Raw genomic sequence first — 57,671 nt, 5'->3', positions numbered from 1 at the left:
ACCAATATATGGCACATGTAAATATTTACTTACATTCTTGGCACAATATATTTTTCACCCTCTACACGATTTCAATTTTGCAGCATGTTAGAGTGGTACTTAAGGTTATCAATATCATGAAGTTTAAAATGAAGGGTTTGTTTTGGGTCATTCTCAGTAGTTTGGTATTTTCAGGTTGCGTTTATGATTCAAAACTGCAACGTCCAGTCCTATCAGAACGAGAAAGTGAAATTCCTTTATTGTTTAATCAAGCACAAACTCAGGCTGTGTTTGTCACTTATGATGGGATTCATCTAAAAAGTTATGGTAATGATCTAAATCGAGCAAAGACAGGATATATCCCTGCATCCACATTTAAGATGCTGAATGCTTTAATAGGTTTGCAAAATGCCAAGGTGACCAACACTGAAGTATTTCAGTGGAATGGCGAAAAGCGCGCTTTTTCAGCATGGGAAAAAGATATGACTTTGGCAGAAGCGATGCAAGCTTCTGCTGTTCCCATATATCAAGAGCTTGCTCGACGTATTGGCTTAGATCTTATGCGTAAAGAAGTTAAGCGTGTAGGTTTTGGCAATATGAATATCGGTCAGCAGGTTGATAATTTCTGGTTGGTCGGTCCTTTAAAAATTAGCCCTGAACAAGAAGCCAAATTTGCCTATCAACTGGCTCAACAGCAGTTGGCTTTTGATCAAACCGTACAGCAACAAGTCAAAGATATGCTTTATATCGAGAGACGTGGTGACACTAAACTGTATGCTAAAAGTGGTTGGGGAATGGATGTTGAACCTCAAGTAGGCTGGTATACAGGGTGGGTTGAACAGCCTGATGGGAAGGTGACTGCATTTGCATTAAATATGAACATGCAGACAGGTGATGATCCAAATGAACGTAAACAATTAACCTTGAGTGTTTTGGATAAATTGGGTCTGTTTTTTTATCTAAGATAAATGCAAGGGATAAAAAAATGCCCAGTTTATTGGGGGTAACTGGGCATTGAAAAGGGAATATTTTCAAAATGTGATAATTCACTTGATTTTTATATTTTATGGATATTCTATTTATATGTAAAATGTTAATTTTCAATATAACTTATCTATAAAAACGATAGTATGTCGAATGCGGCAAGTAAACTGAGGTTTAAATACTTGGGTGGAATCGCTTCAGATGCCCTATAATATAGCCAAATTTTTTAGATTCATTCGACATTACTTCCCATAGGGTCATGACGATGGTGCAGGAACTCCGATCAGAACAAATAAGCACCCGTTTGCTTATCCTCATGTCAGTCATCATTTTGTCCGTTTTATTGATCGCTGTTCCTCAAATTATCAGTAATTATCAAGAATACGTTCGTTCAAAGAGAATTCTGGTCGATATTCAAACCCTACAAATATTTGCAGAAACATCCAATAAAATATCTCGAGAAAGAGCGCCGACCAATAAGGCGATGTCGAGTTCAGCACAAGATTTTTCTGAAAATATGAAAGCTTTGCGAGATTATCGTAAGGGGGTGGATCGGCAGATTGATCTAACCGTCGAATCTTTAAAACAGACGGGCTTCGATGTTTTAGCGAATCAGGTGGATGTACAATTAAGGCATGATTTAGCTGTTGCACGGGGGCAGGTAGATGCCTATTTGGCACTACCTGTAAAAGAACGGACCTCTGTTCAAATGGATCAAGCAATTCAAGGTATGTTTGCTGCATGGGACAGTGGTAGAGCCATGTTACAGCGATTAATCAATGACTCCAAAAAAATAAATAGTGATGTGACGGACTATGCATCTATCGTTTTGATCTTGGCTGATTTACGTGATCAATCAGGACGTGTGGCTTCTAATATTATGGCGCCTCTGAGTTTTTCTGAACCTATTCCTGAATATAACAAAGCGCGTTCACTACAAACCCAAGAACAAGTAAAATACTTATGGCGTTTAATAGATACCATGCAGATGGAGAATTTAAAAACACCAGTTTATCTACATCTATATGCCCAAGTAAAAAGCCAATTTATTGATCAAGGATTACCGACAGTCAATCGTCTGATTGAGGAAAGTTCACATCAGCAAGCTTATTTTCTAACAGCAAATCAGTTGACGGATGTATTGGTTGGAAAATTCAATTCAGTGATCGACTTACAAAAATATCTATTGGAAACACACGCCTTGAGTGCTCAAGCACAAATGGAGTCGGAGCAACGGCAGTTTTTGATCAACTTATTTATCTCGCTTCTGTCATTGGCTGTGGCAATGTTTACCATGGTATATACCAGAAAGAAACTCTTTGAACCTTTGATCTATGCCAGAAACATGATTTTAGAGTTAGCACAGGTCCAAGAGCGAGATTATATGGGTGCTGTTTCTGTGCAAAACAAAGAAGTGCATACATTGACAGATGCGATTGATAAATTAAAAGAGATGTTAAAACAGCGTGATGCCTTTGAATTTCAATTACAAAACAGTGCAAATACCGACATTTTAACCGGAGTTTCTAATCGCCTGGCATTAGAAGATTATTTAAAAAATATTGCCCATCAAACAGAACGTTTTGAAAAACTTACTCTCATTATGGTGGATATTGATAACTTTAAATATGTAAATGATCAATTTGGGCATATCTTAGGCGATTCCGTCATTGTTGAAATTGCTCAATGCCTAAAAGCCAATATTGCTCAGTCTAATTTAATTGTCCGTTTTGGCGGTGACGAGTTTTTGATTTTAATTGATCAGGTGGAGTGGGATTGGGCGTTGCAAATTGCTGAAAGTATTCTGGCAGATGTTTCACAATTAAAATTTAATCATGCGTCTTCAACAGATCACTTGAATGTTTCCGTGAGTATTGGCGTGGCAACTGGAGCGAAGAATTGGGAAGATTTGTTTGCTCAAGCGGATGCATCTTTATTTAAGGCAAAAGCACAAGGTCGCAATAAAGTCGTAGGATAGTACAATCAGGCATGGCTATTTGAGATACACGTTCTTTGATCCCCGATTTATACAGATAAATTAGATGACAAATAGAATTGTGTTAAAAGATCATTTCGCGACGCATTAGGGGCAGATCAGAATATATGAAGAGAAAGGGCAGGAATCTGAGTTTTATAAAAATTATATGAATTATTTAATTTCAAGATGAGATGATTAATCTCTCTCCAAGCCCTGTGGTATAAAAAGAGAAACTCCCTCCTTATTTAAAGGAGGGAGGACAAGAGGGAGCCACTTACTTTAACAGCGGTTTTAAGAATTTCGCTGTATGTGAAACTTTCGATTTAACCACATCTTCTGGTGTGCCTTCAGCAATAATTTGACCGCCACCTGAACCACCTTCAGGACCTAAGTCAATCACCCAGTCCGCAGTTTTAATCACGTCCAGATTATGCTCAATGACCACAATAGTATTGCCCTTATTACGCAGCTCATGCAGGATGTCTAAAAGTTTGGCAATGTCATGGAAATGCAAGCCTGTGGTGGGTTCATCAAGCACGTACAAGGTTTTACCTGTATCTCGTTTGGCGAGTTCACGTGCCAATTTAACACGTTGTGCTTCGCCACCCGACAAGGTAGTTGCTGACTGACCTAAACGGATATAGCCCAAACCGACTTGATTTAAGGTTTCTAAGCGACGGTGAATCACAGGAATCGCATCAAAGAAATGCATTGCATCTTCAACCGTCATTTCCAACACATCTGAAATATTTTTACCTTTATAACCTACTTCCAATGTTTCACGATTATAACGTTGACCATGACAGGCATCACAAGGTACATACATATCAGGCAAGAAGTGCATGGCTACTTTGATCATGCCATCACCTTCACAGGCTTCACAGCGACCACCTTTGACGTTAAAAGAGAAACGACCTGCGGCATAACCACGCGCTTTGGCTTCAGGGGTTTGGGCAAACAATTCACGAATCGGAGTGAATAAACCTGTATAGGTTGCTGGATTGGATCGAGGTGTGCGTCCAATCGGGCTTTGATCAATATCTACCACTTTATCGAGGAATTGCAAGCCGTCAATGGAGTCAAACTTCTCCGCCGTTAAGGTGGTTGCACCATTCAGTTGAGTTGCAGCCAAAGGCAATAGCGTACGGTTGATCAGTGTGGATTTACCTGAACCTGAAACCCCTGTCACACACGTCATCACACCCAAAGGAATCGTCAGATCAACATTTTTAAGATTATGACCTGCTGCGCCCATCAGTTTAATTTGCTCTTCAGGTTTTGGCGGAGTTACACGTTGTTTAGGCACTTCGATTTTTAATTTTCCAGATAAGTATTTACCTGTTAAAGAATTTTCATTGCCTGCCAACTCGTCATAAGTTCCTTCGGCAATAACATGTCCACCATGTACGCCAGCACCTGGACCAATATCAATAATATGATCAGCTGCCCGAATAGCATCTTCATCATGTTCAACCACCAATACCGTATTGCCCAGATCACGTAAGCGAACCAATGTCTCAAGCAAACGGTCATTATCACGTTGATGTAAACCAATAGACGGCTCATCTAAAACGTACATCACGCCCATTAAGCCTGCACCAATTTGTGAAGCAAGGCGAATACGCTGTGCTTCACCTCCAGAAAGGGTCTCGGCAGAACGTGAAAGGCTTAAATAATTTAAACCAACGGAAACAAGAAAATGTAAGCGCTCACGAATTTCTTTAAAAATTTTATCTGCGATTTCACCTTTTGCACCTTCAAGGTTTAAATCTTGATAATAACTCTCTGCATCACCAATCGACATTTTGGTAATTTCAGCAATGGTTTTATCTTTAACGCGAACATGGCGCGAAATTTCATTTAAACGTGAGCCACCACAAGCATCACAAGCAGCATTTGATAAATATTGTGCCAAATCATCACGCACATAATTCGATTCAGTTTCTCGATAGCGACGCTCTAAATGTGGCAAAATTCCTTCAAAAGGTTGCACGCGATTGTGTTTACGCCCACGTTCATCGATATAGCTTAAATCAACTTTTTCCTTGCCTGTTCCATATAGAAATTTCTTTTTGGTCTCTGCATCCAGCTCATTCCAAGGAGTGTCCAGAGAGAAACCAAAATGATCTGCAACTTTTTGAATCATGCTGTAGTAGTAGGGGCGTTGTCTATCCCAGCCACGTATCGCACCTTGGCTAATCGAGACATCTGGGCTAGGAATTAATTTTTCAGCACTAAAGTGGCTACGTGTTCCTAAGCCATCGCAGACAGGACAGGCACCAAAAGGATTATTGAACGAAAACAGGCGGGGTTCGAGTTCTGCTACTGCACGATCACATTCAGGACATGAGTGCTTGGCGGAAAATACACGATCAGGTTGTTCACCACTCATCCACGATAAAATTGCAATGTCACCGCCTAGACGCAGTGCTGTTTCAAAGCTTTCTGCAATACGGTTGCCCAAATCATCACGTACTTTAAAACGATCTACCACCACTTCGATGGTGTGTTTTTTCTTTTTATCCAGCTCAGGTGGAGTATCAATATCAATAACTTCACCATCTACACGCGCACGGACAAAACCTTGACTCTGCAATTGTTCAAAGAGGTTGGTATATTCTCCTTTACGCTCACGAACCACAGGCGCAAGTAGCATTAACGCAGTACCTTCTTCCAAGGCTTTTACTGCATCCACCATTTCAGAAACAGTTTGTGCAACCATCGGTAAGTCATGTTCAGGGCAATAGGGTGTCCCTACACGTGCATAGAGTAGACGTAAATAGTCGTAAATCTCAGTGATGGTTCCGACTGTTGAACGCGGATTATGGCTGGTCGACTTTTGTTCAATGGCAATGGCAGGGCTTAAACCTTCAATCGAATCAACTTCAGGCTTTTCCATTTGTGAAAGGAATTGACGTGCATAGGCAGAGAGGGATTCAACATAACGACGTTGACCTTCAGCATATAAGGTATCAAAAGCCAGTGAGGATTTTCCTGAGCCTGAAAGTCCCGTGATCACCACAAACTTGTCACGTGGAATATCGAGTGACACATTTTTTAAATTATGGGTGCGTGCGCCTCGAATACGGATATGACTTTGACTCATAAAACTTTCTCGAAATTATGCGAATTAAAGTGCTATATGATAGCGATTTAATTTTGTTCAAGCTGTAAAAAATAGTTTTTAAGCGACAAATTGTGTCATCTAACTGACCATTTTTAAAAAGTTATGACAATCAATGTTTTATATAAAACAATAAGATTCATAGCATTAGGCTGATTATGATTTATTTTCAAGGTCTAATTTTTATACTTTCAATATGACAATATAATTTATTTAAAATGAACTGTTTATGAAACAACCAATTTTACCCATCAAAAATTTAGTCTGCATTTTTGACCAAACGGATGGGGCTGTTTTGAGCGTTTGCTTAAGACAACTGAATTGGCTGAAAAACCATTTATCTAGAAACTGAGATTGTAAGACAATTATTCTGAGATTGGTTATTATTTTTACTGTAACATGTGTGATGTGGATCGCATTTACAGGGGCTTAAAAATGAACATACATAAATTAATATGTGTCCTTTGTTTGGTATTTTCGTGCAATGTTTTTGCAGAAGATGCTACGCCGGTCCTGTTTGACCAAGTTTTACAGCTTAAACCGAATCAACTGTATGAATTGGAATTAGAAGATGTTCAACCTGGTGATCAGATTTGGACAGCTGTATATCTGATTGGGCGTCAGAACTACCCTGGATTGACTTCAAAGGCAGATTTCATACTGCAAAATCAGGGCTTATTAAACAAAGCGAAGCCAAGCGAACATTCCACACAACAGACCCTGATCGCAGAACAACTCACGCAAACCCATCAGTATTCATTTCACCAATTTAAAGCGTTAACCACTTTGTTGGATGAAAGCGTTGTTCAACTGATTCAAGACCCAAAATTAGAAAATACCGATACAATTCGTATTTATAGTCAGCTGAATGATTGGATTCCTGAATACAATACCTATGAACCAATTAAAGTCAAATTTGGCATTCAAAATGCAGTTGATTTTGATGTTGTTGCTGCCTACGTTTTAGTCGGGAAAGGTGAAAAACCAGCTGCGCTGACTGAATTAAATTTTAAAAATAGCAGGCGCTCTGATCTGACGGCAACTATCCCTCCTGTACAAGCAGATTTTACCCAGACGGAGACCAATAAATCTGAATACCATTTGAATCGAAGTGAAATTAAATTCATTTTTTTCCTGGGTGCATTGGCAGTAATGGCTTTTTTTGCTTTTATTCATCGTGGCAAATTGAAACGTGCATTTTAATTCAACATTGTGCTGAGTTTGGATGAAAAAGCTGATTTTTTAGATTTCAAATGGATGATGTTGGCGTAAAATCTTGCGCAGATCGGCTATTTTGTTTGAGTGGTACTCAATGTTGTCTTTATTTTTGAAATGCAGTATCGGTGCGGCAGTCGTTTTACTGATTTCAATTCTTTCAAAAAGCAAGGCATTTTATATTGCGGGCCTGGTTCCGCTGTTTCCGACCTTTGCCTTGATTGCACATGTGATTGTGTTGCAAGAACAAGGCGCAGAAGCACTAAAACAAACCGCTTTATTTGGAATATGGTCACTCGTTCCTTATTTTATTTATTTGTTGGTGGTTTATTTATTGGCAACAAAACTTTCCATGTGGTCTTGTTTTGGCATTGCCACATTATGCTGGATTGTGGCTGCCGCAGGGTTGATTTACGGATGGCAAATATTTCACCAGTAACGTCAATGCGGGATTCTGATTTGAAGGATTTTCATCTGTATTCATGTGATTGATTCAAGCTGTTCAGCTTGATCAAAAGTTGAATTTGATCAGGCTGAATAAGAGGAGCTTTGTAAGCTCCTCTTATTCATTCAATATCCTGACGATGTAAAATTTAGACTACGAATTGCTTCGGTGCTTCTAAGTTTTTAATTGCATTGTAGATTTGATCAGCATGGTTGCACACAATCAGTTTGGCACGATGCTGTGGCGGTAAAAAGCCCTCAAGCACAGCATGATCTAATTGAGCAATCAAATGGTCGTAAAAGCCATTCACGTTATACAGCATCATGGGTTTTTGATGTTGGTTGAGTTGTCCCCATGTGGCGACTTCTAAGATTTCTTCAAAGGTTCCAAAACCACCCGGAAGTGCCACAAAGGCGCTTGCACGATCTGCCATCATGGCTTTTCGTTCATGCATACTTTGTACAATATGCAGTTCCGTCAGTTGATTATGTGCAATTTCATAATCCAGCATAAATTCAGGGATTACCCCCACCACATCACCGCCGTGCTCAGTTACGGTATCTGCAACTTGGCCCATCAAACCAATACTGGCACCACCATAGACAATGCCAAAACCATGTTCGGCTATGCCTTGAGCCAATTGAATGGCTTTTTCTCTATAAGTCGGATTATTTCCAGGTCGGGAGCCACAATACAGTGCAATTAAACATTGAGTTGCTTTAGGAGTTTGCTGATCTAATTCTAACGGTTCATTTATCATTACAGAAAATACACTATTCATCATTTATTTTTTCACCTTAACTTATCATGTTCTTATGTATTTCGACTACCTTAAGCAAGAAATATGACAAAAACATGTTGTGTTGTAGGCACTTTTGCAATGTTTTGTATCGTTAAAGGGTTGCTTTTGATGTAGCAGTGATCAAATCGGAAAAAATCACCGATCTCCAATGCTACAACAATAAAGTGATTTACAATCCATCATTGAGGCAAATAAAAACCCATACAAATAAGATGAAATTTTTATCAAAACTGCCTATAATTGAAGCCTGTTTATCAACAAATGAATCATCATGGGTAGTGGTTGTAGTCGCTCCGAAAATGCACAATCTTTAGACAAAAAAATATTTCAAAATAAACTAAAGTTTTCTTCTCAGTTTCGAAATTTACAGTTATCAAATGCTGACAATATCAATTGCACATCTGCAATGGAGCAAGATCAATGATACTTGAATGGATGTCCGATCCTTCGGCGTGGGTTGGTCTGGCGACTTTGGTTGTTTTGGAAATAGTTTTAGGTATTGATAACCTCGTCTTTATTGCAATTTTGGCAGAAAAGCTTCCTCCTGAACAACGCAATAAAGCACGAATTTTAGGTTTATTGCTCGCGCTGTGTATGCGTATGGTGTTATTGGCCTCCATTGCATGGGTGGTTACGCTCACCGCACCGTTGTTCCATATTTTTGATCATCCTTTCTCTGGGCGTGACCTGATTCTGTTGTTTGGTGGGGTATTCCTGCTCTTCAAAGGCACAATGGAACTACATGAACGTCTGGAAGGCGGGCAGGATTTAAAAGAAGAAAATCCTGTTCATGCGGCTTTTTGGATGGTGATTGTTCAGATTGTCATTCTAGACGCCGTATTCTCCTTAGACAGTGTGATTACTGCTGTAGGTATGGTGAAAGAGCTCTCCGTGATGATGATCGCTGTAGTGATTGCTGTCGGGATTATGTTGTGGGCATCTAAACCTTTGATGGACTTTGTTAACAAACATCCAACGGTCGTCATTTTATGTCTGGGCTTCCTGATGATGATTGGTTTCTCGCTGATCGTTGAAGGCTTTGGCTATCATATTCCGAAAGGCTACCTCTATGCTGCGATTGGTTTCTCTGTATTGATTGAATTCATGAACCAAACCATGCGTAAAAATCAAGAGAAGATGGTGACTACCACCGATCTGCGTTTCCGTACGGCTTCAGCGGTGCTGAAAATGTTAGGCGGGAAAAGTGCAGAAAGTCAAAATGGTAAAGTAGATGATGTAATTGCCACTCAAGCTTTAGCCGATGAAATTTTTGATGATGAAAATGGTGCCTACCATAGCGTCATGGTACAGGGCGTGTTGGGGTTGTCTGAACGTCCGGTGAAATCTGTGATGACGCCACGACCTGAATTGGAATGGTTGGATTTGGATGAAGATGAAGCCACCATCAAAGAAAATTTAATGGCGATGTCGCACTCAAGACTGATCTTGGCACATGGTGAATTAGACAATATTGCAGGAATTGTGCTTACCCATAAAGTGCTCAATGATTATATTGAAACAGGTGTTTTAAATTTTGACAAACATTTACGTGAACCCGTCATTGTTCATGAAAATGCACAAGTGTTGATGGTGATGGAACAACTTCGTCAGGCACCATTGCAGATGGCGATTGTGCTCAACGAATATGGTTCAATTGAGGGGATTGCCACACCGATTGATGTACTTGAAGCGATTGCAGGTGAATTCCCAGATGAAGATGAGTTGGAAGCTGCTGCTGAAAGTTTGGAAGATGGCTCATTGATGTTGGAAGGTTCAACCGATATTCGCCATGTTTCATTGCTGCTAGGTCGAGACCTGGTCGATGAATCCGAGCAATATTCAACGCTTTCGGGTTATATCTTGTTCCATCTTGGTCGTTTGCCCGAAAATGGTCAGAAACTACAAGCAGATGGTTATGAGTTTGAAGTGGTGACGATGGATGGTCACAAGATTGAAAAAGTCCATATTGTGGCATTGTCACAATCTAAAGATTCAGAATAAGCGGTGTTTTATCCAGTGACATTGAAAAAAGCCAGTTGAAAACTGGCTTTTTTATTTTCTCTTATAAAAAGTAGCCTTGATTCGTTTTAAAGAAATGTCTGAACTCAGCAACCCGTCTACGATTGATCAACAATCAGCTTGATTCAAAATAACCAAGGTGAAAGAGTGAGCAACTGCGCAATTCAAAAATGAGAATGAAGAAAGGGTCTATGCAGATGAATGCTTCTGGGATCTGAATGAAGAGGATACTGCGACTGGCATATCTTGATTCAAAGAATAAATTTCGATTTCAAGCGGGCTTGCATTATCATTTAAGTCTGTTTCGATGTTGAGTTTTTTCATGTCCAGTCAATCTTGTCCATGTGGTTCTGCACAATATAGTCAGTGTTGTCAGCCCTTGCATTCGGGGCAAAAAAAAGCCCTGACAGCTGAGCAATTAATGAGGTCTCGCTATAGTGCATTTGCCAAACAGGAGATCACTTATATTGTGGCAACTACTGCAGTGGGGCAGCAGCAGGCATTGGATGTACAGGCTATTGCGGAATGGAGCAAGTCGAATCAATGGTTAAAGTTGGATGTGATTCAAGCCAACGAAAAGCTCGATAAAAATCATGCACAGGTTGAATTCAAAGCGTATTTTCATGACGGTCAGCAGGCACAGGTTCATCATGAAATTTCACATTTTGCCTATCATGCAGGTCAGTGGTATTTTTTAGATCCAACCACAGATCAGCAGGTTACAATGAAACAGCCTTGTATTTGTGGATCAACCAAAAAATTTAAGCAATGTTGTGCGCAATACTTGTAGATTTTAGCTCGTTTTGACTTAAAATAGCGCGCATCTTTTACCCATCAGTGGATGAAGGGCAATGTTACTCACCATTATTTATATTATTGCAATTACAGCCGAAGCCATGACGGGGGCGTTGTCAGCAGGACGACGTAGTATGGACTGGTTTGGTGTGGTGCTGATTGCCTGTGTAACCGCACTCGGCGGTGGCTCGGTCCGTGATGTCTTGTTGGGACATTATCCGCTGACTTGGGTGAAACATCCTGAATATCTTGTACTCACATGCTGTGCAGCTTTTGTTACAATTCTTATCGCCAAATGGATGAAGCATTTACATTCTATTTTCCTGTTGTTAGACGCGCTGGGCTTAATTGGTTTTACCATTATTGGCTGTCAGATTGCATTGCAGATGGGACATGGTTTTGTTGTTTCGGCAGTTGCTGGTGTTCTGACAGGTGTGTCAGGTGGTATTTTACGGGATATTTTATGTAATGATGTTCCATTGGTATTCCGTCGAGAGTTGTATGCCTCAATTTCCTTTGTCGCTGTTATTTTCTACTGGTTCTGTATAGACTTTGGTTTATCGTTGGAAATCACTGTAATTTCGACATTGGTTTTTGGTTTTGCGCTACGTTGTATTGCCATTTATTTTGGTTTAGAAATGCCAAAATTCATTTATAAAGATGATGATGAGCAATCGGCATCCTCTAAAGATGAAAGCTGAATTCCAGAAAATGGCGTGGTTTAATCAAACTTGATGAACGACCACATATTTGAGCTTCCATAATTCAGAGATGAGCAACAGCAAGTAGATTGCTGTTGCTTTGACCCGTAATTTGTCTTTGTTAGTCAAAGGGGCGACCGATAATAATTCAAATCAACATCCCGATTGTGCTCGCCGCATGATAATTTTCACCTTATTCGAGACATTATTATGGATTTAGTATCACGTGTACAACGTCTACCCATTGGAAAGTTTCACTATACTTTGCTGTGGGTGATCGGACTGGGATGGATGTTCGACGCGATGGATACAGGTCTGATTTCATTTATTTTGACCAAGATGGCAGAAGAGTGGCAGATGACACCTGCGGAAAAGGGTTGGGTGGTTTCGATCGGCTTTGTCGGTATGGCGATTGGTGCTGTCTTTTCAGGTGCTTTGGCTGATCGGATGGGGCGAAGAACCGTATTCGCCATAACCTTGGTAACTTATAGCGTTGCAACAGCTTTATGTGCAATTGCACCCAATTTGACATGGTTGTTGATTTTCCGTTTTATTGTCGGTTTAGGTTTAGGTGGGCAATTGCCTGTTGCCGTGACGCTTGTCAGTGAATATATCCCAGCTCAGGTTCGAGGTCGGTTCATTGTTTTGCTTGAGAGTTTCTGGGGTTTAGGCTGGTTAGTCGCAGCACTGATTTCATATTTTGTGATCCCTGATTATGGTTGGCATATTGCATTTTTGGTGGGTGGATTGCCGGCTGTTTATGTCTTTATGATTCTGAAAAAAGTTCCGGAATCTGTTCCTTATCTGATAAATCGGGGACGTATTGATGAAGCACATGCATTGGTACAAAAACTTGAACGTCAATGCGGTGTAGAAGTTATTACCACAATTGAAGTCAAACCTGTTGCTGCGAAACAGAACCTTTCATTTACCCAACTGTGGTCAAGCAGTTTTGCCCGCCGTACTTTGATGTTGTGGCTGATTTGGTTTGGTATTGTCTATTCTTATTATGGCATTTTTACATGGTTGCCAAGTTTGTTGGTTAAACAGGGCTATACCATTGTGCAGTCCTTTGAATATGTCTTGGGCATGATTTTGGCACAGCTTCCAGGTTATGTTGCTGCGGCTTGGTTGGTTGAAAAGTTGGGGCGTAAAGCGACTCTGGCAGGTTTTATTGCGTTGTGTGCTGTATCTGCGTATTTCTTTGGACAAGCCACCTCAGTCAATATGATCATGTTTTGGGGGTGTTTAATGTCTTTCTTTAACCTGGGGGCATGGGGAGTATTATATACGTATACGCCTGAACAATATCCAGCCAATATTCGCGCCTTTGGCTCAGGTTGGGCATCCGCGATTGGGCGTATTGGCGGAATTGTTGCACCACTGGTCGTTACGCATATGATGGTAGCAAGCAATGGTTTTAGTTCAGTCTTTATGATGTTTACAGCCGTACTTTTAGCAGTGGCAGCTGTTGTACTGGTCTTGGGTGAAGAAACCAAAGGCAAGACCTTAGAAGAGATTGGGTTATAGCCGTTAAACGGAAGATATTGAAAGTAAAGTGCAGGACAAACGATAACAAGCAAGAAGAATGGAAGGGTGGGTATAGGGTTAATCTTGCTGATCATCCATGTTAACTTCGAAACGTCGAATTAAAAAAAACAACAGTTCACAGCGAAATGATGAAATAAAACAGTATCGAGGGCAAAATAATGAAAAGTAAAATAGGATTAAGCTTTTGTACTATCTATCTTTTGCTAACCGCATTTTGTCTTTATATTGCGTTGGATCCAATGACGGATAACAAAGGAAACTTTGTTTTCTTACAGTTACCCATAAGTGTTCAAATCTCGGCATTGAATGTAATTGGGTTAGGTCCTGTATTCGATCAGCTGTCTTGGACGGAAGCGTACAGCTTAGTGGTTCCTGTAACTTTGCTGTTTTTATATGGGATCGGGGCTGTTGAGTTCAAGCATTGATTGTATAAAAGCACGAATTGAACCACGCCAATAAGTTTCAGCATTTATAAAATGTATTTGAAATAAAGTGCATGTCTCAATTTAAAAATAGCCATTTAAATAAAAGTTGCTCATTTCTTAAAAAATGGATAATTTTACGTCATTAGAAACAACTAAAGACGCAATTTGTCGTTGTGGCGTACACTTGTGCTTGTGTCGTCAGACGCTGCGACTTAGCATAAGAATGTAGATACATCAGCATTTATTTAGAACGAATTTAATTAGGATAAAAGGTTGTTATGACAAGCCTTGCGCATCATGCGACAGAAAACCGTTCCGTAGCAGAATTTACTGAACAAGCTTACCTGAACTATGCCATGTACGTGATCATGGATCGTGCATTACCTCATATCAGTGATGGTTTAAAACCCGTACAGCGCCGTATCGTCTATGCGATGAGCGAGTTGGGATTAAAGCCTAGTGGTAAGCCAAAGAAATCTGCACGTACAGTCGGTGACGTACTGGGTAAATATCATCCTCATGGTGATTCTGCTTGTTATGAAGCGATGGTGCTGATGGCTCAGCCATTCAGCTATCGTTATCCATTTATTGAAGGTCAAGGCAACTGGGGGTCACCAGATGACCCTAAGTCTTTCGCTGCAATGCGTTATACCGAAGCTAAACTTTCATCTTATAGCGATTTGTTACTGTCTGAATTAGGGCAGGGAACTTGTGATTGGCAGGATAACTTTGATGGTTCAATGAAAGAACCAGTCAATTTACCTGCGCGTGTACCGAATATTTTGCTGAATGGTACAACGGGTATTGCTGTTGGGATGGCGACTGATATTCCACCGCATAACTTGCGTGAAGTGGTGAAAGGCACAATTGCTTTAATTCGAAACCCTAATTTAACCGATGAAAAAGTTGCAGAATATATTCCTGCACCTGATTTGCCAACCAAAGCAGAAATTATTACCTCGCGTGAAGAATTACTTAAGCTTCAAACGACAGGGCGGGGAAGTTACAGAACGCGGGCAATCTATCATATTGAAAAAAATGAAATTGTCATTACGGAACTTCCTTATCAAGTTTCAGGTTCAAAGGTCATTACTCAGATTGCAGATCAGATGCAAGCCAAAAAACTACCTTTGGTGAGTGATTTACGTGATGAATCCGATCATCAAAACCCAACACGTTTGGTGATTGTACTGAGATCAAACCGTATTGATGCGGAAGCTGTGATGAGCCATTTGTTTGCGACCACAGATTTAGAGTCCAGTTACCGTGTAAATATGAATATGATCGGAGCTGATGGCCGTCCACAAGTTAAATCAATCCGCAGAATATTATTGGAATGGATTGAAATTCGTAAACACACTGTCACACGTCGTCTGCAATATCATCTCAACAAGATTGAAAAACGCCTGCATATTCTCGGCGGTTTGATCATTGCTTATTTAAACATTGATGAAGTGATCAAAATCATTCGTGAAGAAGATCAACCGAAACCTGTATTGATGATGCGTTTCAATATTGATGAAATCCAAGCGGAAGCGATTCTGGAACTCAAGTTACGCCATTTGGCAAAACTTGAAGAAATGGAAATGCGCCGTGAGCAAGAAGAGCTTGAGGCAAGAGCTGCCGTGATTCGTGAACAACTGGCAAATCCTGAGTCTTTAAAATCTTTGATCATTGAAGAGCTCAAAGATGATGCGAAAAAATTTGGTGATGATCGTCGCTCTCCAATTGTCGAACGTGAAGAATCACAAGCGATGAGCGAGCAAGACTTGATGCCTGCTGAAGCAGTTACCGTTGTTCTTTCAGAAGCAGGTTGGATTCGTTCAGCCAAAGGGCATGAAATTGATGTTGGGAAATTGAATTTCCGAGCAGGCGATCAGTATCTGAGTTCTGCACAAGGCAAGTCGAACCAAAAAGTGTACATCTTAGATGAGACTGGTCGAAGTTATGCATTGTCAATAAATAGTTTGCCTTCTGCGCGTGGTTTGGGAGAACCGTTGAGTTCAAAACTGTCACCTGCAAATGGAGTGAGCTTTATCCAAGTACTGGTAGAGGATGAAGATAAAGAAATTATTGCTGTAAGTTCAAAAGGTTACGGATTTAAGTCTCAAGCGAAACAATTAGATACCAATGCCAAAGCGGGTAAAACATTCTTGACTGTAGCGGAGGATGCAAAAGCAATGCCGATAGAGGTCGTTGAAAATCATACTCATTTGGCTATACTCAGCTCAGTAGGACGTTTACTTTTGATTGATTTGTCAGAATTGCCAACTCTGAATAAAGGAAAGGGAAACAAGTTGATACAACTTGAGGCTGATGAATATATTCAGTTTATGCTAACGTTGAATTTAGATGATGTAATTCAAGTGCTTGCAGGACAGCAACAATTAAAACTAAAAGGTGATGATTTACAGAAGTATATTGGTAAACGAGCATCGAAAGGTCAACTCTTACCCCGTGGATATCAAAAAGCAAATAAACTGTTGATTCAAAGATAAAACTAGCATCCTTGGATCGAAATACGTTATATATGCAATGTGTTCGTGGAAATGGATGCAATATTGAGCACAAAGAAGCCAAAAAATTATGCTCGATATTGAGAAAAACAGTTTAAAACTAAGGATTACTGATTGGAGATTATGGCATTATGGAAAAGATTTGGTTCGCTGAATACCAAAAGACTGGGATTCCAGAGACAGTAGAATTGCCCCAGGAAAATACTTCTCTTATTGATATTTTTGAGCGTAATTTCCAAAAGTTTGGTTCGCGTGATGCCTTTATCTTCATGGATAAGGTGATGTCATTCAGTGATCTTGAATTGGCAAGCCGTAAATTTGCAACTTATTTACAAAGTTTGGGTTTGGCAAAAGGCGCACGTGTCGCAGTCATGATGCCTAATGTCCTGCAGTATCCTGTTGTTGCTTTGGCTGTATTCCGTGCAGGTCTAGTGCTCGTGAATGTCAATCCACTCTATACAGCACGTGAACTAGAGCATCAGTTAAACGACTCTGGTGCAGAAGCCTTGGTGATTGTTGAAAACTTTGCAACAGTTTATCAAGCAATTATTGGAAAAACTCCAGTCAAACATGTGGTTGTAGCTTCAGTCGGCGATATGTTGGGTACGCTTAAAGGTACTTTGGTGAATTTTGTATTACGTAAGGTGCGTAAGCAAATTCCAGATTGGAACATTCCTGGACACGTCAAATTTAATGCCGCACTCGCAAAAGTAAGTCCAAGCAATTACAAACGTCCAAACATAACCTTAAGTGATACTGCTGTATTGCAATATACAGGAGGGACGACGGGCGTTTCAAAAGGTGCGGAACTGACGCATCGCAATTTAGTTGCAAATTTAATGCAATGTGACGGTATTTTCCAAAGTAAGTTTGGTCAGGGTGACGGTGCGAAAGATGACCGTATCTTCTGTGCATTGCCGCTTTACCATATCTTTGCATTTATGGTGTGTGCGCTTTATGGCATGTACAAAGGTCAGGCGAATATTTTGATTCCTAACCCTCGTGACTTACCTGCGGTAATTAAAGAATTACGTAAATACCAGCCGGGCTTTTTCCCAGCAGTCAATACATTATTCAATGCATTGGTACACAATGAAGAATTTAGACAACTGGATTTCAGCAATTTAAAAATGGCGATGGGCGGGGGTATGGCGGTATTGCCATCGACTGCTGAAGAGTGGAAAAAAGTCACAGGGACCATCATCATTGAAGGTTATGGTTTATCGGAAACTTCTCCGGTTGCCACTGCAAATCCACCAGCAACGACTGAATTCAGTGGCACAATTGGTGTTCCATTGCCATTAACTGATGTTGCGATTCTTGATGATGACGGCAACCACTTACCACAAGGTGAGCAGGGTGAAATCTCGATTCGCGGACCGCAAGTCATGAAGGGGTATTGGAATCGTCCTGATGAAACTGCAAAAGTGATGACCGCTGATGGATATTTCCGTACAGGTGATATCGGTGTTATGGATGCACGTGGTTACTTTAAAATCGTAGACCGTAAGAAAGACATGATTTTAGTATCTGGTTTCAATGTGTACCCATCTGAAATTGAAGAGGTGATTGCACAACATCCAAAAGTACTTGAAGTTGCAGCAATTGGTGTACCTGATGAGAAATCAGGTGAAGTACCAAAACTGTTTGTTGTGAAAAAAGACCAGTCTTTAACCACTGAAGAAGTGCTTGAGTTTGCGAAAGCAAACTTAACAGGCTATAAGCGCCCGCGCTATGTAGAGTTTATGGATGACTTACCAAAATCCAATGTTGGAAAAATCTTGCGTAAAGATTTACGTAAATAAGCAAAATTCAAATTTAAAAAAGCGCCTATCTTGGCGCTTTTTTTTTGCAAAGTTGTACAGTGCAAGAGTGAATTGAATCATCAATTTTGTTTGGAGCGGCTATACCATCCATCAATATAGGGGCGGCTTAAGCCCACAATTGCAGTAAAGGTCAACATCGTGCCCATTTGACGACCTAAAGCAGAAGGAACAATGCTGCCGTAACTCAAATAAATATCAATCAAACAATAGATGACAATGATCGCAAGCCACAAATATAGATTCATGCGTTTGATTGCAACTGCAAAAAAAGCCACAATTAAAATGATCAGCGTGCCTAAAGTTGACTGCCAGTTATAATTGGCACAGATTACGCACAACAAAAATGCCAAGATAGGCAGCACAATTTTAAGAATACGATCAATCTCGGCATGTTGTTGGCGTTGTTTCTCTAAAACCTCAAGCAATTCATTTTGGTCTGATTGCACGACACTGTCCTCACTACACAATTTTGCAAAACTCTGCATTTAACAAAAAATATTCTGTTGTTGCCATGCTATGATAACCTGCATTAACACTTCATGAGAAACAATCATGTCTGGGATAGATGGCATCATATATTTAATTCTAATTGCCTGTTTACTTCCTTATGTTTTTACCATCATTGCGAAAGTATCTGGGGGCTTTAAAGTTACCGATAATCAGAATCCTCGTGAGTTTTTAGCCCAAACCACGGGCTTGTCGGCACGCGCTAATGCCGTACAGCAAAACAGTTTTGAAAGCTTACCTTTATTTATTGCTGCCGTACTTATGGCTGAGTATATGGTGGTTTCACAACATCTGATCATGATGCTGGGCATTGCCTATATTGTACTGCGGATTATTTACGGGATTTGTTATCTCGCCAATATTTCAGCATTACGCTCAATCATTTGGTTTCTATCGATGGCTTGCCCCATCATTTTATTATTATTGATTATTCGAATTGTCTGAGTGGATTTAGACGAAATCCATTCATTTTGATGATGCAGAATGTATAATCCGCACGTGTTCGCGTATTTTAGCGTTATAATCGTCAAGATTTTATATAAGACCTCACTTGAAAGAGTATCCTATGAGCTATAGCAATATTCCTGCTGGTAAAGATGCACCTAATGACATCTATGTAATTATCGAAATTCCAGCCAATGCTGCACCAATCAAATATGAAGTAGATAAAGATTCAGATGCTTTATTTGTTGACCGTTTCATGGGTACTGCAATGTTCTACCCGGCAAACTATGGTTATGTTCCAAATACGTTGTCTGAAGATGGTGACCCATTAGACGTATTGGTGGTTACTCCACATCCATTGGTACATGGTTCTGTAATCCGTTGTCGTCCTGTTGGTAAATTGAACATGGAAGATGATGGTGGTATTGATGCGAAACTGATTGCTGTTCCACATGACAAATTAACACCGCTGTATAAAGATGTGAAAGAATATTCAGATCTTCCAGCTTTATTGTTGAACCAGATTGAACACTTCTTTGCACATTACAAAGATTTAGAGCCTGGTAAATGGGTTAAATTGACAGGTTGGGAAGGTTCTGAAGTTGCTAAAGCTGAAGTATTGAAAGCAATCGAAGCAGCGAAGTAATTCCGATCTGAATGTGATTTGAGTCTCATTTGATTTAGATCAAAAAAACCTGCATGTTGATGCAGGTTTTTTATTGTTCATTTTTCTATTTTAAATTAGAAAAATTTCACAGGAATATCCAGGAAAATACGCCATTCGTTGGTATCACCGATATAAACTGGATTATATGCTTCGCTAGCACGGTAGTAAGAGTGGCGAACACGTAAGCTTGCATCTTTTGCAAAACCACTTTGCATGGTGTATTTCACCTGGTTGAAGAATTCACGCTCTTGAGCATTGTCAGTCACATTGCGGACTTTAATATCCCAACCATAAACAAATGCAGTCGTCCAGTTTAATCCCGGAACGCCATAACCGCCAAAGTCTAGGTTATATTGAACCTGTGCAGATTTTTCATGGTTACCAATAAAGTCAGACAAGTAAGAGTTTGGTAGATAAACACTTTGGAAACCATCAGCATTTTGACCATAGTCATAGCCAACATCACCCGTGTTTTGTTGGTAAGCCAACATTACACTGTGTGGACCTTGATTATAGGTTGAAGACAAGGCCCAAATATTATTGGTCTTTTCTACGCCTGCTTTTCCTGTTGCTGCATAGTCAGCATCCACTGGACCTGTTGCCGAGTAGGTATTGGCATTTTTATCAAACTTGGTGTGATAACCACTGAAGTCAAACGTCAAAGAGCTTTGATTTGCTAGAGGATATTTATAGTTTGCATTGATATAGTGGCGCTCTAAAGCATTTTTAGAATCCAAACCATAATAAGAAGCGCTGAGTTGGTCATCAAACTTGTATTTAGCACCCCAAACAATGGCATCATCCAGATGATTGCTATCTGTATTGATATGATCAGACATTTGGTCTTTGGTAAACTTACCAGCAACAAGCTCTAAATTCTTAATTTCATGGCTGGTCAATAATGTCCCCGTAAAGTATTCAGGAACCAGACGTGTGGTATTACTTGCCAATACAGGTAAATCTAAAACTTGAGTACCATAACGTACGGTAGTATTTGAGAAACGCGCTTTCACGTTTGCACCACCACGAGCCCAATGATGATAAGGATTACCTTGATCATCACGAGGAATCATGTTGTTGCCTGAATGTTGGTTGTCCCCAATTTTAAAAGAACCGTCACCCACAACACCCACACCAAAACCGACAACGCCTTGTGTGAAACCTGAATCTAAGTCAACAATTGCAGTTTGTGCAAATGAACTTTGGTCTTCGATGCCATGTTTTTTATCGCGAAGGATGTAACCAGTACGAAACAATACAGAACCTTTGGCATCTTCAACGAAACCTTTTGCATCACTTTGTTCGCTAGCAAATGTAGGTGTAATTAAAGCAGCATTAATTAATATAGCTAAAGTAAGTTTTGGAGCATTCAACATGAATTGCCTCGTGAACGAGAATAAATGATACTGACTGATTGAATTCAGAGCAGATAATGGATGAATTGTATATTTAATCTATAAAAAGGGAATGACCTTTGATTAAAAATATTACATTTTTGTAATTTTCTACTCAATATTAATTTATTTCTTTATGAAAAAAAAATCTAAAGTAGTCTAAAAATGATTAAATTGATTGAAATATCAATTAATTTAATGGTTTTGATTGTTTTGTAGCCACTATTTTTACCAAAAATTCAAAAAAACAGTAGAATTTCAGCAAATTTTTCCTCTTACTTGTTTAATTTCATGAATTCAATTTTTTCCCAAATTTTATGGGCTTTCCCCCTATGTATTGTATCGTGTTCTGTAATTGCTGATCAGACGGATCATTCTGCTGAAAATAGTCCAATTTCTGGAAATATAGGGGTGGTATCTAAGTATATCTATCGGGGTGGGGAAGAAAATCAAGATCTTGCAATGCAAGGCGGTTTGGCCTATGCACATCAAAGTGGCATGACGTTTGGCTACTGGGGTTCGACTTTAGGCTATGATCCATCAGATGACAGACAAGATCATGGCTTTGAACATAACTTTTATGTGTCATATGGGCAGGAAATTGATCAAAATTGGCGCTATAACCTCAAAACTACAGCCTATGTGTACCATCATGGCGGAACGGTCTATGCTGAGCAGGGGGATCACCGTAAAACTGATGATATAGACATTCTCGCTGAGATTGTTTATAAGAAGTTAACAGTCGGTGCAGCAGTGATGCTGGCAGATTCATCTTATGCCAATGCAGGTGATGTCTATTTAAGTGCGGCTTATAGTTATCCATTAGCATATGAATTTATGTTCAATACCTCTATGGGAGGTTCTTTCTACAATACACACCATGATAATCAAATTGTACAATCAAAAAAGAATTTTACTTTTAATGAAGCACGCATAGGTGTCAGTAAATCAATTTTAAATAGTGGACTGACCGCATCTTTTGATTATGTCATAGGCGGTGAAAGCCGTATCGGAGATGACTATGATGATCATATGGTACTTGGCTTGACCTATAATTTTTAAATAATATTCAAGACGAATTTTTGTGCTCAAAAATTTAACAAGGTGTATGACCTAAGATTGGGCATGCACTTTTTTTAAGCATTTTTTAAGCTAAAATTTATTTTTGATCAAAAATAGTACATTTTGTTGCAGGATTGTGACATTTACACTTTAAAAAGATTTATAAGATTTTTACGGCACAAATCACCTCAATGATAGAAAATTTATGCAGGGATTTTACATACTCATCAGCAGTTAAAATCACGCTGAAAGTAGGTAAATATGAAGCATCATCATTTTCTGTTCAATGATCCAATGATCCGTACACAAGCAAGAAAAAGAAAACCCAGTCAACAACAAAAAATAATAATTGTATTTATAATCAATAGTTTATTTTGTTTAAATCAGAGCTGTAAAAATATAAAAAACATTCTTGGCATGGCAATTGCTAAATGCTTAGGGAGTTCATCAAATTTTAGCATAACAAATAAACATCGTATGATGGGGGAGCACTCAAGATGAAATTCTCAACTAAAGCACTAGCATTGGCAGTTTTGTCGTCTACAGCAACTATGGCAATGGCGGAAGATAACGCACTGTCAAAATTAGGTTTAAGTTTCTCAGGAAGTGCTGCCATAACGAATGACTATCGTTTCCGTGGTATGACTCAAACAATGAGTGATCCAGCAGTACAAGCAGGTTTCACTTTATCGCATACTTCAGGTCTATATGTCGGTCTTTGGGGGTCCAATGTGAACTTTGGTGGATCAGATCCTCATTTAGAATTAGATCCATCAATCGGTTTTACCACCCCTTTAGAACTCTCGCCAACATTCAAGCCGACTTTAGATATTGGTGTAGTTGAATATAATTACCCAAGTGCAAGCAGTGACTTTAACTGGACTGAATTCTATGCAAAATTAATCTTTGCAGATGTATTTGTGAAAGGTGGAAGTTTATTAACAAACGTGAACTATACCAATGACTGGGCTGCAGTCGGTGGAAATAGCTGGAATTTTAATCTGGGTTATTCTGCACCATTTGGGGATACTGGTTTTGGTGGCGTTGCCAATGTCGGTTATACCACGATGGATAAAAAAGCGTTGCCAGATGGTAAAGACAACTATGTAGATTGGAAAGCTGGAGTCAACTACAGTGTTAAATCAATTCCAGGTGTCACTGCAGAGCTTGCTGCTGTAGGTACCAATATCGATACGGATGGTTTTACTAATTCAGGAAAACGTGCTGTTGAAACAGGCGCTGTGTTTACTTTAACCAAAACATTCTAAGCGCTGATTAAATGAATAAAGGTGACTTAAAGTCACCTTTATTTTTTGTATGGACATGGGTAAGGTTAAGCTGTTATTTCAAAAGCGGAATGATAGTTGACTGTTCCGTGAGGAATGACTGGAGTAAATGCAAGGGCTTGAAAATATTCAGCAGGGACATTTTCAAGGATCAGACTGGGATAAGGCTTGAAACCAAATTTTGAGTAGTAAGCAGGATCACCAAGTACCACGCACCCAACAGCACCGCGTTGTTTTAATTGCTGTAGGGACTGTTGCACTAATGCTTTACCTACGCCTTGCTGTTGGTAGTCGGGAATAACTGAAACTGGACCCAAGCCATACCAATTTTGCTCTCCAGAGGAAATGACAACAGGTGAAATCGCAACATGCCCAATAATCTTCTCGTCCAATTCAGCAACAATCGAAATACTTAATTGATCCGCTTTCCTGAGTGCATTCACGATCAAGTGTTCGGTATGATCTGTATGCGCTGCATTTTCAAAAGCCAGTTGTGTAATATTGAAAATACTTTCAATGTCATCTGCTTGTTCGTTGCGTAGGATTAAATTTAGCATGTCATTTATCTTCTATAGCTCATAGGTGGCGGGTTCTAAGAATGCGTTCCCCGATAAGACAAAGCTTCGGTCAAATGCGTACTTTGGATTTGCTCACTTTGTGCCAAATCTGCAATGGTTCTTGAAACGCGCAAAATACGGTGATATGCCCGAGCAGATAAGTTTAAGCGTTGTTGTGCCACTTCTATCATCTTTCTGGATGTTTCATCCAAAACCACATGCTTTTCCAGTTGTTTAGGAGATAAAGCGTGGTTTAATCCACCTTGTCGTTGAATTTGAAAATGAAAAGCGTGAAGTACACGTTCTCGTACTGTTGCTGAATCTTCAACAGGCGTTGTATCCTGTAATTCCTGAGCCTTCAGTGGCGGGACATCGATATGTAAATCAATACGATCCAATAACGGACCAGAGATTCTGCTTTGATAACGCTTGATTGATTCAGCTGAGCACTGGCAACGGCTATCTTGGTTAAATGCATAACCACATGGACAGGGATTCATTGCAGCAATGAGTTGAAAGTTTGCAGGAAAGGTAATCTGTCGAGATGCTCTTGAAATAATGATTTCCTTAGACTCAAGAGGTTGCCTTAAAACCTCCAGGACTTTTTTGTCAAACTCAGGTAATTCATCCAAGAAAAGTACCCCTAAATGCGCAAGCGTGATTTCTCCTGGTTTTGGATTTGATCCCCCTCCCACCAAGGCAATTGCCGAAGCAGTATGGTGAGGTGCTCGAAAAGGTCGTTGTCCAAAGTGATGTTGAGTGTTGGCAATCGAGTAAATACTGGCAACTTCAAGATTTTGTTGTGGGTTTAATGCCGGCAAAATGCTCGGTAAACGTGAAGCTAAAAGTGTTTTACCTGTTCCTGGCGGTCCTTTAAATAAAAGCGAGTGTCCACCTGCAGCGGCAATTTCTAAAGCTCTTCGAGGGCGTAACTGACCTTTTACATCAGCCAAATCAAATTTATATTGCTTGTCCAAAGTGGATTTTTGTGTGGAGGTGACTTCGATTTTTTGGGCATTTAAAAAATGATCACAGACTTGTTTTAAATGATGTGCAGCAAAAACTTTGAATTCAGGCAATTGTGCTGCTTCATCGGCATTTTCCTGAGGGAGCATCAATTGATGCTTTGCCAATTGACAGGCCATTGCAATGGTTAATGTCCCTGTAACAGGTCTTAAATGACCATCCAGTGCTAATTCACCAATAAATTCGAAATCATCTGTGACATTTTCTGGGAGTTGACCTGTTGCAATCAAAATCCCCAATGCAATTGGAAGATCTAAGCGAGAACCATCTTTGGGAAGATCTGCGGGTGCGAGATTGATGGTCAAGCGTTTGGTTGGAAACTGAAAACCACTATTGATGATTGCAGAGCGGACACGATCCTTACTTTCCCGAACGGCTGCTTCTGCCAGACCGACAATCGTCAAGGAGGGAAGCCCTGCACTAACATGGACCTCTACTTCAATTAAAGGGGCATGTAATCCAAGTAGACCCCGTGTATAAATTTTGGCTAAAGACATTGTTGTTTTCCAAGTTTGCTTTATTTTTAATCGTTATTATAATTTTTGCACCACTTTTGTGCAAATTTGGTTTATTTTTTATCCTGAATAAGCACCTCTAGCGCTTTTACTTGCGCTTGTAATTCGGTCAATCTTAAATTGGCATTATTTAGTGCAGTTTTTTGACGTTCAATTTCATCTTTAGACACGATGTCCAATTTGCTGATGGCTTCGTTCAATAAGGCACGCAGGTTATGTTCGATATCTTTTTTAGGTTGATCGACTTGTTCCAAAATTGCTTGTAGTAATGTTTCAATCATGAGGAATCCAAAATGTTGATATTCTTTGTCTAGTGTAACATCGTGTATGGATTTTTACTTGAGTAATTTTTATCGGTTTATCAAGGCATCAAGGTTAAGAAAATCGTGGGACAATTTAAAAAAAATTGATCATTATTGTGAGTTTTTTCAAGTTGAAACTTCACCTAAGGATATACAATAGGTTATAAAGGCAATACGTGTTGATCAAATTAGCCACCCCAACCGTTAATAGGATTGGCACGAAAATTGAACATAAAACCTTACTGGTGAAATAAGCCGAAGGAAAACAATATGAAGCTCGTAACTGCAATTGTAAAACCGTTTAAATTAGATGACGTGCGTGAAGCCTTGTCTGATATAGGCGTTCAAGGGATTACCGTAACTGAGGTGAAAGGTTTTGGTCGTCAAAAAGGACATACAGAACTTTACCGTGGTGCTGAGTATGTCGTGGATTTCTTACCGAAAGTGAAAATTGAAATCGCGATCAGTGATGACATGGTGGATTCAGTCATTGAATCGATTACACGTGTGGCGAGCACTGGGAAAATTGGTGACGGAAAAATTTTCGTGACGAATTTAGAGCAAGTGATTCGTATTCGTACAGGTGAAACAGGTCCAGACGCTGTTTAATTTGGCACGAAGATTGCTGGTTATGTTGATGAAGACATAACTCACAAAATTAGGTTGGGGGATACGAATGAAAAAAATGCTATTAGCGCTCAGCCTGTCTGGCGCACTTCTTGGCGGATCAGTTGCGTGGGCAGAAGAAAACGTAACTGAGCCTGCATCTACAGCTGTTGCGACTGCAAGCGATGTCAGTACAGCAACAGACACTACCGCAAGCGTTGCGCCTGAAGTAACTGCAACAGCTGCACCTGCTCCGGCGGCAGAAAAACCGACACTCAATACTGGCGATACGGCTTGGATTTTAGTATCTACGGCATTGGTATTGTTGATGACAATTCCTGGTTTGGCGCTGTTTTACGGTGGTATGGTTCGTAAGAAAAACGTATTGGCAACCATGGCACAAAGTTTTACTGCAGCAGCAATTGTCAGCATTGTGTGGGTGGTTGTGGGGTATTCATTGGCTTTTGGTTCTGGCAATGCCTTTATCGGCGGGCTGGATAAGGCCATGTTGTCAGGAATCACCACGGATGCTTTGAGCGGCAGTATTCCAGAGATTCTCTTCGTTATTTTCCAAATGACCTTTGCGATTATCACAGTGGCCATCATTAGTGGTTCTGTGGCGGATCGTATGAAATTTAGTGCTTGGATCAGCTTTATCACAATTTGGGTGATTGTTGTTTATGCGCCTATTGCACATTGGGTATGGGGTGGTGGTTGGTTAATGAATGATGGTGCGCTTGATTTTGCAGGCGGTACAGTGGTTCATATCAACTCTGGTGTTGCAGGTCTAGTGGCTGCATATTTACTCGGTAAGCGTATGGGCTTGGGTAAAGAATCTATGGCACCACATAATTTAACTTTGACTGTATTGGGTGCGAGCCTTGTATGGGTTGGTTGGTTCGGTTTCAACGGCGGTTCAGCTTTGGGTGCAAATGGTTCAGCAGCATATGCCTTAGTGACAACTCAAGTTGCAGCAGCAGCAGCGGCAATCGCTTGGTTAGTGGTTGAGAAAATTGTTCGCGGTAAAGGTTCTGTATTGGGTGCTGCATCAGGTGCGGTAGCAGGTCTTGTGGTGATTACACCAGCTGCAGGTTTTGTGACGGTGAGTGGTGCATTGATCATGGGCTTGATTGGTGGTGTGGTATGTTTCTGGGGTATTTCCGGTCTTAAACGTATCCTTAAAGCCGATGATTCGCTAGATGCATTTGGTCTACATGGTGTGGGTGGTATCGTGGGTGCAATTTTAACAGCAGTCTTTGCAAGCTCATTTATCATGGGTGACAAAGCGCCGACCAATATGATGCATCAATTGTGGGTTCAAGTAGAGGGTGTGTTGGCAACGATTGCCTACTCGGCAGTGGTGACATTCATTCTGCTTAAAATTATCGATGTGGTGATTGGAATCCGCGTTGAAAATGATGATGAGCGCATGGGTCTAGATTTAAGTCAACATGGCGAACGCATCGAATAATGTAACTGACTAGAAAAAATCAATTTAGAATAATAACTATATATAGTATAAAACAGCCCGAGAGGGCTGTTTTTTTTCCATATCTTGCGAAACCCTCAACAAAATCTAGTTTTTTTGCTACACTAGCTGAAATTATGAATTTTGCTTAATTAAACCACTATGCATTGTCCATTTTGCAACGCTGCAGATAGTAAAGTGATCGATTCCCGTTTGGCTGCTGAAGGTAGCCAGATTCGCCGTCGTCGTGAATGTATCAGTTGTGGCGAACGTTTTACTACTTTTGAAAGTTATGAAGTGGTGATGCCACGTGTCACCAAGTCTGATGGTAAAAATGAACCATTTGATGAAGCAAAATTGCGCCGTTCACTGATGCATGCTTTGCAAAAAAGACCTGTAACTCAAGAGCAAATTGAAACGGTGATTAGCGATATTCAACTGCAAATTCGTCGTTTAGGAGAACGTGATGTGCGTTCTCGTACCATTGGTGAGATTGTCATGAAATCTTTGTTTGCATTGGATCATGTGGCATATGTTCGTTTTGCATCGGTTTATCAAGATTTCCAAGACATTGATGCTTTTCGCCATCAGATTGAGCAAATGCAAGCACGTGGTCAAGACCACTGATTTATTTTTCATAGGATTAAATTAGGAATTTTATGTCTGAGTTGGATTCAAACTCCAAGCCTGAAGATGCTGTCAATATGGATCAGGTTTGGATGCAGAAAGCGATTGAGCTCGCCAAGCTTGGACAGTATTCCACACGACCGAACCCGAATGTTGGTTGCGTTATTGTCAAAGATGGAATTCTTGTTGGAGAGGGTTTTCATCCACAAGCAGGACAACCTCATGCCGAAGTCTTTGCAATGCGCCAAGCTGGAGAATCTGCAAAAGGTGCAACCGCTTATGTGACTTTGGAGCCTTGTGCGCATTATGGTCGTACCCCCCCTTGTGCAAAAGGTTTAGTTGAAGCGGGTGTAGCAAAAGTTGTTGTTGCATGCGCAGACCCAAATCCACTTGTGTCGGGTAAAGGTGTGGATATTTTGCGACAGGCTGGAATTGTTGTAGAAACAGGTGTGTGTGAACAACAAGCCACCCAACTCAACTTAGGTTTCCTAAAAGCAATGGCAACGGGTTTGCCTTATGTGCGTTTAAAAGTCGCTTCCAGTCTGGATGGACGTACCGCTATGGCATCAGGTGAATCCAAATGGATTACAGGCACTGAATCACGTCAAGATGTACAACATTGGCGTGCCATTTCAGGTGCAGTGATTACTGGGATTGAGACCATTCTGGCGGATGATCCTCAGCTCAATGTTCGAAGTTTAGCCCATGTGGAACTGGAAAAAGTGGTACAGCCCAAACGTGTGATCCTAGATCGGAAAGGTCGTTTACCCTTGACAGCACAAGTGCTTAAACATCCTGAAACCGTAATGATAATGGGACCATTCCGTCAGGAGCTGGCGGAGCTTGGTGTGGTACAACTTGAAATTCAGCCATTAAAAGATTTACTGCGGACTTTAAAAGATTTTCAAATTTATGATGTATTGGTTGAAGCTGGTGCAACTTTATCCACGGCATTTTTACAGGAAAAACTGGTTGATGAATTAATCAGTTATGTTGCTCCGACTTTTTTAGGTCAGTCAGCACGGCCAATGTTTAATGCTGAATTTGAAAAGATGGCACAACAATTACGTTTTATGCTTAAAGATGTTCATCAATTTGGTGATGATATTCGTTTAAGACTTCTCCCTGCGCAAGAGTCAGTATGAATTCAGAGTTAACATCATCGGTTTATCACAAACGTCGTCATGCTGCGCGTACAACAGATGAATATCTTTTTCATCAGTTGGTTCCTTATTTGGGAAATAAGCGTCGTTTGTTGCATCTGATTCTTGAAGCGCTTGAAATTACCGGAACATTGAATCCGAAAGGAAAACGCGCGCCTATTTTTGCAGATTTTTTTGCAGGTAGCGGGGTCGTTTCACGTTTGGCCCGGCAAAATGGCTATCGTGTAATTGCCAATGACTGGGAACCTTACAGTCATGCATTGAATCATGCCATTCTTGCATGTACAGATGCGCCAGCATTTAAAGAGTTGGGCGGTTATCAAAAAGCCATTGATTATTTAAACCGTTTGCCTGAAGTCAAAGGTTGGGTGACGCATAATCTATGCCCGCGCAATGATGAAATTTATGACCCGGCGCGTGACCGTCTGTTCTTTAAGCGTCGTAACGGTATGCGAATCGACGCGATTCGTCAGCAGATTGCGACATGGCAGGCACAAGGTGCTATTGATGATGTGGAAATGAGTGCCTTACTTGCACCTTTACTCTACTCAGCCAGTTTTGTCAGTAATACCAGTGGCGTGTTTAAAAGTTTCCATCATGGCTGGGGCGGAAAGACCCAAACGGCATTGGAACGAATTGAATCACTCTTATGGTTAACACCAAGCCGTTTTAGTGAGGTCGGTGATAATAAACAGAAAACACCGATGGCAGAAATGTGGTGTGTGGATGCACAGCATCTGGCAAACCAGATGAGTGGTTTTGAAGTGGATGTGGCGTATTTAGATCCTCCTTATAACCAACATGCCTATAGCAGTAATTACCATGTTCTCAACTCCTTAACGCTTTGGGATCAAGTTGATCTGCCGACACCTGATACCAAAGGTTTTAAAAGTGGAATTGACCGCGCATGGCGAAAAGAACGCCCAAGCCCCTACAATTCCTCTAAGCATGCTCAAGAAGCTTATGAGAGTTTGCTGGAAACCATTAATGCACGTTATATCCTCACCAGTTACTCCACGGATGGCAATATTGAAGCCAAAGATTTATTGGCGGCCAATCTAAAACGTGGCAAAGTCACCTTATTGACACAGGATGTTCCGCGTTATCGCGTGAGTAAACAGCGTCAGTCTGAGCGTGCCCGTGTACTTGAGTTTATTGTCATTACCGATACGCATGCCAAATCTGGACCGCCGTTACGTCAGCTGCTTGGTCAACTCTATCATTTTGCCGAGTTGGGCGGTGTGGACACATCGGGTGTAAGTACGCAATTGGCTTTATGGTAAGCTTGTTCTCCTTTTCTTCAAATGGAAGAAAGGGATGATGCAATAAAAATAGATATTTATCAGCCCTTAGATTGAGGCAGTAGGTTGTATTATGTTCACAGGCATTGTTGAGAGTTTAGGTAAAGTTGACAGCTTACAAAGTGTAGGTGGTGATGTACGTTTACGTATTCAGACTGACCTAGATATGTCTGATGTACACTTGGGTGATTCTATTGCCACCAACGGTATTTGCTTAACCGTAATTGACTGGGGTGAAAACTGGTATGCTGCCGATGTTTCACGCGAAAGTTTAAACCGTTCAACTTTGGCGAGTTGGAACGTTGGACAAGTGGTGAATGTTGAAAAAGCAATGTTACCCACCACACGCTTTGGAGGCCATATTGTGAGCGGGCATGTGGATGCAGTCGGTGAAATTACCGTGGTCCGTTCAGATGCGCGTTCGCTTTATTTTGAGGTGACTGCACCTGTTGAAATTGCCAAATATCTGGCGGAAAAAGGCTCAATTACTGTGGATGGAATCAGCTTAACCATCAATCATTTACGTGGTAATATTCTGAGTCTCAATTTGATTCCGCATACTGCTGAGCGTACCAATATCGGCACATGGAAAGTGGGCGCCAAGGTGAACTTGGAAGTGGATGTACTGGCGCGTTACATCGAGCGTTTACTGCTCGGTGATAAAGCCGCTGAGGTTAAAGCTGAATCAAAACTGAGCATGGAATTTCTTGCTAAAAATGGTTTTTTAAAATAACTCAAATAGACCTTAAGATTGAAAAAGCCTAATTAATTTAGGCTTTTTAATATTTACATGGTTAAATTAGACTAATATATTGTGGATACTTCTTTGAAGAGAGTTGAGTATTGCTTGATTTTTTATTGCATTTAGAACAATTATTGCCCACTTTCTTAGAAAATTATGGGCTTTGGATTTATGCCATTTTGTTTTTGATTATTTTTGCAGAAACAGGCTCAATCTTTATGTTTTTTCTCCCTGGTGATAGCTTATTGATCGCTGTTGGTGCCTTGTGCTCGACCGCTGAATCAGTTCATCTTCATTATATGGGCGTGTTGCTGATTATTGCTTCTATTTTAGGTTATATCGTCAATTACTATACTGGGCGAGCGTTGGGTTTTAAATATTTTCATGCACATTCGCGTTGGTTTAAACCTGAATATATCAAGAAAACCAATCATTATTTTGAGCGTCATGGCGGTAAAACGATTCTTGTTGCACGTTTTGTGCCTTTTGTACGTTCTTTTGCCCCATTCGCAGCGGGTGCGGGGCATATGAAAATGCCTGTATTCATGCTGTATAACGTGTTAGGTGGCTGGATCTGGATTGCGCTGTTATTGGGTGCAGGCTATGGTGCAGGCAATCTACTGTCTTTATTGATCGATTCATTTTAGACACGCTAGACATCGATACAGATCAGCCGAATGTTGAATTCAACATTCGGCTGATCTGTATCGATCGCAGGATAATAAGCCATGGTTTGAGAGATTTAAAAATTCATAGCAATGAATCAGAATAATAAGACGATATTTTTACGCACTGACACAAAAAAAACTTCAGAAACTGCAAACAGAAAAAGCTTTCAAATCGCCAAAGTGCTAACATTTTGCAAGTTTTAAAATCTTAATGCTGGTGAGCAAAAATGTTGATACAACGTGGTGGTTTAAAAGTTGTGGCTGGACTTGGTATTTCAGGTGTTTCAGCTGTAAATTTTCTACATGAAAATGGCTACCGTGTTGCTGTCACTGATTCACGTCAGGTTCCACCGGGACATGATCAAATTCCTGCAGAAGTCAAAACCAGCTTTGGTCAACTCGATCAGGAGTTATTGTTACAAGCTGAAGAAATCGTGATCAGCCCAGGTTTAGACCTTAAACTTCCAGAGATTCAAGCAGCGATTGCCAAGGGAATCCCGGTGGTGAGCGAGATTCAAATCCTGCGTCGTTCCACAGATAAACCGATTGTTGCCATTACTGGCTCAAATGCCAAGAGTACGGTGACTACCTTGATAGGTTTAATGGCGCAGGATGCGGGCGTTAAAGTTGCTGTTGGAGGCAATCTTGGACGTCCAGCGCTGGATCTAACACGTGATGATCCAGATGTTTATATTCTTGAACTGTCGAGCTTCCAGCTTGAAACAACTTCAAATTTAAATGCTGAAGTGGCTGTGGTCTTAAATATGAGTGAAGACCATCTAGACCGTCATGGTGACATGGCAGGTTATCATGCTGCAAAACATCGCATTTTCCAAGGTGCGAAAAAAGTGGTGTTTAACCGTGATGATTCATTGACACGCCCTTTGGTTCCCGATGTAACGCCAATGCAAAGCTTTGGCTTAAATGCACCTGATTTAAAACAATACGGTATTCTCAGAGAAGACAATGGTACGATCTGGTTGGCACGCGGTCGGGAACGATTGCTGAAAAGTTCAGAGATGTATATCCAAGGCACGCATAATGTTGCAAATGCATTGGCATGTCTGGCTTTGGGTGAGGCGATTGGTTTACCGATAGACAGAATGTTGGAAACACTCAAGACCTTTAAAGGGTTAGAGCATCGTTGTGAATTCGTTAAAGAAGTGGCGGGTGTTCGCTATTATAATGATTCTAAAGGAACCAATATTGGAGCAACTTTGGCTGCTTTAGATGGTTTAGGTGCTGCAATTGAAGCGCAGGGTGGAAAGGTGGCGATTATTCTAGGCGGGCAAGGTAAGGGGCAAGATTTTACTGCTTTACGCCATTCCCTGGAAAAATATGCCAAGCTTGCGGTGCTGATCGGTGAGGATCGCCCTGTGATTGAAAAAGCTATTGAAGGTACAACCGAGCTGTTGCATGCTGAAACCTTACAGGAAGCCGTAGAGCTGTGTCAGCAACATACGCAGGCACAGGATGTGGTGTTATTATCACCGGCATGTGCCAGCTTTGATATGTTTACAGGTTATCCGCAACGCGGTCATCGCTTTGTTGAATATGTAAATGCGCTAAACTAAAAAGAATCATAAGGAAAATAAAGTATGGCTGGGTTAGCTCAGACGACGATAAGTAAACTTCATCAAGCGTATGAACGTTGGATGCCAAAATTACCTGCAGAGATTACTCCTCGCAATGTATTGCTGTTTTGTGTCATCTCGCTATTGTGCATCGGTACGGTGATGGTGGCTTCAGCGTCAATGCCGTATGCAGAGCGGATGCATGAAAATGAATTCCATTATGTCATTCGCCATGCAATTTCGATTGTGGTGGCTTTTCTAGCTGCTGTAGTGACGTATCGAATTTCGCTCAATCTGTGGTTTAAAAATACTTTTCCTCTGTGGTTGATCACTATTCTGCTGTTACTTGCAGTTTTGCTTGTAGGTACGGAAGTGAATGGCTCAACACGTTGGATTCGTGTCGGTGGCTTTACCCTACAGGCAACAGAAGTTGCCAAGGTAATGATGGCAATATTTACTGCTGATTACGTGGTTCGCCGTGCCGAAGAGGTTCGCAACAACATTAAAGGCTTGGTTCGACTCGGTGTCGTAATGTTGCTGACGGTAGGGTTAATTATTGCTGAGCCTGATCTAGGTGCAACAGTGGTTATTGCAGTATCCATGTTAGGGGTATTTTTCCTTGCCGGTGCGCCGATGATTCAGTTCGGTTTCGCTTTTGGTGCCATTCTGGTTGCATTTGTTTCCTTGATTGTATTTGAACCTTACCGTTATGAGCGTTTGATGTCATTCTCTAATCCTTGGGCTGATCCTTTAGGTTCAGGCTATCAATTGTCTAATGCCTTGATGGCGTTTGGGCGAGGTGAATGGTTTGGTGTCGGTCTAGGACACAGTATTCAAAAGATGTCTTATTTACCTGAGGCGCATACAGACTTCATGTTGGCGATCTTGGGTGAAGAGTTTGGTTTCTTTGGGATTGCGACGGTATTGTTGCTTTCATTTGTGATGCTGATTTGTTGTATCAGAATTGGTCAGCGTGCTTTAAATCATCAATATTTGCGTGCAGGCTATTTGGCTTATGGAATCAGTATTATTTTCCTGCTGCAAATTTTGGTGAATGCAGGCATGAATATGGGAATGTTGCCGACCAAAGGTTTGACCCTTCCATTCATCAGTTATGGTGGTTCATCCTTGATTATGTGTGCAGTCATGATCAGCTTGATTTTAAAAATTGATGCGACGACGAAAGAAGCCAATCCTGCAAGGGAAGAGTCTAGTTTCTGAGGAATTTTCTTAAATTCAAAGATTAAAAAGCCATTTGATCACAAATGGCTTTTTTTTTGTGGGATATGCTGTCAGTTAGATGGTGTTTTATTGTTTATGGGCTTTGGGGCTATTGATAGATGCCTGTTAAATGGATGCCTTGGGGAATACGAGAAATATCCCATTGTTGCACAGCTTGGGCCAGCATACGTGCAGGTCGGTCAAGGTCTACAGATGGCTGACCCAGTGCCAGAATTGCCTGTAAAAGTAGAGGAGCTGCATTTTCAATATTCAGTGCATGCGCAAGATTTTGCTTTGATAGCTTTTGACCTTGTTCATTCATGGCGAGAGGAAGATGCATATACTTAATTGTCGGATAGCCAAGAAGTTGTCCCAGCCATATTTGACGTTCAGTATTATCCAACAAGTCTGAACCACGCACGATATGGTTAATTCCTTGTAAATAGTCATCTACAACGACTGCCAGTTGATAGTTAATGATGCCATCACGGCGCTTCAGGACAAAGTCACCCAGATCATATTGTAAATTAGAGCAGTGTCTTCCTTGCAAACGGTCATGAAAGCAGATGTTTTGATCTGTGACTTTTACGCGAATGGCTTGGTCTTTAAATTCAAGCTGTTTATTTCGGCATGTGCCTGTATAGATATGGTTTGAACCTAGAATCTTTCGAGTACACGAACAGGCATATACCCAATTATGTTGTTTGAGCTGGTCGATGACAGATTCATAAATCGCAATGCGTTGTCTTTGATAAATGATTTCAGCATCAGATTCAAATCCAAAAGCATCTAAACATTGTAGGATGTGTTGTTCGCTATCAGGATAAATGCGGGGAATATCCGTATCTTCTATACGGACGATCCATTGCCCTGCATGTGCTTTTGCATCGCAATAACTGGCAACAGCAGTGATTAATGAACCGAAGTGTAAAGGACCTGTGGGTGAAGGTGCAAATCGTCCTTTATAAGAGGCATGCTTCCCCCCTTCCTCAACATCAGGAAGGGTCGGGGAGGAATGTGCAGACACAGTTTTTAACCGTTGTTTTGTTTCTCTTTGATCTCTGCAAGTGTTTTACAGTCGATACATAAAGTTGCCGTAGGACGCGCTTCCAAACGACGCAAACCGATTTCGATACCACACGTTTCACAGAAACCATAGTCATCGTTTTTAATTGCTTCGATAGACTGTTCGATTTTGCGAATCAATTTACGTTCACGATCACGGGTACGCAATTCAATCGCAAACTCTTCTTCCTGTGTTGCGCGGTCGTTTACATCAGGTAAAGAAGAAGATTCATCTTGCATCGTATTTAAAGTACGATCCACTTCTGACATCAATTCAGCCTTCCAAGCCAGCAAAATTTGACGGAAATGTTCGAGCTGCCCCTCAGACATATATTCTTCATTTTTCTTTGGCTGATAAGGCTCGATACCGAATAGACTTGCTGTAGTACCGTTTTCATTGGTCTTTGGCTTGGTTTTGCGTACACGTTTTGCAGATTTGTCATCTGTAATTGCTGTTTGCTCATCCAAGACTTGATTTTGGTTGTCATTCGCCATAAAGGGCATTCCTCATCATATACGTACTATCTATACGCAAAAAATATGGTGATATGCAAGTATTTTTATCACTACCAACAGAATGAATCTATCGGGGGCGTCATCATATAGATTTTTTTACAAAGATGAAAGTCACCTCGCCCTGAATTCGACTTTCTGCATATCTTGTTGGACGAATAACTTAATGGAAAAAAAACAAAATGAAAAGCTAGTAACCTGAAATTTCTTCATTAATTGTAACATTAACGTGGTCAAGTCGATGTACAAAGGTATCAAACTCACCATTGGCTTTTAAATGTAAGCAACGGTAACCAGGTGCAATTGGGTCAAATGAAAACTCTTGGCTAAGCGGTTTAAACTGGACACAGGTGGCTGGTGTAGAAATAAACTGGATGCCATTCCACTCATTATAAGATTCTTGATGTACATGCCCATGTAACAATAACTTGATATTGTCAAATGGTTCGAGCACTGCTTTCAATTCATCGGCATTTTTTAATTTATGCTGATCCAACCACTTTGAATGCATTTCAAAAGGATTGTGATGACAGGCAACAATGACAAATTTGTCTTTAAGATGCTCTAGGCGTTGTTTTAGGCGAACCAATTGTTCAGGTTGAATTTTTCCATCTGTACGTCCGCTCACTGTACTGTTAAGCAGAATAATGCACCACTGATCCAGTTCAATCACTGTAGGTTCTGGTTCAGGTACATGAAAGGGAAAAAAGCTCAGGTTGTCATGATTTCCTGGGATGTGATAAAAATCAATACCAAAGCCTCGCATATAATTTAAATAGCGTGCATAGGTTTCAGGATAGGCTGCCTGAGCTAAATCCCCAGTATGTAGAATCAGTTCAGCATGTGGAAAGCGTTGCTGAATATCCTCCATCACGGCATGAAAGCTTTCTTCAGGGTTGATCCCGACGAACTTTGCATCAGGCTTATCCATTAAATGTGTGTCGGTGATTTGTATGATCACTTTGTCTTTATCGATTTGCTGCAATATCTTTGATTGCATGTCTTTCCCCTAGACATTTTCAAGTGTATGCAAGTGTTGTTGTAGCCATTGTAGAGCCATTATCACTGGTGCATTTTTTAAACGATTACTTTGTAATAATATACTAAGATCTGCGTAGTCGATGATATGAAGTTGAATATTTTCGCCTTCATCTGGCATTCCAAAAATGCCTCCTTCGGCAGGTAACTCGGCTTGAGCAGTATAGAGATGGAAAATTTCATCACATGCACCAGCCGATGGATAGAAACTATAGAGAGCTTGAATATGTTCAAGCTCACAGCCAGATTCTTCAAGACTTTCTCGGCGAATGCAGGTTTCCGGCGATTCATCACCATCCAATACTCCTGCAATTATTTCTAACTGCCAAGGTGAAACCGGGTCATCAATTGCTCCAACCCGGAATTGTTCGATCAATGCGAATTTTTGTTGTTGATCATTATAAATCAAAACACCCGCAGCTTCTTTGCGGTGAATTAACTCACGCTGGATGTTTGATGTGTATTCAGTTTGGTTGAATAATCTGTGTTGCAAGCTGACTTTTTCGACTTGAACAAAGCCCTGAAAAGCATATTCTCTAGATTGAATTTTTACATCTTTATGTGTGTAAGTTGCTTGCTGAATGATGTTCATGTGTGTAGTTAGGATGAAACATATTCACTTCATCCTAACTGAGAAATAGGGAAAGACAAAAGTTTTTTTTAACTTTACACTTTGTGGTACAACTTTTGTCCTTGCTCATGATAGACAGATTTCATGGTTTTTAGACCATCTTCTATCTCGCTTTGGCTTGAAGTCGTTTGTTCAGCATGTTGCTGATTTTTCGCATAATCACGAACATTTTGGGTGATTTTCATTGAACAGAACTTCGGTCCACACATTGAGCAGAAGTGCGCTGATTTATGCGCTTCTTTTGGCATCGTTTCATCATGCATAGAACGCGCAGTGTCAGGGTCGAGACTAAGATTGAATTGGTCCTCCCAACGGAATTCAAAACGGGCTTTAGAGAGTGCATTATCACGGACCTGTGCGCCAGGGTGCCCCTTGGCCAGATCTGCTGCATGTGCGGCAATTTTATATGTGATGATGCCGTCTTTGACATCTTTTTTGTTCGGCAATCCCAAATGCTCTTTTGGCGTGACATAACACAGCATTGCTGTACCATACCAACCAATCATTGCCGCTCCAATCGCAGAGGTAATGTGGTCATAACCCGGGGCAATATCCGTCGTCAGTGGTCCAAGTGTATAGAACGGTGCTTCCTGGCAAACTTCAAGCTGCAAGTCCATATTTTCTTTGACCATATGCATTGGAACATGCCCTGGACCTTCAATCATGACTTGAACATCATGCTGCCATGCACGATGGGTAAGTTCGCCCAATGTACGTAATTCTGAAAACTGTGCTTCATCATTGGCATCTTGGATACAGCCTGGACGTAAACCATCACCTAGACTGAAAGATACATCATAGGCTTTCATGATTTCACAGATTTCATCAAAATGCGTATAAAGAAAATTTTCCTCATGATGGGCCAAGCACCATTGCGCCATAATTGAACCACCGCGTGACACAATGCCTGTCAAACGATTGGCTGTTAATGGGACATAGCGCAACAACACACCAGCGTGAATGGTAAAGTAATCCACACCTTGTTCGGCTTGTTCAATCAAGGTGTCTTTGAAAATTTCCCATGTAAGGTCTTCTGCAACCCCATCTACTTTTTCAAGTGCTTGATAAATCGGAACAGTACCAATTGGTACAGGGGAGTTGCGAATAATCCATTCACGCGTTTCATGGATATTCTTACCCGTTGACAGATCCATAATGGTATCTGCGCCCCAACGTGTTGCCCACGTCATTTTCGCAACTTCTTCATCAATCGATGAACCCAGAGCAGAGTTACCAATATTGGCATTGATTTTCACCAAGAAATTACGTCCGATGATCATCGGTTCGCACTCTGGATGATTGATGTTTGCAGGAATGATGGCACGACCTTCAGCCACTTCTTTACGCACAAATTCAGGTGTGATTTCCATCAAATTATGGGCACCAAAATTTTGTCCTGCATGTTGACGCATATCAACGCCTTCACGCTGACGCTGATTTTCACGAATCGCAATATATTCCATTTCAGGGGTAATGATCCCTTGCTTGGCATAATGCATTTGGGTGACATTATGTCCTGCTTTGGCTCGACGAGGTTTTTGTATATGTGCAAAACGGATTTCAGCTGTACGAATATCTTTGAGGCGCTCTTGTCCAAACTGCGAGGTGAGGGTATTTAAGCGTTCAGTATCGTTACGTTCAGCAATCCATGTTTCACGGATGTTGGGCAAACCTTGATTAAGGTCGATCTTGACATTGGGGTCGGTATACACGCCTGAGGTGTCATAAACCATCACAGGCGGATTTTTCTCGCCACCTAAACCTGTAGGTGTATCTGTGAGTTCAATTTCACGCATGGGAACCTGAATATCAGGGCGTGAACCTTGAATATAGACTTTTTTAGATGCGGGTAAAATTCGAGTGAGATCTTTGGCTTCTTGCTCATGTTGGGCCAATTGATCAGCAGGGGATAGATTCGTTAATTGGTTCATTACAATGATCCTTATGAATGACATCAACGAATCAAGCACGACCAAAAACGGTGGCAAATTTAGTCTACTTTATTGAATACCATGACCACTAGAATTGTGCGGTATTTCTATAAAAATAGATAAACTTTGGGCTGTCAGTTTTTAGATGCTTGATTCCTACGCAGGTCTTAACCTGATCAGGTTCAACGGTACTTTAGTTTAAGTTTTGGCAAGGAGATGCAAAACTGACTAAATCTCAGCGAGGAATTACTCGCGCTCCGTCAAGCGATGTTTAAATACTAGCATGTTCTCATCGGGAATGTGATGACATGCCGATATCAATTTCAATTATTTTTTGAGCAAGCATCTCTTCAACCTGCTTTCTTATTTTCTGCTCAAACGCTGTGCGTTGTTCTTGAATGCTTTGTTGTTCAGGGCTCTCATCCTGCATATTTTCTCTGGACGGTTTTGGCATTTGTTGCCAAAGCGTTTCACTTTTATTGATTAAATTTAGGAAGTTTTGCGCAGTCTGACGGCTTGCCGTTTGGCTCTTGGCAATTTTCTCAATGGCTTTCATGGCTTCTTCATCTGCAATTTTGTCATCATCAAACCATAGGGTACGGGTATTGTCATCGCCTTGAAAAAGAGCACTGCGATATTGTTCAATGTTTGCTGAAACTTGTCGTTTAAAGTGATTGTTTGGATAGTCTTTATTGAATTTTTCCCAGAATAATAATCGGTTGGCGACTTCATCAAAGCTAATTGCCAACCCTGCATCCAGAATATAGTCTGATCCAGTGTACTCCTTACGGATTTGTTTAAAATAGACTTGATCTGATTTTTCTAAATAGGGTGCAAAAATATCCAGATCATATTGGGGATGCCGGGTAAAGGTATATTCGCCTTCTCCCACATAAAATTTCTCTATATATAAATCTTTTGCATGGTCTACCAAGTATTTCTCACTCGGTTTTAACTGCTGATACAGTTCTTGTTTCTGCTTTGCTGTCATAGACTGACCTTCCGGAAGAGTGTCAGTCAGATATTGAAATACCTGAGGTGAGGCATCGCTCACCAGCTTCTGATATATATCTTCAGATTTTGCTTGCCACTGATAACGGGTTTTTAAGGGTACTGTTGAGAGACAGTTTTTAAACCATTGATTGAGGGCATGTAAATCCTCGGCAACGACTATTTTTTCTAATTTTTGAATACTTGAATCGATCTGGCTACAGTCCTGAGCAGATATTTGAGGAGTAGAGGCTTCAGTGGCATTAACCTCCGATGCAGCGGTTTTAGATGCTTCAACTTTTGGGTTATTTTCATGTTTTTGACAAGCACTGAGCAAGGTAAAAATAAAAATAGCAGCCAAGGGAACGCTTTTTTGTAGAAAGTTCATGGTATGACAATTGTTGTGGCTTTTTTGAATAGCGAAAGGATAATAAAAATTGAACTGAAAAGAAATCTATGTATTAGAACAAACTGCATCACTAAAGCAGTCTTTTTTGACATGTTTAAAATCAATTGGACTCAAATTCAGATATTGATTGAGTTGTGAAAGCGCCAATAATTGAGGGTGATTTACTACTTTCGATCGCTCTTTTTCACTGATTTGAATTTTTTGCTGGCGTTGTTCAGGCGTCATTTGTACAAATTGTATAAATTTCTTGGCTTGAGCTGACAGCTCTCCTTCATTTGTTTTAGACAAATGTTCGATGACCAACCAACTTGAGGAATCTATATCATTTGGACTTTCAAAATTCATCGAAATTGGTGAGCCTTCTGAGCCTAAAAATAACAAGCTGCTATAGGCATTTTTTAAAAAGCGCGCGTCATGTAGAAAAACAGTATTTGGATAAGTCACAAGATATTCTTGCCAAAATTTAGCTCTTTTTGCAATTTCTTCAGGCTCAATATTTAATTTATTATTTTTGAAAAGCGGTTGCGCATTTTGCTCTGCCAGATTTTCGATAAATACTTGTTCGGGTGCTTGTAGATAAGGCGCAAAAACTTTTGCCAAATACTGAGGACTGCGGCGATAGGTAATTGCGTCTTCAGTTTGATCTGTCAACTCAATATAAGCCTGTCCTTTGTGGCGTAATAAATATTGATCGCGCAAATTGAGTTGTTCGAATTTACTTTGCTGAATAGTTGGATATGCCGCTTGATCGAGCACATAGTTTTCAAAGGCTTGCTGCTGTTCTGAGGTTCGATCTATCTGTAAAAATTGTTGGTACATCTTTTTCGATTGATGCATGAGTTCCATTTGTTCAGGAGATTTTAACAAGGGTAAACACATGCGGATGTCTTGATTCACCTGTTCGATTGCCAAGGTTGTTCTCTGCGGATTAATCGCCAACATCTCATTTTTTAAATTTTGACAAATTTGGGTCAGATCAGGAACAGGATTTTCTGTTTTAGGCGCTTCCTTTGATTCCTGTACGATATCCGCTGTCGGTTTTTGACACGCGACCACCACGATGCCACTCAAAACTACGAGTATGCTCGAAATGAGATAGTGAATAGGATTGCGAGGAAATTTCATTAGACCGATATAACAAGGCAGCTCAATGTAGGACCTTGCTATTGTCGCTGAATCAAAGCTAAATAAATGAAATATTTTGTAGTTTTGTGATAATGAAACGTTACGGTTTTAACGGGAATAGCCAATTTTTTCAGGTCAATACAGTGCTTATTCATCCCATAATTGGCTTGAAAATAAGCCTGTCGTTGATCTTAAATTAAATCTCAGTATATATAAATTATATAAAGTGAATGCTATGATTTGAGCTAAATCTTGCAGATGAAAAATGAACATTGCTGAAACGGAAGTTCATCTAAAAGAAAATACTTGTCATAAAATGTTCATCATTGCTATGGTTTAATATTAAGTCTAAAAAGTCGCTTTTGCTGTCCGTGGAGTATCAAACTTTGAGCCCAAGTAATCCTGTATTAAATCATCACATTTCTTCACAATTCAATGAAGATCTACAGGATGTAAATACCAAATTTATGACCATGGGTGGTTTGGTGGAGCAACAAGTGGCAAATGCAGTACATGCTTTGCTAGACACCAATGCCAATATGGCAATAGATGTACAATTTCAAGACAATACCGTTAACCGCTATGAGCGTGAAATCGATGAAGCACTGACATTGATTTTGGCCCGTCGTCATCCTGCTGCAATTGATTTGCGTATGGTGATTGCGATGAGTAAGGCAAACACGGATTTAGAACGGATTGGTGATGAAGCGGCAAAAATCGCCCGTATTGCTCAGACACTGTGTGAGGAAGGTGAGTCACCACGTGGCTATATGGAAACACGCCATATTGGTAATCAAGTTCGTGTCATGATCCATGATGCTTTGGATGCTTTTGCCCGAGTAGATGCTGAACAGGCATTAAAAGTATTGTTGGCGGATGCAGACATTGACCGTGAGTACCAGTCGGCAACACGTACACTGATGACTTATATGATTGAAGATCCCCGACATATTAGTCGTGTCATTAATGTGATGTGGGTATTGCGCTCATTGGAGCGTATTGGTGATCATGCACGTAATATTTCAGAGCAAGTGATTTACATGGCGAAAGGTTTTGATGTGCGTCATACCAATATTGAAGAAATTGAACAAAAAGTCCAAGGGAAATAATTTTACTCAACCTAAAGACTTCAAATAAAAAGACCTGAATCATTCAGGTCTTTTTATTTGGGTGCTCTATTTGAATAAACATCCATTCAATTGATTAGACCTGTGCTAAGGCTTGCTCTAAATCTGCAATCAAATCATCAATATGCTCAATACCTACAGATAGGCGAACCATATCAATACTGACCCCAGCTGCTTTTAATTCTTCTTCATTGAGTTGACGATGAGTCGTGGTTGCAGGATGGCATGCCAGACTTTTTGCATCACCAATATTCACCAAGCGAGTAAAGAGTTGTAAGGCATCAATAAAACGAGTTCCGCCTTCACGTCCGTCCTGCACTCCAAATGACAGGATGGCAGATGGTTTACCTTTGACATACTTTTGAGCTAAGGCGTGTTGGGGGTGATCTTTTAATCCCGCATAGTTGACCCATTGCACTTTAGGATGTGCCTGCAGGTATTCTGCAACTTTCTGTGCATTTTCAGTATGGCGTTCCATACGTAAACTGAGTGTTTCCAAACCCTGTAAAATTAAGAATACACTGAGTGGACTAATCGCAGCACCCGTGTTGCGTAAAGGCACAACCCGCGCTCGCGCTATATATGCTGCTTCGCCTAAGGCTTCTACATAATTGACACCATGATAACTCGGATCCGGTGTATTCAAAACTTTAAAACGTTCAGGATATTTGCCCCAAGGGAATTTACCGCTGTCCACAATCGCGCCGCCAATCGAGTTGCCATGACCACCAATGTATTTCGTCAAAGAGTGTACGACAATATCAGCCCCATGTTCGAAAGGCTTGAGTAAGGCAGGTGTAGCGACGGTATTATCAACAATCACCGGTACGCCATATTCATGGGCGATTTTGGCAATCGCATCAAGGTCGATAATATTGCCCAAGGGGTTACCGATTGATTCAACAAAAACCAGTTTGGTTTTTTCATCAATCAGACTTCGCAGGGCTTCAGGATTTTGGTAATCAAAAAAACGTACTTCAATCCCTTGTTTCGGCAAAGTATGTGCAAATAAGTTGTATGTTCCGCCATATAATGTCGATACAGAGGCAATATTATCGCCAGCTTCAGCAATAGTTTGAATCGAATAGGTAATTGCAGACATTCCGGAAGCCAACGCCAAAGCACCGATTCCACCTTCAAGTGCAGCCAGACGTTGTTCAAGCACAGCCGTGGTTGGATTCATGATACGGGTATAAATATTGCCTTGAACTTTGAGATCAAATAGATCTGCGCCATGCTGGGTATTATCAAAGGCATAGGATGTCGTTTGATAAATTGGAACAGCAACAGCTTTGGTCGTTGCTTCTGGTTCATAGCCTGCGTGAATGGCAAGTGTTTCATCTTTATAAGTCATATTCCGTCAACTTTTTATTAAAATTCAATAGAGTGTAACAAATAAATATATGAAGTAAACAAGGGTTTCTATATTTTAAAATCATAAAAAAAGATAAAGATGAAGTGATCGCTATTGATTATTTAATTTTAAATATACCCACAGATACCGATGATCGGTTAGTTTGTCGATTGTCATTAGGATGTCATTTGTCAAAATTAGCATAAGAAACTCCATGAATTCAGTTATTAATCACAATGAAAAATACGAATAAACGAATAAGCAATAAAACCAATTTAACTTTGATTTTGTGTAGTTTAATGGCATTCACTGCATGTTCAGATGATGATAATAAAGACACAGCTCACAGAAAAACACTGACCCAAAACGTGAGTTTGGCTTTCGGTGATGAAGTTTGTGTCATGGGTGGAACACGAGTCCAGAGTGGGGTAGATCTGAATGGCAATGGCAAACTAGAAGCCAGTGAAGTGACTAAAAATGAGGACAGTTGTAAACCGAACTTGTTTGCCCAGGGGGTCGCCTTACCATTTACTGTACTTGAACGACATCAAGCCAATGGCACAACAATTGACAGTAGCTTTGATATTCGTCAAGGTGGTTATGGCTCAGATGTGGCAGCACATCCAACCAATAAAAGACAATTTTATGCGCTAACGGATCGAGGTCCCAATGCTGACTTTACTGACAAACGCTATGGTGCAGGTAAAGTTTTTGCGATTCCAGATTATGTACCGAAAATCGGTTTATTTGAAGTTCAGGACAACGGGACGGTTAAGTTAATCAAGACCATTAATTTGAAAAATCCTAGTGGTCAGGATATTTCTGGTTTACCGAATACTTCTGCTTTGGGGGGGACAGGCGAAACGCCTTATGATGTGAATGGTAAAGTGATTACTGTAGATCCAAGCCAACCTTATGATGCGGTAAATAATCCGATGAAACTCGACGATTATGGTCTGGACAGTGAAGGAATCGCAGCATTGAACGATGGAACATTCTGGATCAGTGATGAGTATGGACCTCATATTGTTCATTTCGATGCCAACGGGAAGGAAATTGGCAGGATTAATCCATTTAAGGCAGATCAACGCAATCAATGGACTCTGCCGAATGAATTCAGCTATCGTCGTGCCAATCGAGGAATGGAAGGTCTAACCATTACACCAGATCAAAAAACTCTGGTGGGTATTATGCAGTCGACCATGAGTTTACCGAATAAAAATGTCAATAAATCCACATTGACACGTATTGTGACGATTAATCTTGAAACAGGTAAGGTTGCGCAATATCTCTATCAACAAGAAATAAATGAAAATTCGAATTCTGCAATCATTGCATTAAGTGCAACGCAATTCCTGGTTTTAGAGCGAGATGGTCTGTTTTATAAAGACACGGCAAATGTGATGAAACATGTTTATCGTATCGATCTGAGTAAAGCGACCAACTTGGAAGATGTTAAAGATCAAAACGAATTGAAACAAGATGAAAAACTAGGCTTAACCATCGCGGGTAAAACATTGGAAGAATATCAATTGGACAAGGGCTGGGATGGCTTGAAAGCTTTGAATATCGTTCCAGCACCGAAAACATTGGTGTTGGATATGGGGAAAGCCGTGAAATATCCTCACGACAAAATGGAAGGTTTATGGTTGATCAACAACACGACTTTGGGCGTGTTAAATGATGATGATATGGGGCTGTGGAATAATGCAAAAGGTATGGAGCCGAAATATCTCGATGCGGCACGTACACGTGTTGACGTGAATACCTTATACATCATGGACAAGTTGAATTTAAAAGGTCAGTAGCCGTATTCAAAAAGCCGCCAATAAGGCGGCTTTTTCTTTCTCAATAGGTGATTAAACTGTAGGTTGTGAAATGAAAAAAATATCAATGATCGTCATGTTGATGTGCTTGGTTGCCACACATGTCTGGGCTGTGCCACAAGTGACTTCTCGTGAATATAAATTATTGCTACAGGCAGATAAATTTAGTTATGCCAATGAGTCAGCTGATGTAAATACCTATATGCAGCAAGCAAAAAATATCATTGCTCAGCAGATTAACCGTACTGTATCCGGCAGTATGGTGTTGGATAAACAGCGGCAGATTCGCTTCTATGACTCACCAAGCAGCTGCTTACTGAATAATATGGGCTATAGTTTTCGTGAACGTATTGAAAATGGTGCATCTGAAGTCACCCTTAAATTTAGAAGCTTTGATCATTATCTTTCTAATTTTGCTGATTTAAGTAGCCCGACTACAGGTGCGAAAACCAAGCTTGAAGATGATATCACTCAGACAGCAACCCAGGGTTTTTTGGTGGGTTCCAGTAAATCGACGACTGTACCCAATACACGTACTATCAATAAATTTTTAGATATTCATACCCATTTCCCAAAATTTAAGGAGACTTTTGGGATAAGTGATAATCAGGTGTTATCTCAAGTGGGTGGGCTGACAATTTATGAACGAAGTTATCGTGGGGTGAGCATTGATTTGGGCGAATTTGATGCCGATGTTGATATGAGTTTATGGTATACCCAAGTGCCCTCTACAGGATTAAAGCCCGCAGTAGTTGAGGTGTCATTCAAGTATCAGGATCCGAATGCAAATTACACCAATAAAGTTGTACAACGCGCAGCGATTAGCTTTAGTGCTTTGAAATCATTGTCCAATTACAATGCACCAAGTTCAACCCAAACCAAAACACAATTTGTATATCAATATCAGTCTAATTTTTGCTCTTGATCTGATCTGGAAAAGTAGAAGATGGGAGGATTTTTATGCACGGCTTCACAGTAGCGCGATGAAAATATCTCCATGAAATTGGACAAATCTAAACAAAAATAGATAAATTCAGCGTATAATTAATGACATTTATTTGTTCGCATTTGCGAATTTCTATCCATTATAGAGGAGTCCTACGTGGCCCAATATATTTACACGATGAACCGTGTGTCGAAGATGGTTCCGCCTAAGCGCGAAATCCTAAAAGACATCTCTTTATCATTTTTCCCAGGCGCCAAAATTGGTGTGCTTGGTTTAAACGGTGCTGGTAAATCTACTTTGCTCCGTATTATGGCTGGCGTAGATAAAGATTTCTCAGGTGAAGCTCGTGCACAACCAGGTATTAAAATCGGTTATCTAGAGCAAGAACCACCACTAGACCCAAATAAAGACGTGCGCGGTAACGTTGAAGACGGTTTGCGTGAGCCATTAGATGCACTGGCACGTTTAGATGAAGTTTTTGCTGAATATGCAGCAGAAGATGCTGATTTTGATGCACTTGCAAAAGAGCAAGAAAAATTAGAAGCAATCATTCATTCATGGGATGCTCATAATCTGAGTAATCAAATGGATCAGGCTGCGGCTGCATTAAATCTTCCTGCTTGGGATGCAGATGTAACATTGCTTTCAGGTGGTGAACGTCGTCGTGTTGCACTATGTCGTTTATTGCTGTCTAAGCCAGATATGTTGTTGCTGGACGAACCGACGAACCATTTAGATGCAGAATCTGTATCATGGCTGGAACGTTTCTTGAAAGATTTCCCTGGCACAATCGTTGCGATTACCCATGACCGCTATTTCTTGGATAATGTCGCGGAGTGGATTCTTGAACTTGACCGTGGGCATGGTATTCCTTACCAAGGCAACTATTCTTCTTGGTTGGAACAAAAGAATGCACGTTTAGAGCAGGAACAGAAACAAGAGGAATCTTTTGCTAAAGCATTGAAAAAAGAACTTGAATGGGTTCGTTCAAATGCGAAAGGTCAACAAAAGAAAAACAAAGCACGTATGGAACGCTTTGAAGAGCTTAATTCGCGTGAATTCCAGCAACGTAATGAAACTTCAGAAATTTATATTCCACCTGGTCCGCGCCTAGGAAATAAAGTAGTTGAAGTTGAAGGCATCAGTAAATCTTTTGACGGTCGTTTATTGTACGAAAATCTAAGCTTTACTGTCCCACCTACAGCGATTGTGGGTATTGTGGGTCCAAACGGCGCCGGTAAGACGACATTATTCCGTATGATGACGGGCGAGCAGCAACCTGATACAGGGACTGTGACTCTGGGTGAATCTGTTAAAGTTGCATATGTCGGTCAGATCCGTGACACTTTAGATAACAATAAAACAGTTTGGGAAGAAGTTTCTGGCGGTTTAGATATCTTAAGAATCGGTGAGTATGAGATCGCTTCTCGTGCCTATATCGGTCGCTTTAACTTTAAAGGCCAAGATCAGCAAAAACGTGTTGGAGAATTATCTGGTGGTGAACGTAACCGTTTACAACTTGCGAAGATTCTTCAAATGGGCGCTAACGTGATCTTACTGGATGAGCCATCAAACGATTTGGATATCGAGACTCTACGTGCACTAGAAGATGCAATTTTAGTCTTCCCGGGTACGGTTATGGTCGTATCGCATGACCGTTGGTTCCTCGACCGTATTGCGACACATATCTTGTCATTTGAAAATGAACAACCTGAATTCTACGAAGGTAACTATGCTGAATATGAAGCATACCGTTTAGCACGTTTGGGTGAAGATGCAGTTCAAAAACGAACCAAGTATAAAAAGATTGGTGGATAAACCTTCCCCTGATGATTAAAAACCAGCTTTCGAGCTGGTTTTTTATTGTAGATAAACATGGTGAAGCTGGTTTTGTGCTTCGATATGCCCTTGATTTGCCGCCAGTAGTAACCATTTTCTTGCTTTACATTGGTCAGGAGATAGCCCTAATTGGCCCTGTAGATAAATCATCCCGAGTTTGTATTGTGCTTTACTATAGCCTTTCAATGCTGCATGTAAAAAATACCAAATCGCATTACGCTGATAGGTATTAACGCGTTCATGACGATGTAAATCATAATGCACACTATAGTGATTATTCAGGGCGAGATGTTCATAACTGGTGGCGCGATGATAAATATGCATGGATTCAGACATTCCAAATAAAGCATATCGATGTGTATAATCATATGAATAAGTCATGAGCTAGTTAATTCTCCCTGTTTATTTTTATTAACTCCATCAACAACTACAAAATTTGAGGCTTATTTCAATCAAGATTAAATGAAATAAAATGAATATGAAATACCCCGGTTTCATGATTTTTTTGAATAGTAAAAATAGGAGAAAAATATAGTGATTTCAGTAAATAGGGATAATCCCCTGATTTATATTGAAGGATGTGCTTATTTTAAGGCGCTGATATTAAAATTGGAAATGTGACTGCTTTCATTTATTTTATCATTACTGAGTGAATTCTCTATTTAAAAATCATGACAAATAAATTGTAAAATTTTATTTGAAAATAAATATTATTAATTGATTTCTTTATGTTGCTTTAACTTAGGCTTAATAAAGGCAATATAAAACCCAGAATAACGCCTTGGCTTGGATTGTTTTTATTATCTTCCAAAATAATCATTCAATGTAACCTCCTCCGATAGGGAGAAGGTATCTTTCAACATCATTCAGTTTATTGAGTACAGCATGAGATTATCTATATGGCTTTTAGTCTGGGTAAAACGCCATTCATTAAAGACGCATTTCAATGCCTTGTTCTGCGAGATACTGTTTTGCTTCAGGAATCGTATATTGACCAAAATGGAAGATGGATGCTGCTAATACCGCATCTGCGCCACCTTTTAAAATGCCATCAGCAAGGTGCTGTAAATTACCAACACCACCAGAAGCAATCGTTGGAATGCTGACACGATCGTTGATTTGACGCATAAGACCGATATCATAACCTGCTTTGGTGCCATCAGCATCCATAGACGTGACCAACAGTTCACCTGCACCGTATTCCGCCATTTTTACTGCCCATTCAATGGCATCAATTCCTGTAGGTTTACGTCCACCATGGGTGAAAATTTCCCACTTATGTTCTGCAGTCTTTTTTGCATCGATCGCCACAACAATACATTGTGCGCCAAAACGTTGAGAGGCTTCTTGAACAAATTCTGGATTAAATACGGCAGCTGAGTTAATACTGACTTTATCTGCACCGGCATTTAACAATAAGCGGATATCTTCAACTTTACGTACTCCACCACCGACAGTTAAGGGCACAAATACACTTTCTGCCATACGCTCTACTGTACGATAAGTCGTATCACGACCATTTGAGGTTGCAGTAATGTCTAAAAAGGTAATCTCATCTGCACCTTGCTCATTATATCGTCGGGCTACTTCTACAGGATCGCCTGCGTCACGGATATCAAGAAACTGAACACCTTTCACCACACGACCATTATCTACGTCTAGGCAAGGAATAATACGTTTAGCGAGCATAATTTTTTCCAAAAATAACAGTCGATGATGAAACTTCGTGACTTAGCTATAGCACCGCAATAGCCGAAGCGGTTATTCTATCAAACTTATGTAAGTTTTTTCGCAGGTTTTCTATGTCGGTTTATACCACTTTGAGTTTACAAGAAGTTCAGGTGTTTGCAGCACCCTATGGATTAGAGGTGGTTGAGCTGAACCCAATTCAAGGCGGTATCCAAAATACCAACTATTTTATCATTTGTCGTGATGGAACACAGTTTGTTTTAACCCTATTTGAAAATATGGATGCACAAGCTGCTGGTGAATTGGTACCTGTATTAGAGCATTTAGGTAAACATGGCGTGGCTGTACCTGTACCGCTCAAATATGAGGGGCAATCCATTCATACGCTGAAAGATAAACCTGCACAGATTGCACCACGCATGATGGGTAAACATCCTATGCCATCAAACATTGTTCAAGTTGAACAGATTGCGATGGCTCAGGCAAAGATGCATATCGCATTAAAAGATTTTCCATTACAGCGTAAAATCGCCCGTGATCATGACTATTGGTACAATGTGGCGAAACAAATCAAACCCACTTTAAGTCTGGCGGATAAAGCACTACTTGATAATCTCTTGGGATTGTATCAAGCATTAACACAGATGTATCCAAATAGACCTAAAGGCTGGATTCATTCCGATTTGTTCCGCGACAATACTTTGTTTGAAGGGGATAATCTTAAAGGAATCCTTGATTTTTATGAAATGAATCAAGATGAATTACTATTTGATATCGCCATTACATTAAATGATTTCTGTACCGAATATCCTGAAGTTACTTTAAATGAAGCCAAGGCAATGGCATTTTTAAATGCTTATGGCTCGGTTCGTCCACTGACTGAAGATGAAAAGGCGTGCCTGGAATTATATTTGGCAATGGCGGCAGGACGCTTTTGGATGATGCGTTTGCAGATTGCACACATCAATGCTGAATCAGATCGAACGGGGGATGATATCATGCAGAAAAATCCACAAGAAATGCGTAATATGTTGATTGAAAGATTGAAATTTGTAACAGCTTAATCAGTGTGTGGGATAAAAAATGCGTGATCAAGGTCGTTTAGTTGAGTGGTTTGATGACAAAGGCTATGGCTTTATTCAACCCAATGATGGACTAAAAGAGCGTGTGTTCCTGCACATCAAAGATTTTGCACAAAAAGGTCCACGGCCCATAGTGGGCTGTGCACTTGAGTATGTGGTGCAGTTGGATGGACAGGGACGTTATAAAGCCAAGCAAGTGACTTATTTGAAAGCAACTCAAACTGTTCATGCCAAAACGAATCAAGTCAATCACAACAAACTGAAAGCCCAGAAAGACTCTTCATTACAGCCGATGCAAATCATATGTATCGTTTATATAGTGGCTTTGGCAATTTTAAGCATAAGTGGTTGGTTAAATGGCATGGTTCTGCTTTTTATCAGCATCATCAATGTGATGACTTATTGGTTCTATTCACAGGACAAAGAAGCTGCACAATTCAATCGACGTCGTGTGCCTGAAAATACCTTACATATTTTAGCCTGTTTAGGGGGCTGGCCCGCTGCATGGCTAGCACAACAACGCTTACGACATAAAACACAAAAACAACCTTTTAGAAATATCTATTTCTGTACCATAGTCTTTAATATTTTATTGATTTTATGGTTAATTTCACCTTTAAATGTATTCCACATTTAGAATGAAATCGCCAAGTTTTAAACAGGGGCTTGCGATGAGTAATTATGTCGATTCAAACAATAGTAAATCTCTTACCTTAATCTTATACATTCTTTACATTATTGCGATTTTCTCCGCTGGAATCCTAGCAATTGTTGCATTGATTATTAATTACGTAAAACTAGACGCTGTACGAGGTACGATTTTTGAAAGCCATTTTAAGTGGCAAATCAGGACATTCTGGTGGTACTTGATCTGGACCATCGTTGCATTTATTCCATTTCTTTTCCTCTTTTTCACTATGGATAATGTCAACGCATTTGCAGGTGTGGCCTTGGGTGCTACAGTGTTTTGTGGAGTAACTTTATTTGTTTCTTGGATATGGATTGTTTATCGAGCAATACGAGGAATTATTGTTTTGAATGATGATCAAGCTTTACCGTTATAAATGTTAACATGAATTGAAACAATCACTTCATTAAAAACAGCGTTTAGTTTGAAACGCTGTTTTTAATGAAGTGATTTAGTCCTTTCTGAACGCTATTTTCTTTTTAAAAACCGAGGTCTCCATTCGCTGACGATGACCCCCAAAACCACAAGTAATCCGCCAAAAAGTGCAACCAAGGGCAGGCGTTCACCTGCAATTCTGCCAAACAATGCTGCCCACACGGGTTCACCTGCATAGATCACCGCAGCCTGAGATGGATCAACTGAGCGTTGTGCCCAGTTCATGGTCAACTGTAGTATTGAACTGGTCAGCCCTAATCCTACAGCAAGTATAAGCAGTTCCCATGAAAAAGCGGGGATATGGTGTTCTCCAACGAAGGGCATTGATGCAAAAGATAACACTGAAGCAAAAGCCAGCTGAATGACAGTCACCCGCTGAAGATTTACTTTCCCTGCAAAGTAGCCAATGAAAATAATTTCCATTGCAATTGCAAAAGAGCCGAGTAGGGTCACGATTTGCCCTGTATTTAGGTTGATCTGGTTAAAGCCATTGCCTGTTAAGAAAATTAACCCGATAAATGCCAGTAAAACGCCGAACCATGTCATCATGTGAGGTCGTTTGCGGAAAATCAACCAAATCAGAACAGGCACCAAAGGGACATACAACGCCGTTAAAAACGCAGATTCACTACTGCTGATCGTTTGCATTCCCACAGTTTGTGAGCCATAACCTCCAGTAATCATGCTGCCTATCAGTGCGCCTGCAATGATTTCTTTTAGATTAATGCCTCTGAGGTATCTATATGACAATAATCCGACCGCGATTGTTGCCGCTGCAAAACGGCAACCCACAAAGAACATTGGAGAACTGTAATTCAAGGCCAGATGCACAACGACAAAGGTACCTCCCCAGATCATGGTCATGATGATCAGGGCAATTTGAGGTATTTTCGATTTTAAAAATAAAGTGAAGGGAGAGGACGACATAAAAAACAACAGGGAGAAAGAAAGCACCGCTATTTTACGCGAAAGTACAGAATTATGCTGAGGTTAAGTTTGATAAAAATGAGCTGCAATCATTAAATTGTCACCTGAAAGCGTTATAATTTAAACATTAAAATATGCATAAAGAGAAATAAGCCATGGTGATTGAACAAGCTTTATTTCATATTATTGAGGGTCAGCAATCGGCTTTCGAAAAGAAATTCTATGAATTATCCGACATTTTTAGAAATGCACAAGGTTGTGAAAAATTTAAATTGATTCGTGGAATAGAGAATAATCAGCAATATATTCTACAAATTCACTGGACTGATTTAAAAGCACACACTGACGTTTTTATGAAAACAGAAGAATTCAAACATTGGTTTATGGCATTAAAACCTTTTTTGGCACAAAAAATAGAAATGCAGCATTTTGAGAATACATTGGTCTAATCGTGAGTCTGCGATTGAGCAAGCCATCAAAAAAGAGAATCTTGAGATTCTCTTTTTTTCATCTACTTTGTACTTAGAGTGTTTGTTGATCCAATAATAATTGAGCTTCACGTAGATTGAGTGTGCCTTCATAAATTGCACGACCCGTAATTGCGCCCAAAATACCTGGTTTACCCTTTAAGTTACGCACATCGTCTAAGTTGGTCACCCCACCTGAAGCAATGACAGGAAGACCTGAGTATTGCGCTAGATTGACGGTCTGTTCAACATTGACGCCTTGCATCATGCCATCGCGTGCGATGTCTGTATAAACAATACTTGATACACCTGCATCAGCAAAACGTTTTGCAAGATCAGTCGCTTTTACATCCGTTACATTTGCCCAGCCATCTGTAGCAACCATACCGTTCATTGCATCAATACCAACAATGATGTGACCTGCAAATTTTTGACATGCTTCTTCAACAAACTCAGGGTTTTGAACCGCTTTTGTTCCAATGATCACAAACGACACGCCTGCATCCAGGTAATGCTCAATCGTCTCTAAAGAGCGGATACCACCACCAATCTGAATAGGGAGTTCAGGCTGTGCTTTGGCAATTGCTTCAACCACAGGTTTATGGATTGGCGTACCAGCGAAAGCACCGTTCAGATCAACCAGATGTAAACGACGAGCACCTTCATTTACCCAGTGTTGTGCAGTTGCAACTGGATCATCAGAAAATACAGTATCGTCTTCCATACGACCTTGTTTTAAACGTACACATTTACCATCTTTCAGGTCTATTGCAGGGATGATCAGCATGCTTTCGCTCCTTGCCTAATCTCATAGAAATTGATTGGCGTTCATCTTAGCAAAAACTTGATCAATTTCTAAGTATCAGTTAGGGCTTTTATTTTCATTCTTCTGCAATTCAGTCACGATTTTGGCGATATCAATGGGGATTAAATTTAAATCGAGCAGCGCCTTGAAAATAAGAACAGGCGCATAAGCATCTGCTGCTGCGTACTGAATTTGTGGAATGGTCAGATTTTTTTTTGCCCAGTTAGAAGTGCTGACTGATTTGCTTTTTGGAAAATGAACCTGAAACAGGAGTGCCATAGCATTTTTAATGCCTAATGGGTTAGTGATACCGAAACTGGAGAAACGCTTGGAAAGCTCAATCACACTATGCAGCTCTATACCTTTTTTACGAAATAAATGTAAGTCATTTTTTAGACCAAAGCCGACTTTGAGTTGATTTGTGTTTTCTAAAAAGGGTTTTAAAAAGGTTAGAATTTCAGATGAAACCTGAAATAAATAAGCTTTCTCAGCGGTCGCAAGTTGAATGAGATGAGGCCCCGTCTGAACTTCACCTTTAGTAAAAGTCGGTTTTGACTCTGTATCAAAGCCGAGTAAAGTCACTTTTGATAATTCTTCTGAAATTTTATGACACTGTTCTAAGGTATTGATCACAATAATTTTATTTAAGGGTAAATTTTGAAAACGTGGAAAGCTTAGAATCTGTTCCTTGCTTGGGAGTTGTTGGCTCTGATCATTCACAAATTTTAGCTCTCAGATTTAAGGGGGCAGCTGAAATTCCATAATTTGCTTGCTGTATTGATTAAAATTGAGCAGGCAAGACATAAAAAAATTTAACGATATTGTGTTATAACAAACTTTGAATAAAAGATGATAGTTTTGTGAGATGAAATTACAGGAATCAAGCAGATGGTAGAAAAAGAAGATGATCTTTTTATTGAAGGTGCAAAACGTTTAAAGCAATTGATTCAAGATAAAAATATAAAGGCCAGCGATATTGTCAATGTGCTGGAAACCTCAAAAGGCACAATGAGTAAATGGCTGCATAACTCAACACCTGCAAGTGCGCAAAGCTTAATTGAACTGGCACGTTTAGTGGGTATGACTGAACGCTGGAATATGGAAGCCAAACAGCAAGATAAAACGGATCTTGTGAGTAAGGCTTATGCTGAATCTGAACTGGATTTAAGTCATGTCAGCATGGAGCAGTTAATCAATGAGATTAAAGATCGTTATGCGGCGCTAAACTTAAAAGCAGAGATAAAAATCAGTGTTGAACCGTTAGAAGGTGGTTTTGTTACTAAAGATTAACGTT

Annotated in this window: 54 protein-coding genes and 1 riboswitch (1 of these 55 only partly in view); of the genes, 33 read left to right on the top strand and 21 right to left on the bottom strand. The window is 40.3% G+C overall.

All coding sequences use genetic code 11. The features are described from left to right. Window positions 1-128 precede the first annotated feature (128 nt). Both blaOXA and IMO47_RS10885 read left to right on the top strand, forming a co-directional pair. On the top strand, window positions 129-947 hold the full coding sequence (gene blaOXA, locus IMO47_RS10890) for a class D beta-lactamase (RefSeq protein ID WP_227552326.1): 819 nt from the start codon (window positions 129-131) through the stop codon (window positions 945-947). A gap of 281 nt (window positions 948-1,228) precedes the next feature. After that, window positions 1,229-2,941, top strand: a complete 1,713-nt coding sequence (locus IMO47_RS10885; RefSeq protein WP_196077266.1) for a GGDEF domain-containing protein — start codon at window positions 1,229-1,231, stop codon at window positions 2,939-2,941. Between the two features lie 274 nt (window positions 2,942-3,215). On the opposite strand, the gene uvrA is transcribed toward IMO47_RS10885, so the two are convergent. Beyond that, on the bottom strand, window positions 3,216-6,047 hold the full coding sequence (gene uvrA, locus IMO47_RS10880; RefSeq protein ID WP_196077265.1) for an excinuclease ABC subunit UvrA: 2,832 nt from the start codon (window positions 6,045-6,047) through the stop codon (window positions 3,216-3,218). A 453-nt stretch (window positions 6,048-6,500) separates the two neighbouring features. On the opposite strand from uvrA, the gene IMO47_RS10875 reads away from it, so the two are divergent. Together IMO47_RS10875 and IMO47_RS10870 are read left to right on the top strand one after the other, a co-directional pair. Continuing rightward, on the top strand, window positions 6,501-7,268 hold the full coding sequence (locus IMO47_RS10875) for a hypothetical protein (RefSeq protein WP_196077264.1): 768 nt from the start codon (window positions 6,501-6,503) through the stop codon (window positions 7,266-7,268). Between the two features lie 109 nt (window positions 7,269-7,377). Continuing rightward, entirely contained in the window at window positions 7,378-7,719 is a 342-nt protein-coding gene (locus IMO47_RS10870) for a GlpM family protein (RefSeq protein WP_196077263.1), read from the top strand. Between the two features lie 154 nt (window positions 7,720-7,873). On the opposite strand, the gene IMO47_RS10865 is transcribed toward IMO47_RS10870, so the two are convergent. Continuing rightward, complete coding sequence (locus IMO47_RS10865; protein ID WP_198426923.1) at window positions 7,874-8,509, bottom strand: TIGR00730 family Rossman fold protein; 636 nt, start codon at window positions 8,507-8,509, stop codon at window positions 7,874-7,876. A 438-nt stretch (window positions 8,510-8,947) separates the two neighbouring features. On the opposite strand from IMO47_RS10865, the gene IMO47_RS10860 reads away from it, so the two are divergent. From IMO47_RS10860 to IMO47_RS10830, 7 genes are all read left to right on the top strand, one after another. Beyond that, window positions 8,948-10,528 carry a TerC family protein gene (locus IMO47_RS10860; protein WP_196077262.1) on the top strand — a complete coding sequence of 527 codons (1,581 nt, stop codon included), beginning with the start codon at window positions 8,948-8,950 and terminating at the stop codon, window positions 10,526-10,528. Window positions 10,529-10,868: 340 nt separating this feature from the next. Beyond that, complete coding sequence (locus IMO47_RS10855; RefSeq protein WP_196077261.1) at window positions 10,869-11,336, top strand: YchJ family protein; 468 nt, start codon at window positions 10,869-10,871, stop codon at window positions 11,334-11,336. A gap of 61 nt (window positions 11,337-11,397) precedes the next feature. Further along, entirely contained in the window at window positions 11,398-12,042 is a 645-nt protein-coding gene (locus IMO47_RS10850; RefSeq protein ID WP_009583997.1) for a trimeric intracellular cation channel family protein, read from the top strand. 210 nt (window positions 12,043-12,252) lie between these two features. Then, window positions 12,253-13,572 carry an MFS transporter gene (locus tag IMO47_RS10845; RefSeq protein ID WP_196077260.1) on the top strand — a complete coding sequence of 440 codons (1,320 nt, stop codon included), beginning with the start codon at window positions 12,253-12,255 and terminating at the stop codon, window positions 13,570-13,572. 260 nt (window positions 13,573-13,832) lie between these two features. Next, window positions 13,833-14,018, top strand: a complete 186-nt coding sequence (locus tag IMO47_RS19625) for a hypothetical protein (protein WP_227552324.1) — start codon at window positions 13,833-13,835, stop codon at window positions 14,016-14,018. A gap of 278 nt (window positions 14,019-14,296) precedes the next feature. Next, on the top strand, window positions 14,297-16,516 hold the full coding sequence (gene parC, locus IMO47_RS10835) for a DNA topoisomerase IV subunit A (RefSeq protein ID WP_196077259.1): 2,220 nt from the start codon (window positions 14,297-14,299) through the stop codon (window positions 16,514-16,516). Window positions 16,517-16,665: 149 nt separating this feature from the next. Further along, complete coding sequence (locus IMO47_RS10830; RefSeq protein WP_196077258.1) at window positions 16,666-18,339, top strand: long-chain-fatty-acid--CoA ligase; 1,674 nt, start codon at window positions 16,666-16,668, stop codon at window positions 18,337-18,339. 80 nt (window positions 18,340-18,419) lie between these two features. Here the strand turns inward: IMO47_RS10830 and IMO47_RS10825 are convergent, their stop codons facing one another. Beyond that, window positions 18,420-18,845, bottom strand: a complete 426-nt coding sequence (locus IMO47_RS10825; RefSeq protein WP_227552325.1) for a hypothetical protein — start codon at window positions 18,843-18,845, stop codon at window positions 18,420-18,422. A gap of 67 nt (window positions 18,846-18,912) precedes the next feature. Here IMO47_RS10825 and IMO47_RS10820 point away from each other — a divergent pair, with 67 nt between their 5' ends. Then, entirely contained in the window at window positions 18,913-19,311 is a 399-nt protein-coding gene (locus IMO47_RS10820) for an MAPEG family protein (RefSeq protein ID WP_196077256.1), read from the top strand. Window positions 19,312-19,432: 121 nt separating this feature from the next. Further along, window positions 19,433-19,957, top strand: a complete 525-nt coding sequence (ppa, locus tag IMO47_RS10815) for an inorganic diphosphatase (protein ID WP_004825594.1) — start codon at window positions 19,433-19,435, stop codon at window positions 19,955-19,957. A gap of 95 nt (window positions 19,958-20,052) precedes the next feature. Here the strand turns inward: ppa and IMO47_RS10810 are convergent, their stop codons facing one another. Further along, window positions 20,053-21,354: an OprD family outer membrane porin gene (locus IMO47_RS10810; RefSeq protein ID WP_196077255.1), complete on the bottom strand. Its 1,302-nt coding sequence runs from the start codon at window positions 21,352-21,354 to the stop codon at window positions 20,053-20,055. A 309-nt stretch (window positions 21,355-21,663) separates the two neighbouring features. On the opposite strand from IMO47_RS10810, the gene IMO47_RS10805 reads away from it, so the two are divergent. Together IMO47_RS10805 and IMO47_RS10800 are read left to right on the top strand one after the other, a co-directional pair. Next, window positions 21,664-22,434, top strand: coding sequence for a TorF family putative porin (locus tag IMO47_RS10805; protein ID WP_196075608.1), 771 nt, complete (start codon window positions 21,664-21,666; stop codon window positions 22,432-22,434). A gap of 497 nt (window positions 22,435-22,931) precedes the next feature. Beyond that, window positions 22,932-23,702, top strand: a complete 771-nt coding sequence (locus IMO47_RS10800; protein ID WP_196075607.1) for a TorF family putative porin — start codon at window positions 22,932-22,934, stop codon at window positions 23,700-23,702. 65 nt (window positions 23,703-23,767) lie between these two features. Here IMO47_RS10800 and IMO47_RS10795 read toward each other — a convergent pair whose 3' ends face one another. The 3 genes from IMO47_RS10795 to IMO47_RS10785 form a co-directional block, all read right to left on the bottom strand. Next, complete coding sequence (locus IMO47_RS10795; protein ID WP_196075606.1) at window positions 23,768-24,277, bottom strand: N-acetyltransferase; 510 nt, start codon at window positions 24,275-24,277, stop codon at window positions 23,768-23,770. Window positions 24,278-24,312: 35 nt separating this feature from the next. Continuing rightward, window positions 24,313-25,800, bottom strand: a complete 1,488-nt coding sequence (locus IMO47_RS10790; RefSeq protein WP_196075605.1) for a YifB family Mg chelatase-like AAA ATPase — start codon at window positions 25,798-25,800, stop codon at window positions 24,313-24,315. A 71-nt stretch (window positions 25,801-25,871) separates the two neighbouring features. Further along, entirely contained in the window at window positions 25,872-26,099 is a 228-nt protein-coding gene (locus tag IMO47_RS10785) for an accessory factor UbiK family protein (RefSeq protein ID WP_196075604.1), read from the bottom strand. 291 nt (window positions 26,100-26,390) lie between these two features. On the opposite strand from IMO47_RS10785, the gene glnK reads away from it, so the two are divergent. From glnK to ftsW, 9 genes are all read left to right on the top strand, one after another. Beyond that, window positions 26,391-26,729, top strand: a complete 339-nt coding sequence (gene glnK / locus IMO47_RS10780) for a P-II family nitrogen regulator (RefSeq protein WP_004725283.1) — start codon at window positions 26,391-26,393, stop codon at window positions 26,727-26,729. A gap of 67 nt (window positions 26,730-26,796) precedes the next feature. Continuing rightward, on the top strand, window positions 26,797-28,197 hold the full coding sequence (locus IMO47_RS10775; protein WP_196075603.1) for an ammonium transporter: 1,401 nt from the start codon (window positions 26,797-26,799) through the stop codon (window positions 28,195-28,197). A 159-nt stretch (window positions 28,198-28,356) separates the two neighbouring features. Next, complete coding sequence (nrdR, locus tag IMO47_RS10770) at window positions 28,357-28,821, top strand: transcriptional regulator NrdR (protein ID WP_004825545.1); 465 nt, start codon at window positions 28,357-28,359, stop codon at window positions 28,819-28,821. Window positions 28,822-28,898: 77 nt separating this feature from the next. After that, window positions 28,899-29,966, top strand: coding sequence for a bifunctional diaminohydroxyphosphoribosylaminopyrimidine deaminase/5-amino-6-(5-phosphoribosylamino)uracil reductase RibD (gene ribD / locus IMO47_RS10765; RefSeq protein ID WP_196075613.1), 1,068 nt, complete (start codon window positions 28,899-28,901; stop codon window positions 29,964-29,966). Beyond that, complete coding sequence (locus tag IMO47_RS10760; protein ID WP_004825539.1) at window positions 29,963-31,267, top strand: DNA adenine methylase; 1,305 nt, start codon at window positions 29,963-29,965, stop codon at window positions 31,265-31,267. The genes ribD and IMO47_RS10760 overlap by 4 nt, the downstream gene beginning before the upstream one ends. Window positions 31,268-31,358: 91 nt before the next feature. Further along, on the top strand, window positions 31,359-32,018 hold the full coding sequence (locus IMO47_RS10755) for a riboflavin synthase (RefSeq protein ID WP_004825536.1): 660 nt from the start codon (window positions 31,359-31,361) through the stop codon (window positions 32,016-32,018). Between the two features lie 110 nt (window positions 32,019-32,128). Beyond that, complete coding sequence (locus IMO47_RS10750) at window positions 32,129-32,674, top strand: VTT domain-containing protein (protein ID WP_004825534.1); 546 nt, start codon at window positions 32,129-32,131, stop codon at window positions 32,672-32,674. Between the two features lie 248 nt (window positions 32,675-32,922). Beyond that, the gene (murD, locus tag IMO47_RS10745) at window positions 32,923-34,269 is read left to right on the top strand and encodes a UDP-N-acetylmuramoyl-L-alanine--D-glutamate ligase (protein ID WP_196075602.1); all 1,347 of its coding nucleotides are present in this window, start codon (window positions 32,923-32,925) and stop codon (window positions 34,267-34,269) included. 24 nt (window positions 34,270-34,293) lie between these two features. After that, on the top strand, window positions 34,294-35,490 hold the full coding sequence (gene ftsW / locus IMO47_RS10740; RefSeq protein WP_196075601.1) for a putative lipid II flippase FtsW: 1,197 nt from the start codon (window positions 34,294-34,296) through the stop codon (window positions 35,488-35,490). 109 nt (window positions 35,491-35,599) lie between these two features. Here the strand turns inward: ftsW and gluQRS are convergent, their stop codons facing one another. The 7 genes from gluQRS to IMO47_RS10705 all read right to left on the bottom strand — a co-directional run bounded on the left by gluQRS (window position 35,600) and on the right by IMO47_RS10705 (window position 43,192). Then, entirely contained in the window at window positions 35,600-36,517 is a 918-nt protein-coding gene (gluQRS, locus tag IMO47_RS10735; RefSeq protein ID WP_196075600.1) for a tRNA glutamyl-Q(34) synthetase GluQRS, read from the bottom strand. A gap of 5 nt (window positions 36,518-36,522) precedes the next feature. After that, on the bottom strand, window positions 36,523-37,050 hold the full coding sequence (dksA, locus tag IMO47_RS10730; RefSeq protein ID WP_196075599.1) for an RNA polymerase-binding protein DksA: 528 nt from the start codon (window positions 37,048-37,050) through the stop codon (window positions 36,523-36,525). A gap of 208 nt (window positions 37,051-37,258) precedes the next feature. Then, a complete protein-coding gene (gene cpdA, locus IMO47_RS10725; RefSeq protein WP_196075598.1) occupies window positions 37,259-38,068 on the bottom strand; it encodes a 3',5'-cyclic-AMP phosphodiesterase in 810 nt (269 codons plus the stop codon). 9 nt (window positions 38,069-38,077) lie between these two features. Further along, entirely contained in the window at window positions 38,078-38,698 is a 621-nt protein-coding gene (locus tag IMO47_RS10720) for an NUDIX domain-containing protein (RefSeq protein ID WP_196075597.1), read from the bottom strand. 74 nt (window positions 38,699-38,772) lie between these two features. Then, window positions 38,773-40,668 carry a phosphomethylpyrimidine synthase ThiC gene (gene thiC / locus IMO47_RS10715; protein ID WP_196075596.1) on the bottom strand — a complete coding sequence of 632 codons (1,896 nt, stop codon included), beginning with the start codon at window positions 40,666-40,668 and terminating at the stop codon, window positions 38,773-38,775. Window positions 40,669-40,804: 136 nt separating this feature from the next. Next, window positions 40,805-40,938, bottom strand: a riboswitch (TPP riboswitch). Window positions 40,939-40,957: 19 nt separating this feature from the next. Then, the gene (locus tag IMO47_RS10710) at window positions 40,958-42,046 is read right to left on the bottom strand and encodes a hypothetical protein (protein WP_196075595.1); all 1,089 of its coding nucleotides are present in this window, start codon (window positions 42,044-42,046) and stop codon (window positions 40,958-40,960) included. A 66-nt stretch (window positions 42,047-42,112) separates the two neighbouring features. Further along, the gene (locus tag IMO47_RS10705; RefSeq protein ID WP_196075594.1) at window positions 42,113-43,192 is read right to left on the bottom strand and encodes a hypothetical protein; all 1,080 of its coding nucleotides are present in this window, start codon (window positions 43,190-43,192) and stop codon (window positions 42,113-42,115) included. A gap of 386 nt (window positions 43,193-43,578) precedes the next feature. On the opposite strand from IMO47_RS10705, the gene phoU reads away from it, so the two are divergent. Beyond that, window positions 43,579-44,301 carry a phosphate signaling complex protein PhoU gene (phoU, locus tag IMO47_RS10700; RefSeq protein WP_009584000.1) on the top strand — a complete coding sequence of 241 codons (723 nt, stop codon included), beginning with the start codon at window positions 43,579-43,581 and terminating at the stop codon, window positions 44,299-44,301. Window positions 44,302-44,395: 94 nt separating this feature from the next. On the opposite strand, the gene IMO47_RS10695 is transcribed toward phoU, so the two are convergent. Then, entirely contained in the window at window positions 44,396-45,673 is a 1,278-nt protein-coding gene (locus IMO47_RS10695) for an aminotransferase class I/II-fold pyridoxal phosphate-dependent enzyme (protein ID WP_196075593.1), read from the bottom strand. Window positions 45,674-45,909: 236 nt separating this feature from the next. On the opposite strand from IMO47_RS10695, the gene IMO47_RS10690 reads away from it, so the two are divergent. The 3 genes from IMO47_RS10690 (at window position 45,910) to ettA (ending at window position 50,263) form a co-directional block, all read left to right on the top strand. Further along, complete coding sequence (locus IMO47_RS10690) at window positions 45,910-47,481, top strand: esterase-like activity of phytase family protein (RefSeq protein ID WP_196075592.1); 1,572 nt, start codon at window positions 45,910-45,912, stop codon at window positions 47,479-47,481. 70 nt (window positions 47,482-47,551) lie between these two features. Further along, window positions 47,552-48,424: a hypothetical protein gene (locus IMO47_RS10685; RefSeq protein ID WP_196075591.1), complete on the top strand. Its 873-nt coding sequence runs from the start codon at window positions 47,552-47,554 to the stop codon at window positions 48,422-48,424. Between the two features lie 177 nt (window positions 48,425-48,601). Further along, window positions 48,602-50,263 (top strand): energy-dependent translational throttle protein EttA, encoded by a 1,662-nt coding sequence (gene ettA / locus IMO47_RS10680; RefSeq protein ID WP_196075590.1) that lies wholly within the window; start codon window positions 48,602-48,604, stop codon window positions 50,261-50,263. A gap of 42 nt (window positions 50,264-50,305) precedes the next feature. On the opposite strand, the gene IMO47_RS10675 is transcribed toward ettA, so the two are convergent. Beyond that, complete coding sequence (locus IMO47_RS10675) at window positions 50,306-50,665, bottom strand: SEL1-like repeat protein (RefSeq protein ID WP_196075589.1); 360 nt, start codon at window positions 50,663-50,665, stop codon at window positions 50,306-50,308. A 549-nt stretch (window positions 50,666-51,214) separates the two neighbouring features. Continuing rightward, complete coding sequence (gene hisF / locus IMO47_RS10670; RefSeq protein ID WP_338150156.1) at window positions 51,215-51,976, bottom strand: imidazole glycerol phosphate synthase subunit HisF; 762 nt, start codon at window positions 51,974-51,976, stop codon at window positions 51,215-51,217. Between the two features lie 110 nt (window positions 51,977-52,086). Between hisF and IMO47_RS10665 the strand changes: the two genes are divergently transcribed. From IMO47_RS10665 to IMO47_RS10655, 3 genes are read left to right on the top strand one after another with little or no spacing between them, the layout of a single operon-like run. Continuing rightward, window positions 52,087-53,037: a homoserine kinase gene (locus IMO47_RS10665; RefSeq protein ID WP_196075587.1), complete on the top strand. Its 951-nt coding sequence runs from the start codon at window positions 52,087-52,089 to the stop codon at window positions 53,035-53,037. Between the two features lie 19 nt (window positions 53,038-53,056). Beyond that, window positions 53,057-53,692 carry a DUF1294 domain-containing protein gene (locus IMO47_RS10660; protein WP_196075586.1) on the top strand — a complete coding sequence of 212 codons (636 nt, stop codon included), beginning with the start codon at window positions 53,057-53,059 and terminating at the stop codon, window positions 53,690-53,692. 34 nt (window positions 53,693-53,726) lie between these two features. Continuing rightward, a complete protein-coding gene (locus IMO47_RS10655) occupies window positions 53,727-54,119 on the top strand; it encodes a hypothetical protein (protein WP_196075585.1) in 393 nt (130 codons plus the stop codon). A 92-nt stretch (window positions 54,120-54,211) separates the two neighbouring features. On the opposite strand, the gene IMO47_RS10650 is transcribed toward IMO47_RS10655, so the two are convergent. Next, the gene (locus IMO47_RS10650; protein ID WP_196075584.1) at window positions 54,212-55,105 is read right to left on the bottom strand and encodes a DMT family transporter; all 894 of its coding nucleotides are present in this window, start codon (window positions 55,103-55,105) and stop codon (window positions 54,212-54,214) included. A gap of 155 nt (window positions 55,106-55,260) precedes the next feature. Between IMO47_RS10650 and IMO47_RS10645 the strand changes: the two genes are divergently transcribed. Continuing rightward, window positions 55,261-55,554: an antibiotic biosynthesis monooxygenase family protein gene (locus tag IMO47_RS10645; RefSeq protein ID WP_196075583.1), complete on the top strand. Its 294-nt coding sequence runs from the start codon at window positions 55,261-55,263 to the stop codon at window positions 55,552-55,554. Window positions 55,555-55,627: 73 nt separating this feature from the next. Here IMO47_RS10645 and hisA read toward each other — a convergent pair whose 3' ends face one another. Next, complete coding sequence (gene hisA / locus IMO47_RS10640; protein ID WP_196075582.1) at window positions 55,628-56,359, bottom strand: 1-(5-phosphoribosyl)-5-[(5-phosphoribosylamino)methylideneamino]imidazole-4-carboxamide isomerase; 732 nt, start codon at window positions 56,357-56,359, stop codon at window positions 55,628-55,630. A 75-nt stretch (window positions 56,360-56,434) separates the two neighbouring features. After that, complete coding sequence (locus IMO47_RS10635) at window positions 56,435-57,097, bottom strand: 3'-5' exonuclease (protein WP_196075581.1); 663 nt, start codon at window positions 57,095-57,097, stop codon at window positions 56,435-56,437. A 168-nt stretch (window positions 57,098-57,265) separates the two neighbouring features. Between IMO47_RS10635 and IMO47_RS10630 the strand changes: the two genes are divergently transcribed. Beyond that, window positions 57,266-57,667, top strand: coding sequence for a transcriptional regulator (locus IMO47_RS10630; RefSeq protein ID WP_196075580.1), 402 nt, complete (start codon window positions 57,266-57,268; stop codon window positions 57,665-57,667). 2 nt (window positions 57,668-57,669) lie between these two features. Here IMO47_RS10630 and IMO47_RS10625 read toward each other — a convergent pair whose 3' ends face one another. Then, a protein-coding gene (locus IMO47_RS10625; RefSeq protein ID WP_196075579.1) for a DUF805 domain-containing protein crosses the window boundary here: on the bottom strand, window positions 57,670-57,671 show a 2-nt sliver of it. Its footprint extends 526 nt past the window's final position; just 2 of its 528 coding nucleotides fall inside the window; its start codon lies beyond the right edge, outside the window — the gene reads right to left on this strand; the stop codon is cut by the window's right edge — 2 of its three bases fall inside, at window positions 57,670-57,671.

Source organism: Acinetobacter sp. Res13-Abat-PEC15-P4-01, from assembly GCF_015676285.1.
In the GTDB taxonomy this organism is placed as follows: Bacteria; Pseudomonadota; Gammaproteobacteria; order Pseudomonadales; family Moraxellaceae; genus Acinetobacter; species Acinetobacter nematophilus.
The sequence above is the reverse complement of the archived record's forward strand: the minus strand, read 5'-3'. Positions and strand labels throughout refer to the sequence as shown.

Bases quoted from the DNA above. Each gene is read 5' to 3' on its own strand.
- blaOXA (WP_227552326.1), top strand. From the start codon at position 129: ATGAAGGGTTTGTTTTGGGTCATTCTCAGTAGTTTGGTATTTTCAGGT.
- IMO47_RS10885 (WP_196077266.1), top strand. From the start codon at position 1,229: ATGGTGCAGGAACTCCGATCAGAACAAATAAGCACCCGTTTGCTTATC.
- uvrA (WP_196077265.1), bottom strand. From the start codon at position 6,047: ATGAGTCAAAGTCATATCCGTATTCGAGGCGCACGCACCCATAATTTA.
- IMO47_RS10875 (WP_196077264.1), top strand. From the start codon at position 6,501: ATGAACATACATAAATTAATATGTGTCCTTTGTTTGGTATTTTCGTGC.
- IMO47_RS10870 (WP_196077263.1), top strand. From the start codon at position 7,378: ATGTTGTCTTTATTTTTGAAATGCAGTATCGGTGCGGCAGTCGTTTTA.
- IMO47_RS10865 (WP_198426923.1), bottom strand. From the start codon at position 8,509: ATGATGAATAGTGTATTTTCTGTAATGATAAATGAACCGTTAGAATTA.
- IMO47_RS10860 (WP_196077262.1), top strand. From the start codon at position 8,948: ATGATACTTGAATGGATGTCCGATCCTTCGGCGTGGGTTGGTCTGGCG.
- IMO47_RS10855 (WP_196077261.1), top strand. From the start codon at position 10,869: ATGTCCAGTCAATCTTGTCCATGTGGTTCTGCACAATATAGTCAGTGT.
- IMO47_RS10850 (WP_009583997.1), top strand. From the start codon at position 11,398: ATGTTACTCACCATTATTTATATTATTGCAATTACAGCCGAAGCCATG.
- IMO47_RS10845 (WP_196077260.1), top strand. From the start codon at position 12,253: ATGGATTTAGTATCACGTGTACAACGTCTACCCATTGGAAAGTTTCAC.
- IMO47_RS19625 (WP_227552324.1), top strand. From the start codon at position 13,833: ATGACGGATAACAAAGGAAACTTTGTTTTCTTACAGTTACCCATAAGT.
- parC (WP_196077259.1), top strand. From the start codon at position 14,297: ATGACAAGCCTTGCGCATCATGCGACAGAAAACCGTTCCGTAGCAGAA.
- IMO47_RS10830 (WP_196077258.1), top strand. From the start codon at position 16,666: ATGGAAAAGATTTGGTTCGCTGAATACCAAAAGACTGGGATTCCAGAG.
- IMO47_RS10825 (WP_227552325.1), bottom strand. From the start codon at position 18,845: ATGCAGAGTTTTGCAAAATTGTGTAGTGAGGACAGTGTCGTGCAATCA.
- IMO47_RS10820 (WP_196077256.1), top strand. From the start codon at position 18,913: ATGTCTGGGATAGATGGCATCATATATTTAATTCTAATTGCCTGTTTA.
- ppa (WP_004825594.1), top strand. From the start codon at position 19,433: ATGAGCTATAGCAATATTCCTGCTGGTAAAGATGCACCTAATGACATC.
- IMO47_RS10810 (WP_196077255.1), bottom strand. From the start codon at position 21,354: ATGTTGAATGCTCCAAAACTTACTTTAGCTATATTAATTAATGCTGCT.
- IMO47_RS10805 (WP_196075608.1), top strand. From the start codon at position 21,664: ATGAATTCAATTTTTTCCCAAATTTTATGGGCTTTCCCCCTATGTATT.
- IMO47_RS10800 (WP_196075607.1), top strand. From the start codon at position 22,932: ATGAAATTCTCAACTAAAGCACTAGCATTGGCAGTTTTGTCGTCTACA.
- IMO47_RS10795 (WP_196075606.1), bottom strand. From the start codon at position 24,277: ATGCTAAATTTAATCCTACGCAACGAACAAGCAGATGACATTGAAAGT.
- IMO47_RS10790 (WP_196075605.1), bottom strand. From the start codon at position 25,800: ATGTCTTTAGCCAAAATTTATACACGGGGTCTACTTGGATTACATGCC.
- IMO47_RS10785 (WP_196075604.1), bottom strand. From the start codon at position 26,099: ATGATTGAAACATTACTACAAGCAATTTTGGAACAAGTCGATCAACCT.
- glnK (WP_004725283.1), top strand. From the start codon at position 26,391: ATGAAGCTCGTAACTGCAATTGTAAAACCGTTTAAATTAGATGACGTG.
- IMO47_RS10775 (WP_196075603.1), top strand. From the start codon at position 26,797: ATGAAAAAAATGCTATTAGCGCTCAGCCTGTCTGGCGCACTTCTTGGC.
- nrdR (WP_004825545.1), top strand. From the start codon at position 28,357: ATGCATTGTCCATTTTGCAACGCTGCAGATAGTAAAGTGATCGATTCC.
- ribD (WP_196075613.1), top strand. From the start codon at position 28,899: ATGGATCAGGTTTGGATGCAGAAAGCGATTGAGCTCGCCAAGCTTGGA.
- IMO47_RS10760 (WP_004825539.1), top strand. From the start codon at position 29,963: ATGAATTCAGAGTTAACATCATCGGTTTATCACAAACGTCGTCATGCT.
- IMO47_RS10755 (WP_004825536.1), top strand. From the start codon at position 31,359: ATGTTCACAGGCATTGTTGAGAGTTTAGGTAAAGTTGACAGCTTACAA.
- murD (WP_196075602.1), top strand. From the start codon at position 32,923: ATGTTGATACAACGTGGTGGTTTAAAAGTTGTGGCTGGACTTGGTATT.
- ftsW (WP_196075601.1), top strand. From the start codon at position 34,294: ATGGCTGGGTTAGCTCAGACGACGATAAGTAAACTTCATCAAGCGTAT.
- dksA (WP_196075599.1), bottom strand. From the start codon at position 37,050: ATGGCGAATGACAACCAAAATCAAGTCTTGGATGAGCAAACAGCAATT.
- cpdA (WP_196075598.1), bottom strand. From the start codon at position 38,068: ATGCAATCAAAGATATTGCAGCAAATCGATAAAGACAAAGTGATCATA.
- IMO47_RS10720 (WP_196075597.1), bottom strand. From the start codon at position 38,698: ATGAACATCATTCAGCAAGCAACTTACACACATAAAGATGTAAAAATT.
- thiC (WP_196075596.1), bottom strand. From the start codon at position 40,668: ATGAACCAATTAACGAATCTATCCCCTGCTGATCAATTGGCCCAACAT.
- IMO47_RS10710 (WP_196075595.1), bottom strand. From the start codon at position 42,046: ATGAACTTTCTACAAAAAAGCGTTCCCTTGGCTGCTATTTTTATTTTT.
- IMO47_RS10705 (WP_196075594.1), bottom strand. From the start codon at position 43,192: ATGAAATTTCCTCGCAATCCTATTCACTATCTCATTTCGAGCATACTC.
- IMO47_RS10695 (WP_196075593.1), bottom strand. From the start codon at position 45,673: ATGACTTATAAAGATGAAACACTTGCCATTCACGCAGGCTATGAACCA.
- IMO47_RS10690 (WP_196075592.1), top strand. From the start codon at position 45,910: ATGAAAAATACGAATAAACGAATAAGCAATAAAACCAATTTAACTTTG.
- IMO47_RS10685 (WP_196075591.1), top strand. From the start codon at position 47,552: ATGAAAAAAATATCAATGATCGTCATGTTGATGTGCTTGGTTGCCACA.
- IMO47_RS10675 (WP_196075589.1), bottom strand. From the start codon at position 50,665: ATGACTTATTCATATGATTATACACATCGATATGCTTTATTTGGAATG.
- IMO47_RS10665 (WP_196075587.1), top strand. From the start codon at position 52,087: ATGTCGGTTTATACCACTTTGAGTTTACAAGAAGTTCAGGTGTTTGCA.
- IMO47_RS10660 (WP_196075586.1), top strand. From the start codon at position 53,057: ATGCGTGATCAAGGTCGTTTAGTTGAGTGGTTTGATGACAAAGGCTAT.
- IMO47_RS10655 (WP_196075585.1), top strand. From the start codon at position 53,727: ATGAGTAATTATGTCGATTCAAACAATAGTAAATCTCTTACCTTAATC.
- IMO47_RS10650 (WP_196075584.1), bottom strand. From the start codon at position 55,105: ATGTCGTCCTCTCCCTTCACTTTATTTTTAAAATCGAAAATACCTCAA.
- IMO47_RS10645 (WP_196075583.1), top strand. From the start codon at position 55,261: ATGGTGATTGAACAAGCTTTATTTCATATTATTGAGGGTCAGCAATCG.
- hisA (WP_196075582.1), bottom strand. From the start codon at position 56,359: ATGCTGATCATCCCTGCAATAGACCTGAAAGATGGTAAATGTGTACGT.
- IMO47_RS10630 (WP_196075580.1), top strand. From the start codon at position 57,266: ATGGTAGAAAAAGAAGATGATCTTTTTATTGAAGGTGCAAAACGTTTA.